Annotated in this window: 37 protein-coding genes, 2 tRNA genes and 1 riboswitch; of the genes, 21 read left to right on the forward strand and 18 right to left on the reverse strand. The window is 43.7% G+C overall.

Going from position 1 to position 41,048, the window contains the following annotated elements:
- Nucleotides 1-78 precede the first annotated feature (78 nt).
- The 7 genes from G337_RS0114525 to luxS all read left to right on the forward strand — a co-directional run bounded on the left by G337_RS0114525 (nt 79) and on the right by luxS (nt 7,162).
- Nucleotides 79-155: transfer RNA gene (locus G337_RS0114525), tRNA-Arg, on the forward strand.
- Nucleotides 156-778: 623 nt separating this feature from the next.
- Nucleotides 779-1,039, forward strand: coding sequence for an oxaloacetate decarboxylase subunit gamma (locus G337_RS0114530; protein WP_028864542.1), 261 nt, complete (start codon nt 779-781; stop codon nt 1,037-1,039).
- Nucleotides 1,040-1,071: 32 nt separating this feature from the next.
- Entirely contained in the window at nt 1,072-2,871 is a 1,800-nt protein-coding gene (gene oadA, locus G337_RS0114535; protein ID WP_028864543.1) for a sodium-extruding oxaloacetate decarboxylase subunit alpha, read from the forward strand.
- Between the two features lie 36 nt (nt 2,872-2,907).
- Nucleotides 2,908-4,014, forward strand: coding sequence for a sodium ion-translocating decarboxylase subunit beta (locus G337_RS0114540; protein ID WP_425414436.1), 1,107 nt, complete (start codon nt 2,908-2,910; stop codon nt 4,012-4,014).
- Nucleotides 4,015-4,222: 208 nt separating this feature from the next.
- Nucleotides 4,223-5,803: a glutamate--cysteine ligase gene (gene gshA / locus G337_RS0114545; RefSeq protein ID WP_028864545.1), complete on the forward strand. Its 1,581-nt coding sequence runs from the start codon at nt 4,223-4,225 to the stop codon at nt 5,801-5,803.
- Between the two features lie 205 nt (nt 5,804-6,008).
- Complete coding sequence (locus tag G337_RS0114550; RefSeq protein WP_028864546.1) at nt 6,009-6,623, forward strand: transglycosylase SLT domain-containing protein; 615 nt, start codon at nt 6,009-6,011, stop codon at nt 6,621-6,623.
- Nucleotides 6,624-6,652: 29 nt separating this feature from the next.
- The gene (gene luxS / locus G337_RS0114555; RefSeq protein ID WP_028864547.1) at nt 6,653-7,162 is read left to right on the forward strand and encodes an S-ribosylhomocysteine lyase; all 510 of its coding nucleotides are present in this window, start codon (nt 6,653-6,655) and stop codon (nt 7,160-7,162) included.
- Nucleotides 7,163-7,506: 344 nt separating this feature from the next.
- Here luxS and G337_RS0114560 read toward each other — a convergent pair whose 3' ends face one another.
- On the reverse strand, nt 7,507-8,781 hold the full coding sequence (locus G337_RS0114560; protein ID WP_028864548.1) for an HlyC/CorC family transporter: 1,275 nt from the start codon (nt 8,779-8,781) through the stop codon (nt 7,507-7,509).
- 335 nt (nt 8,782-9,116) lie between these two features.
- Between G337_RS0114560 and G337_RS0114565 the strand changes: the two genes are divergently transcribed.
- Entirely contained in the window at nt 9,117-9,767 is a 651-nt protein-coding gene (locus G337_RS0114565; RefSeq protein WP_425414435.1) for an endonuclease, read from the forward strand.
- 15 nt (nt 9,768-9,782) lie between these two features.
- Here the strand turns inward: G337_RS0114565 and G337_RS0114570 are convergent, their stop codons facing one another.
- Entirely contained in the window at nt 9,783-10,574 is a 792-nt protein-coding gene (locus tag G337_RS0114570; protein WP_028864550.1) for a cytochrome C assembly family protein, read from the reverse strand.
- A gap of 160 nt (nt 10,575-10,734) precedes the next feature.
- Between G337_RS0114570 and ffh the strand changes: the two genes are divergently transcribed.
- The 6 genes from ffh (at nt 10,735) to G337_RS0114600 (ending at nt 14,934) form a co-directional block, all read left to right on the forward strand.
- Nucleotides 10,735-12,156: a signal recognition particle protein gene (gene ffh, locus G337_RS0114575; RefSeq protein ID WP_028864551.1), complete on the forward strand. Its 1,422-nt coding sequence runs from the start codon at nt 10,735-10,737 to the stop codon at nt 12,154-12,156.
- A 295-nt stretch (nt 12,157-12,451) separates the two neighbouring features.
- Entirely contained in the window at nt 12,452-12,700 is a 249-nt protein-coding gene (gene rpsP / locus G337_RS0114580) for a 30S ribosomal protein S16 (protein WP_019616161.1), read from the forward strand.
- Between the two features lie 24 nt (nt 12,701-12,724).
- The gene (rimM, locus tag G337_RS0114585; RefSeq protein WP_028864552.1) at nt 12,725-13,252 is read left to right on the forward strand and encodes a ribosome maturation factor RimM; all 528 of its coding nucleotides are present in this window, start codon (nt 12,725-12,727) and stop codon (nt 13,250-13,252) included.
- A gap of 19 nt (nt 13,253-13,271) precedes the next feature.
- On the forward strand, nt 13,272-14,018 hold the full coding sequence (trmD, locus tag G337_RS0114590; protein WP_028864553.1) for a tRNA (guanosine(37)-N1)-methyltransferase TrmD: 747 nt from the start codon (nt 13,272-13,274) through the stop codon (nt 14,016-14,018).
- 41 nt (nt 14,019-14,059) lie between these two features.
- Nucleotides 14,060-14,410: a 50S ribosomal protein L19 gene (gene rplS / locus G337_RS0114595; protein ID WP_019616158.1), complete on the forward strand. Its 351-nt coding sequence runs from the start codon at nt 14,060-14,062 to the stop codon at nt 14,408-14,410.
- A 152-nt stretch (nt 14,411-14,562) separates the two neighbouring features.
- A complete protein-coding gene (locus G337_RS0114600; RefSeq protein WP_028864554.1) occupies nt 14,563-14,934 on the forward strand; it encodes a YbaN family protein in 372 nt (123 codons plus the stop codon).
- Nucleotides 14,935-14,944: 10 nt separating this feature from the next.
- Here G337_RS0114600 and G337_RS0114605 read toward each other — a convergent pair whose 3' ends face one another.
- Entirely contained in the window at nt 14,945-16,882 is a 1,938-nt protein-coding gene (locus G337_RS0114605) for an ATP-binding protein (protein ID WP_028864555.1), read from the reverse strand.
- Between the two features lie 272 nt (nt 16,883-17,154).
- On the opposite strand from G337_RS0114605, the gene hldE reads away from it, so the two are divergent.
- On the forward strand, nt 17,155-18,585 hold the full coding sequence (gene hldE / locus G337_RS0114610) for a bifunctional D-glycero-beta-D-manno-heptose-7-phosphate kinase/D-glycero-beta-D-manno-heptose 1-phosphate adenylyltransferase HldE (protein ID WP_028864556.1): 1,431 nt from the start codon (nt 17,155-17,157) through the stop codon (nt 18,583-18,585).
- 54 nt (nt 18,586-18,639) lie between these two features.
- Here hldE and G337_RS0114615 read toward each other — a convergent pair whose 3' ends face one another.
- Together G337_RS0114615 and tolC are read right to left on the reverse strand one after the other, a co-directional pair.
- A complete protein-coding gene (locus G337_RS0114615; protein ID WP_028864557.1) occupies nt 18,640-19,284 on the reverse strand; it encodes a nitroreductase family protein in 645 nt (214 codons plus the stop codon).
- 66 nt (nt 19,285-19,350) lie between these two features.
- Nucleotides 19,351-20,679 carry an outer membrane channel protein TolC gene (gene tolC, locus G337_RS0114620; RefSeq protein ID WP_028864558.1) on the reverse strand — a complete coding sequence of 443 codons (1,329 nt, stop codon included), beginning with the start codon at nt 20,677-20,679 and terminating at the stop codon, nt 19,351-19,353.
- Nucleotides 20,680-20,797: 118 nt separating this feature from the next.
- On the opposite strand from tolC, the gene nudF reads away from it, so the two are divergent.
- From nudF to parE, 4 genes are all read left to right on the forward strand, one after another.
- On the forward strand, nt 20,798-21,448 hold the full coding sequence (gene nudF, locus G337_RS0114625) for an ADP-ribose diphosphatase (RefSeq protein WP_028864559.1): 651 nt from the start codon (nt 20,798-20,800) through the stop codon (nt 21,446-21,448).
- Between the two features lie 194 nt (nt 21,449-21,642).
- The gene (gene cpdA / locus G337_RS0114630) at nt 21,643-22,470 is read left to right on the forward strand and encodes a 3',5'-cyclic-AMP phosphodiesterase (protein WP_028864560.1); all 828 of its coding nucleotides are present in this window, start codon (nt 21,643-21,645) and stop codon (nt 22,468-22,470) included.
- Complete coding sequence (locus tag G337_RS0114635; protein ID WP_028864561.1) at nt 22,470-23,042, forward strand: YqiA/YcfP family alpha/beta fold hydrolase; 573 nt, start codon at nt 22,470-22,472, stop codon at nt 23,040-23,042. The genes cpdA and G337_RS0114635 overlap by 1 nt, the downstream gene beginning before the upstream one ends.
- Before the next feature lie 130 nt (nt 23,043-23,172).
- Nucleotides 23,173-25,062: a DNA topoisomerase IV subunit B gene (parE, locus tag G337_RS0114640; RefSeq protein ID WP_028864562.1), complete on the forward strand. Its 1,890-nt coding sequence runs from the start codon at nt 23,173-23,175 to the stop codon at nt 25,060-25,062.
- A gap of 36 nt (nt 25,063-25,098) precedes the next feature.
- On the opposite strand, the gene G337_RS0114645 is transcribed toward parE, so the two are convergent.
- The 13 genes from G337_RS0114645 to rsgA all read right to left on the reverse strand — a co-directional run bounded on the left by G337_RS0114645 (nt 25,099) and on the right by rsgA (nt 39,935).
- Nucleotides 25,099-26,358: a cyclic di-GMP phosphodiesterase gene (locus G337_RS0114645; RefSeq protein ID WP_028864563.1), complete on the reverse strand. Its 1,260-nt coding sequence runs from the start codon at nt 26,356-26,358 to the stop codon at nt 25,099-25,101.
- Nucleotides 26,359-26,488: 130 nt separating this feature from the next.
- Nucleotides 26,489-27,343: an energy transducer TonB gene (locus G337_RS0114650; RefSeq protein WP_028864564.1), complete on the reverse strand. Its 855-nt coding sequence runs from the start codon at nt 27,341-27,343 to the stop codon at nt 26,489-26,491.
- A gap of 6 nt (nt 27,344-27,349) precedes the next feature.
- Nucleotides 27,350-27,754 carry an ExbD/TolR family protein gene (locus tag G337_RS0114655; protein WP_028864565.1) on the reverse strand — a complete coding sequence of 135 codons (405 nt, stop codon included), beginning with the start codon at nt 27,752-27,754 and terminating at the stop codon, nt 27,350-27,352.
- Nucleotides 27,751-28,749, reverse strand: coding sequence for a MotA/TolQ/ExbB proton channel family protein (locus G337_RS0114660; RefSeq protein ID WP_028864566.1), 999 nt, complete (start codon nt 28,747-28,749; stop codon nt 27,751-27,753). The genes G337_RS0114655 and G337_RS0114660 overlap by 4 nt, the downstream gene beginning before the upstream one ends.
- Before the next feature lie 83 nt (nt 28,750-28,832).
- Nucleotides 28,833-30,035: an adenosylcobinamide amidohydrolase gene (locus G337_RS27770; protein ID WP_051303270.1), complete on the reverse strand. Its 1,203-nt coding sequence runs from the start codon at nt 30,033-30,035 to the stop codon at nt 28,833-28,835.
- 2 nt (nt 30,036-30,037) lie between these two features.
- Nucleotides 30,038-30,847, reverse strand: a complete 810-nt coding sequence (locus G337_RS0114670; protein WP_028864567.1) for an ABC transporter ATP-binding protein — start codon at nt 30,845-30,847, stop codon at nt 30,038-30,040.
- A gap of 13 nt (nt 30,848-30,860) precedes the next feature.
- Complete coding sequence (locus G337_RS0114675; protein WP_028864568.1) at nt 30,861-31,898, reverse strand: FecCD family ABC transporter permease; 1,038 nt, start codon at nt 31,896-31,898, stop codon at nt 30,861-30,863.
- On the reverse strand, nt 31,888-32,898 hold the full coding sequence (locus G337_RS0114680) for an ABC transporter substrate-binding protein (protein ID WP_028864569.1): 1,011 nt from the start codon (nt 32,896-32,898) through the stop codon (nt 31,888-31,890). The genes G337_RS0114675 and G337_RS0114680 overlap by 11 nt, the downstream gene beginning before the upstream one ends.
- Before the next feature lie 24 nt (nt 32,899-32,922).
- The gene (locus G337_RS0114685; protein ID WP_028864570.1) at nt 32,923-34,788 is read right to left on the reverse strand and encodes a TonB-dependent receptor domain-containing protein; all 1,866 of its coding nucleotides are present in this window, start codon (nt 34,786-34,788) and stop codon (nt 32,923-32,925) included.
- Nucleotides 34,789-34,988: 200 nt separating this feature from the next.
- Nucleotides 34,989-35,154, reverse strand: a riboswitch (cobalamin riboswitch).
- Nucleotides 35,155-35,324: 170 nt separating this feature from the next.
- Nucleotides 35,325-36,392 carry a potassium channel family protein gene (locus G337_RS0114695; RefSeq protein WP_028864572.1) on the reverse strand — a complete coding sequence of 356 codons (1,068 nt, stop codon included), beginning with the start codon at nt 36,390-36,392 and terminating at the stop codon, nt 35,325-35,327.
- A gap of 8 nt (nt 36,393-36,400) precedes the next feature.
- Entirely contained in the window at nt 36,401-37,939 is a 1,539-nt protein-coding gene (ilvA, locus tag G337_RS0114700; protein WP_028864573.1) for a threonine ammonia-lyase, biosynthetic, read from the reverse strand.
- A gap of 18 nt (nt 37,940-37,957) precedes the next feature.
- Nucleotides 37,958-38,833, reverse strand: a complete 876-nt coding sequence (asd, locus tag G337_RS0114705) for an archaetidylserine decarboxylase (RefSeq protein ID WP_028864574.1) — start codon at nt 38,831-38,833, stop codon at nt 37,958-37,960.
- 61 nt (nt 38,834-38,894) lie between these two features.
- Entirely contained in the window at nt 38,895-39,935 is a 1,041-nt protein-coding gene (rsgA, locus tag G337_RS0114710; protein WP_028864575.1) for a small ribosomal subunit biogenesis GTPase RsgA, read from the reverse strand.
- Nucleotides 39,936-40,253: 318 nt separating this feature from the next.
- Here rsgA and orn point away from each other — a divergent pair, with 318 nt between their 5' ends.
- Nucleotides 40,254-40,799: an oligoribonuclease gene (gene orn / locus G337_RS0114715; RefSeq protein WP_245597664.1), complete on the forward strand. Its 546-nt coding sequence runs from the start codon at nt 40,254-40,256 to the stop codon at nt 40,797-40,799.
- 172 nt (nt 40,800-40,971) lie between these two features.
- Nucleotides 40,972-41,047, forward strand: a tRNA-Gly gene (locus G337_RS0114720).
- Nucleotide 41,048 lies beyond the last annotated feature (1 nt).

Here is a 41,048-nt window from a genome sequence, read left to right on the forward strand (position 1 = left end):
GGTTCGAATCCCTTCACCCGCACCATTCTTTGTTTTTAAGAGCTTTATAATATTAAGTCCGTTAATATTATGCACTATGCGGGTGTAGCTCAGCTGGATAGAGTACCTGGCTACGAACCAGGCGGTCAGGGGTTCGAATCCCTTCACCCGCACCATATTTCTCCCCTGTTTATTTATCTCTGTTTTATCTTTTTCTTGTGCTTTAAAATATATTTCTATATTTCTATATTTCTATATTTCTATATTTCTATATTTCTATATTTCTATATTTCTATATTTCTATATTTCTATATTTTATCTATACAGCTAAAAAAATACTAAAAGTGAATAAAAATTTACTATTTCAGAATAAATTGTCATATTTATTCTTCTGCATAAATTCTGCTTAATTAGTCACTTTCTGCTGCTCCTTCAGCCCGCTAAACAGCCCGGATCCGCGTTGTTTTTGTGCACTGCTTCACTGTTTGAAAAACTATCTGTAATTGTCGCTATTTTGGGCGTTTAAACTGAGATCTTGCCCTGCTTTCAATTTTATACGAAAACCAGTACAATATTAGTCCCTTAGAAGCGACATTTAATTTATATTAAGCCTGTATCTAAAGGAATTATAAAGCCGTTAAAGCATATTTGTACTGCTTTAAGCTGGTTTCGAATAATGAAGAGGTTTATTAAATAACCGTTTTTCATGCGTTAAACTTATATTGTTAGTGAATATTTATTCAATTTGATGTGTTATAGGCAGGCAACTATTAGCTGAATGTAAAAAGGATAATAAAGTATGGATGTTACTGAGTCATTATTTAGAGCATTAACACTACTAGGGTTAGGAATGACCTTTGTATTTTTGTTTTTGGGTTTATTAATGATTGCTGTCAACCTGATGGCTAAATATATACCTGCTGATGAACCCGCTGTAAAAAGAAGCGTGGTCCCGCGAAAACAACCCTCAACTGTCTCGTCTGAGTCAGAAATCAATCCAAAATTAATCGCCGCTATTAGCAGTGCTGTGCAGCAGTATCGTAAAACTGAAGCAGCATAATGGGGAAAGAACTAATGAAGGAGCAAGTGAATATGTCTAAGCCTCTCGCAATTACAGAAGTAGTACTACGCGACGCACACCAATCATTATTTGCAACACGTATGCGTATCGACGATATGCTGCCGATTGCAGAGAAACTTGATAAGATCGGTTACTGGTCTTTAGAGACCTGGGGCGGTGCAACGTTTGATTCATGTATTCGTTACCTGGGTGAAGATCCGTGGGATCGTATCCGTGCTTTAAAAGCAGCTATGCCGAAGACTCCGCAGCAGATGTTATTACGTGGTCAAAACCTGCTGGGTTACCGTCATTATGCCGATGATGTTGTTGAAAAGTTTGTTGAGCGTGCACACACTAACGGCGTCGATGTATTCCGTATTTTTGATGCAATGAATGATGTGCGTAACTTTGAAACTGCAATTAAGTCTGCCGTTAAAATCGGTGCTCATGCACAGGGCACTATCTCTTATACTACCAGCTCGGTTCACTCTATCGACGGCTGGGTTGATATGGCAAAACGCCTGGAAGATATGGGCTCGCACTCTATCTGTATCAAAGATATGGCAGGTTTATTAAAACCTTATGCTGCAGAAGAGCTGATCACAAAAATTAAAGCCGCTACCGATATCCCTCTGGCACTGCACTGCCACGCAACGACAGGTTTAAGTGTGGCAACACAGCAGAAAGCGATTGATGCAGGCATTGATATTGTTGACAGTGCAATTTCTTCAATGAGTATGACTTACGGCCATTCACCAACAGAAACCTTAGTGTCTATCGTTGAAGGCACTGAACGTGATACCGGGCTTGAATTACCTCAATTAGCTGAAATTTCTTCATATTTCCGTGAAGTTCGCAAAAAATATGTGAAATTTGAAGGTGAATTAAAAGGTGTGGATCCGCGTATTCTTATCGCACAGGTACCGGGCGGCATGTTAACCAATATGGAAAGCCAGCTTAAACAGCAGGGGGCCGCCGATAAGATGGATGATGTATTAAAAGAGATCCCGCGTGTACGTGAAGACCTTGGTTTTATCCCGCTGGTTACACCAACTTCGCAGATTGTCGGTACGCAGGCGGTTATCAATGTATTAATGGGTGAGCGTTATAAAAACATCACTAAAGAAACTGCCGGTGTATTAAAAGGTGAATACGGTGCTGCTCCTGCTCCGGTTAATGCACAGCTGCAGGCTAAAGTATTAGACGGCGGTGCTGCAATAACCTGCCGCCCTGCTGATAATCTCGCTCCGGAAATGGATACTATTGCAGCTGAACTTAAAAAAGTGGCTGCGGAAAAAGGTATTAAACTTGCCGAGCAGGAGATTGATGATGCGCTGATTTATGCTTTATTCCCGGAAATCGGTCTTAAATTCCTAGAGAACCGTAATAACCCGGACGCTTTTGAACCTGTACCAAGTGCAGATGATCTTAAGCCGGCCGCCGCTGCACCGGCTGCTGAAAAAGGTAAAGTTGAAAGCTATTCTGTGGCTGTTGACGGCCAGCTGTTTAATGTTCAGGTTGGCCCTGAAGGCAGTATTTCTGGAATAACAGCTGCTCCTGATTCTGCTCCTGCTGCACCAGCCGCTTCGGCACCTGCCGCGCCCGTTTCTAATGCTGAAGGTGAAGATCTTCCAGCTCCGCTGGCGGGTAATATTTTTAAAGTATTAGTTAATCAAGGTGAGCAGGTTAGTGAAGGTGACGTACTGCTGGTGATGGAAGCGATGAAGATGGAAACTGAAATCCGCGCTACCAAATCCGGTGCTGTACTGGCTGTTCAGGTTAAAGAAGGCGATTCAGTAGCTGTGGGTGAAGCCCTGTTTGTAATCGGGTAAGGAATCAGAGACGTGGATGGATTAACAAAACTTTGGATGGATACAGGCATAGCAAATTTCGGGCTGCCTGATCTGGTGATGATTGCCGTTGGTTGTTTATTATTATACCTGGCAATTGCACGTAAATTCGAACCTCTATTATTATTACCTATTGGTTTTGGCGCTATTTTAGCGAACATACCGAATGCTGGTTTTAATGATGAAGGCGGTATGCTTTATTACGTTTACCATGTTGGTATTGAAACGGGGGTTTTTCCGTTAATTATCTTTATGGGGGTTGGCGCTTTAACTGACTTTGGCGCGTTAATCGCGAATCCTAAGGTACTGTTTTTAGGCGCTGCTGCTCAGTTTGGTATTTTTGCAACGCTGTTCGGGGCTATTTTACTTAACTTGATTCCTGGTTTTGAATTCAGCCTGCAGGATGCATCTGCCATTGCAATTATCGGCGGGGCAGACGGTCCGACAGCTATCTTCTTAGCGTCCAAGCTTGCACCTGATCTGCTGGGGGCGATTGCGGTTGCCGCATACTCGTATATGGCGCTGGTGCCTATTATTCAGCCGCCGATTATGCGTGCGTTAACGACACAGGAAGAGCGTGAAATAAAAATGGAACAGTTACGCCCGGTAAGTAAAAAGGAAAAAATTATTTTCCCGCTTGCTGTACTGCTGCTGACTATTCTGTTTTTACCGGCCGCCACACCGCTGGTTGGTATGTTCTGCCTGGGTAACTTGATGCGCGAGAGTGGTGTTGTTGAGCGCTTAAGTTCAACTGCGCAGAACGAGCTTATTAATATCGTGACTATCTTCTTAGGTTTAGGCGTCGGTTCAAAATTATCAGCCGATAAGTTCTTAAATATTGAGACATTAGGTATTCTGGCGTTAGGGGCGATTGCTTTCTCAATCGGTACTGCGTCTGGTGTGATTATGGCTAAGATTATGGGGCGCTTCTCGAAAAGCCCGATTAACCCTCTAATTGGTGCCGCCGGTGTTTCTGCCGTACCTATGGCCGCACGTGTGGCTAATAAAGTGGGACTGGAAGCAAATCCGCATAACTTCCTGCTGATGCATGCGATGGGACCCAACGTTGCCGGTGTACTCGGCAGTGCGGTTGCCGCCGGTGTACTGCTGGCATTAGTCGGTTAAAACACTGTGTTTTATTTTACAGGCCGCTTAATTAAGCGGCCTTTTTTTTAGCCTGACTTGTCTGCCTGGTTTTTCCTGCAAAAATCCTCTTCTAAGAACAGGAAAATTAGTCTGCTATGTCAGTTGTTATAAAATAGTTAAAGCTTGTAAACAGTGTCTTTTTTAAGGTACTCTGCTAGCTCTTTTCGTAAATTCAAAGGGTCTGCTCTTGTCTCTCGATTTTAAACAACGTATGACTGTTATAGGTCAAAAACCGCAGTCACTGGTCGGCTTCGGCCGCGGTATAGAACGTGAAGCTCTACGTGTTAATCCGGATGGTAAACTTTCACAAAAAGGCCACCCTTATGCTTTCGGCAGCGCTTTGTGCCATAGCTCTATTACAACCGATTTCGCAGAAAGCTTATTAGAATTTATTACGCCGGTTGCCAGAGATGTTAATCAGCTTTTTGATTATCTTAATGATATCCACCATTATGCGGCTAAAAACTTAGAAAATAATGAATCATTATGGCCGATGAGCATGCCTTGTTACGTGCAGGATGAAGATCAGGTTGAATTAGCACAGTACGGCAGTTCAAATGTAGGTCTGATGAAAACAGCTTACCGCCAGGGGTTAAAAAACCGTTACGGCAATATGATGCAGATTATTTCCGGAGTGCATTATAATTTTTCACTGCCGGAAGCATTCTGGCCGGTCTGGGCTGATATACATAACTCAGACCTGGCGGGTAAAGATGCGCAGTCCAGCGGTTATCTGGGACTGGTACGTAACTATTTTCGTTACGGCTGGGTTATTCCTTTTCTTTTCGGCGCTTCTCCAGCTTTATGCAGTTCCTTTATTCAGGGCAGAGAAAACGATTTTGAATTTAAAAAATCTGGTAAAGGGACTATTTATCTGCCCTATGCGACTTCATTGCGCTTAAGTGATCTGGGCTATACCAGCAGCGCGCAGTCTGGACTTAAGGTGGGTTATAACAGTATTGATAACTACCTTGCTTCTGTTCGTCATGCATTAGCTCAGAAAGCACCTGAATTTACCGGTTTAGGTATAAAAGAAGACGGCAGCTACAAGCAGCTGAATGACAATATACTGCAGATTGAAAATGAACTATATGCATCAATCCGTCCGAAACGGGTGCAGAAAAAAGGTGAAACCCCGTCACAGGCGCTTAATGCGCGGGGGATTGAGTATATTGAGATCCGCTCTTTAGATGTTAATCCCTTTTCTAAAGTCGGGATCACCGAAGAGCAGGTTAACTTTCTGGATCTGTTCCTTACCTGGTGTGCGGTTATTCCTTCTGCGGAAATATCAGAAGCACAGTCGAAGCTGTTTTCCAGCAACCTTAACCAGATCGTGACAAAAGGGCGGGAGCCTGGCCTGGCACTTAATATTGACGGCAGTGAGCAGAGCGTTGCGGACTGGGGGAACTGGCTTACGGAGCAGCTTAAGGAACTTGCCGTTGTATTAGACGGGAATAGAAACTGTACGCGTTATCAGACCGCGATAGCACATATTGCACCGCGTTTTGCCAGCCCTGAGCTGACCAGTTCAGCGCGTATTCTGGAAATGATCACCGCAAATGATTCTGATAACGGTCCGCTGGCACTGAGTCTGGCTAAAACCTATAAAGAAGAGTTAATGACACAGGGATACCGTATCTGGTCAGACAGCTTTTTTGAGCAGGAAAAATCAGATTCATTACAAAAACAGCAGAAAATTGAAAGTAATGATGTGCTGAGTTTTGATGACTACCTGCAGCAGTATTTTATTAACTCGGAAAAAGAATAAAAAAAAGCCTCTTTAATAAGAGGCTTTTGAAGGAATATAATATGTTTAACTATGCGACGTTGATGGTTAGGCAACGGTTTTTCTAACGTTGTTGATTAGGCAACGCGGTTGTTATCACACTGGTGGTTAGGCAGCGTGGCTGGTTTTATAAATATTATTGCTAATGTTTACAAACGATTAGTCAGTGTGACTGGGAATAAGTTCAATGAATTTCAAAAAAAATTTAATATTTATTTTAAGTGCTTTATTTTTAACCGCCTGCGCGACTCCTCCGCCTAAAAATCCAGATAATATCTGTGAAATATTTTATGAGCATCGCGACTGGTACAGTGCTTCTAAGGATATGAAAGAGAAGTGGGGCACGCCGATTCATGTGCCGCTGGCAATGATGTATCAGGAAAGCAGCTTTAAACATAATGCTGCGCCGCCGATGGAATACTTCTGGTTTATTCCCATCGGCAGGGCGAGTGATGCTTACGGCTATGCGCAGGCGAAAACCATGACCTGGTCTGATTATAAGCGCGAAACAGGCAACAGCTGGGCTGATCGTGATGATTTTGCCGATGCCATTGATTTTATGGGCTGGTTTACTAATAAAACGCAGAAAATCAACGGCGTGTCCAAGTGGGATGCCTATGCTCAGTACCTGAATTATCATGAAGGCTGGGGCGGTTATAAAAAGAAGAGTTATAATAAGAAACCCTGGCTGATTAAAGTTTCTCGTAAAGTTGATAATCGTTCCAAACAATATGCCGCCCAGTTACGCGGCTGTCAGGAAAATTTAGATTCAAGCTGGTTATGGCGATTGTTTTTTGCCTAAACCGCAACCCGTTATAGAAAGGAAAGAAAATGCCGTTATTAGATAGTTTTACTGTTGACCACACTATTATGAATGCGCCTGCAGTGCGTATTGCAAAAACCATGCAGACACCGGGTAAAGATACCATTACTGTGTTTGATTTACGTTTTACCGCCCCGAATAAAGATATTCTTTCAGAGAAAGGTATTCATACACTGGAGCACCTTTATGCCGGTTTTATGCGTGACCATTTAAATGGTGACAGTGTCGAAATTATTGATATTTCGCCTATGGGCTGCCGTACCGGTTTTTACATGAGCCTGATCGGTACGCCGACTGAAACACAGGTGAGTGATGCCTGGTTAGCTTCTATGCATGATGTGCTGGCGGTTAAAGAGCAGAATGACATTCCGGAACTAAATGAATACCAGTGCGGTACTTATGCTATGCACTCTTTAGCTGAAGCGCAGGAGATCGCAAAGGCAATTATTGATGCAGGTATCGGTATTAATAAAAATGAAGATATTGCGCTGAGTGAAGAGCAGTTAAAGCAGCTTTAAACTAGCCGCTGGTCATATATACCCGTTACCAATCAAAATGCATTTATCAGTCGCCAGCTTGGACACCAAGACAAGGCGCAGTATGATGACAATGGCTAGTCCTTATCGAATGCTGCAACGCAGTATTGGTTTTCGAGCTGACGACCCGGAGGGCAAGGTGTAAGGTAATCATCTTCGTTGTTGTGAAGTCTCGATTTAACCCGTTAGATCTTCACTTTCACGCCTAGAATCTGTTCACCTTACGACTTGCTGATTTTTGCATCTTGAATGATAACGGGTATAAAGTAAAAAGGCGCCTCTCCTGACTGGAAGGCGCCTTTTTTAATGCCTTGAGAAAAGGGAAATCAGTTTTCTTCACTGAACAGGTGCGGCATAACTTTTACCAGTTTAACCATGTTATTTTCCACTTCTAAAATCTCCATGGGATAGCCGCAGATCCGTGCACTGATTCTGCCCGTCGGGATCTCTTCAAGATGTTCGAGGATCAGGCCGTTTAATGTGCGCGGTCCGTCAGTCGGCAGAGTCCAGCCCATCTCTTTATTAATATCACGAATTCCCAGGCTGCCTTCAATAATATAGGAGTCATCCTGCTGTTTATGGATTTCCTGTGAGCTGTGAGGTTCATGGGTGGTGGTAAAGTCACCGACAATCTCTTCTAAAATATCGGCCAGTGTTACTAAGCCCTGGATATCGCCGTATTCATCAACCACTAAACCGATACGTTCTTTATTATGCTGGAACTTAACCAGCTGGGTATTAAGCGGTGTACCTTCCGGGATGAAATATAACTCTCTGACACTGCGCAACAGGGTGGTTTTGGTAAAATCTTCTTTTAACAGGATCAGCAGAGAATCACGCGCATGAAGAAAACCGATAGCATCATCGATGGTGTCGCGATACAGCAGGGTCATAGTATGAGTGCGGTGTTTAAGCTGTTTGAGAATGGTATCCCAGTCCTGATTGATATCAATAGCGGCAATTTCATTACGCGGGATCATTATTTCGTCAACGGTAACCTTTTCCAGCTCAAGGATACTCAGGAGCATCTGCTGGTGATGTGCGGGGATCATAGTTCCGGCTTCATGCACCACCGAGCGCAGTTCGTCACTTGAAAGCGCGTTATCATTCTGCGGTGTGACGCTGATACCGAAAATGCGCAATAAACCGTTGGAAATACCGTTAATCAGCCACACCAGCGGGCTGAGTAATTTCTGCAGCGGGCGCAGAATCAATGAGCTTGGAAAAGCAATTTTTTCCGGATAAAGCACTGCTAAGGTTTTCGGTGTTACTTCTGCAAAGATCAGAATCACTAGAGTTAGTGTACCTGTGGCAATGGCGATACCAGCATCACCAAACAAACGCTGCCCTAGAATGGTCGCCAGTGCAGAGGCTAATATATTAACCAGGTTATTACCGATTAAGATTAAACCAATCAGTTTATCCGGCTGATTAAGCAGTTTTTCAACCCGAACTGCAACTTTGTTATTATCTTTAGCAAGATGGCGTAAGCGGTAGCGGTTTAGCGACATCATACTTGTTTCTGAGCTTGAAAAATAAGCAGAGATAACGATTAAGATAATAAGTGTTATCAGTAATGCACTGGTCGGTATGTCGTTCAAAATATTCTCTTTGAGCTGTTAGTATTAACTAGGGATAGTAGCGAAGAAAAGTAGATAAAACAAAGATGATTGCTGAGATTCTTATAGTGACTCCAGCCCTGAAAAATTTTACAGCTTTGTTTTCGCCTGTCACAGTATAAAAACAAAAGCATAATTATGCCTGTGTGCCTGCTGATTTATTTTTAATTAAAGCCTAAGAGGCAGAGCTGATAAACTGACGTTTTTTCTCCTGGTGCTCTGTTATCAAATACTTAATTCTACTTCTGCTGTTTTCAGCTGCTCTGTCTGCCGACCCCGGCAATGCCGCTAATCACTCTTTTAATAAAGCTAAAAAAATGCTGGAAAGACAGGTATACACAAACGACCTGGAGCGTAAGACCATTTACTGTGGGGCGCAGTTTGACAGTAAAAAAAAGGTCACTGCTCCGGCTGGTTTTCAGGCCGATAAATATAAAAAACGGGCGAAAAAAATAGAGTGGGAACATGTGGTGTCGGCGGAGAACTTCGGGCGCACCTTTAGCGAATGGCGTCAGGGCAATGCTCAGTGCGTGAGCCGCAAGGGGAATTCATTCAAAGGGCGCAGATGCGCAGAAAAAGTGAATGCTGAATACCAGCTTATGCAGGCTGATATGTATAATTTGTTTCCTGCGATCGGCGCAGTTAATGCCAGCCGCAGTAATTACAACTTTGTAATGCTCGCGGGCAAGGAAAGCAGCTTCGGCTCCTGTGCCATGAAGATAGCCGCTAAAAAAGCTGAGCCGCCGCAGTCGGCACGGGGGCAGATAGCCAGAACTTACCTGTATATGGCAAGTGCCTACCCGCGTTATAAAATGAGTAAACAGCAGTATAAATTGATGACTGCCTGGCATCAGCAGTATCCGGTCAGTAACTGGGAGTGTCTGCGGGCGAAGAGAATTGCCCGGCTGCAGGGTAATCTGAATCAGGTGTTGATTAAAAGCTGCGGTGAAGCGGGTTACAGCATTTAACTAGCTAGATCATTATCAGGTCAGAATAATTTCACGGACAAAGCGGCTGCCGAAATAAGCAAGTGTTAACACGGAAGAGCCGACAATGGTGATGTAGACAACAAAACGCCCGCGCCAGCCTTTAGTGTAGTGCCCCCATAATATGACCGCATAAATAACCCAGGCTATCAGGGTGAAAACCGCTTTATGCGCTTTTCCCTGGGCAAACATATCTTCAAGAAAAATAAAGCCGGTCAGCAGGGTGCAGGTTAATAAAATAAAACCGATAAAAATAAACTGAAACAGGCTTTTTTCCAGGGTCATTAACGGCGGCATATTGATCTGCGTTAATGGTGATTTGTGGTTTTTCAGGCGGTAATCAATATATGCCAGCTGTATGGCCAGCAGACTGGCAATGCTTAATATCGAATAAGCTAACAAGGCAAATATGATATGCGATCCCACCTGCGGGTGTGTTTCCAGGTGGGTAATAAAATGGCTGGGCAGATAAACAACGGCGGCGAAATTTATTACAGTAAAAGCGTAAACCACCGGCAGCAGTACGCCGGTATTTAGGCGTTTGCTGGCAAAAGTAGAAAGTGCTGAGATGATAAAAGTGACCAGAGAGAGCACATTCAACATAGGCAGGTTCTGCCCGTCGACTAGAATAATATGCTGATACAGCCAGACGGCATGGCTTGATAAAGCAATGGTAATAGGGATTAACTGCCAGACAGGCTGAGATTTATTAGGTGAGAACAGCTGTCTAACTGCAGCCGCACCTGCAGCAATGTAAAAAAAACTGCTAATTAACGCAAAATAATCCATATCAGCCCACTAATTACTTTTTAATAGACCTGATTATACGCGCAGCTTTGCCCTTAAAACAGTTTTTATCTGCTTTATTAAGCCGATCAGAAGTTAATACTATTTTGAATATCGATAAATGCGTATAATCGAGTTAATTTATTAGTAACGAGATCTGAACATGTTTGAGAATTTAACCGATCGATTGTCGAAAACCCTAAAAAACATTAGTGGCAAAGGGCGTTTAACCGAAGACAATATTAAAGATACCTTACGCGAAGTACGCATGGCTTTATTAGAAGCTGATGTGGCCTTGCCTGTAGTTCGTGACTTTATAAAAGCCATAAAAAAACGTGCTGTCGGCCAGGAAGTAGCTAAAAGCTTAAGCCCGGGCCAGGCATTTATTAAAATTGTTCAAAATGAACTTGAACTGGCAATGGGTGAGGTTAATGAATCATTAAACCTTGCGACGCAGCCGCCGGCTGTTCTGTTAATGGCGGGTTTACAAGGTGCGGGTAAAACCACCTCTGTAGCAAAATTAGCGCGTTTATTAAAAACTAAAGAAAAGAAAAGTGTTTTAGTGGTGAGTGCCGACGTTTACCGTCCGGCCGCTATTAAACAGCTGGAAACCCTTGCCGGTGAAGTAGATGTTGAATTCTTCCCGAGTGATATTACACAAAATCCTATTGATATAGCGAATGCCGCTATTGATCATGCTAGAAAGCAGTTTATTGATGTCGTTATGGTCGATACTGCAGGCCGTTTACACGTAGACGGCGAAATGATGGATGAGATTAAAGAGCTGCATAAGGCGATTGATCCGGTAGAGACTCTGTTTGTGGTTGATGCCATGACAGGTCAGGATGCGGCTAATACTGCAAAAGCATTTAATGAAGCCCTGCCTTTAACCGGTATCATCTTAACCAAAGCGGATGGTGATGCCCGTGGTGGTGCGGCGCTTTCTATTCGTCATATTACCGGCAAACCGGTTAAATTTATCGGTATGGGTGAGAAGGTTGATGCCTTAGAACCTTTCTACCCGGATCGTATTGCCTCCCGTATCTTAGGTATGGGTGATGTTCTTTCTTTAATCGAAGAGCTTGAAACCAAAGTTGATAAAAAGAAAGCAGAAAAATTAGCGAAAAAAGTTCAGAAAGGTAAAGGTTTTGATCTGGAAGACTTCCGTGACCAGCTTGTACAGATGAAAAGTATGGGCGGCATGGCCGGCATGATGGATAAACTGCCGGGTATGGGGCAGGTGCCGGATGCTGTAAAGAGTCAGGTTAACGATAAAAGTACCGCTCAGATGGAAGCGATTATTAACTCTATGAATAAAAAAGAGCGCGCTAAGCCGGAGATTATTAAGGGGTCGCGTAAGCGCCGTATTGCAGCTGGTTCAGGTACGCAAATTCAGGATGTTAATAAACTGCTTAAACAGTTTACCCAGATGCAGAAAATGATGAAGAAAATGTCCGGTAAAGGCGGCATGCGTAAAATGATGAGCGGTATGCAGGGTATGCTGCCGCCTGGAATGGGCGGCGGTGCCGGCGGCATGGGCGGTATGGGAATGCCTCCTGGTCTGGGCGGATTTAGAAAAAAATAAGACTTTTCTAGAAAACTTATAAGTTTAAAGCCCAGGTTAGAGCGTCTCTAACCTGGGCTTTTTGCTGTAGGGCGTAAATATCTGCGTGCCTTTCAATGACTCAATAAGTGCTTGGCTCTTCTTATTTTTCTTATGTATCTCCACTGTTTTTACTGGAATAAACTGCACTAAATTTGAGCAAAGTGTGATTTTGATTGTTCTTTTTTTGAATAAGGGTATAATTTTGCGGCTTTCTACAAAAGCAAGTGGTCAGAAACCTCTGACTTTCGACGTTTAATAATAAATAGAGGACGATATGGTAACTATTCGTTTAGCTCGTGGTGGCGCTAAAAAACGCCCATTCTACCAAGTGGTAGTAACTGATAGCCGTAACGCACGTGACGGCCGTTTCCTTGAAAAAGTAGGTTTCTTTAACCCTACTGCACAAGGTAAAGCAGAAAAATTACGTTTAGATACAGATCGCATCAACCATTGGGTTGGTCTTGGCGCACAGCTAAGTGATCGTGTTGCTAAATTAGTAAAAGATAACGCTGTAGCTGCTTAATTGCAGTCAGGTGAGGAGAATTAGGTGAGCGAAAAAGCAGAGCCGATTGTAATGGGTAAATTTGGTGCAGTATACGGCATCAAAGGCTGGTTAAAAGTCCACTCCTACACCGATAATGCTGAAAGCATTTTTGAATATAAGCCGTTGTTAATGAAATCAAAAGGGCAGCTTCAAGAGGTTAATATAACTGACTGGAAACGCCACAGTAATGGTTTTGTTGCAAAAATAGCAGGATTTGATGTCAGAGAAGAAGCGCAGGCCTTAGTTGGTTTGGAGCTGTTCGTTGACCCGGATAAACTTCCAGAACTGGAAGAAGACTTCTATTGGCGTGATTTGATCGGGTGTCAGGTTAACACTGACAAAGGTTATGATCTCGGTGTTGTCACCGATATGATGGAAACAGGCTCTAAAGATGTGCTTGTTGTAAAAGCCAACTCGAATGATGCTTTTGGACAAAAAGAACGGTTAATTCCGTTTATTGAAGAGCAAGTAATTTCTAATGTAGATATTACGGGCAAATTAATTACAGTTAATTGGGAACCTGATTTCTGATTACCCTGGGAGAAAAGTGATGTGGATAGGGGTTGTAAGCCTCTTCCCGGATATGTTTCGGGCCATTAGCGAGAATGGGGTAACAGGTCGAGCAATTAAAAATAATCTGCTTTCGATTCAATGCTGGAATCCGCGTGATTTCACTTTGGATAAGCATAGAACGGTTGATGATCGTCCCTATGGCGGCGGTCCTGGTATGCTGATGATGGTGCAGCCCTTACGGGATGCGATTATTGCAGCAAAACAGGCAGCTAAAGAAGCAGGACATGAGGCAAAGGTGATCTACCTTTCTCCTCAAGGACAGCGTTTAGACCATTGCGGTGCGCAGTCATTATCAGGCTCTGAAGCTTTGATTCTGGTTGCAGGGCGCTATGAAGGTATAGACGAACGGGTAATAGAAAGCCTGGTTGACGAAGAATGGTCAGTCGGTGATTATGTTTTAAGCGGCGGCGAACTGCCGGCCATGATCCTTATTGATGCTGTGGTACGTTTTGTACCGGGTGTTTTAGGTCATGTGTTATCAGCCGAGCAGGACTCCTTTGCGGATGGTCTGCTGGACTGCCCGCACTATACACGTCCTGAGGTGTTAGACGGAAAACAAGTGCCGAGTGTGTTATTGAGCGGTGATCATGAAAAAATTCGCCTTTGGCGGTTAAAACAGTCACTGCAGCGCACGATACAAAGAAGGCCCGATTTATTAAACAACCTAGCTCTGACTGACGAGCAAGTTAAAATACTTGCTGCTCTGGAAAGTGACTCCAACTAACCAGCGATGTTATTGGTTAACTAGGCTAAAAAGGTATTAAAATGAGCAATATTATACAAGCAATTGAAAATGAACAGCTACGTACGGATATCCCTAAATTTTCACAGGGTGACACTGTAGTCGTACGTGTTCGCGTAAAAGAAGGTGAAAAAGAGCGTCTTCAGGCATTTGAAGGTGTTGTAATCGCTAAGCGTAACCGTGGTTTACACTCTGCATTCACAGTTCGTAAAATCTCGAACGGTGAAGGTGTTGAGCGTGTTTTCCAAACTCACAGCCCACTTGTAGGAAGCGTTGAAGTTAAACGTCGCGGTCTGGTTCGCCAAGCTAAACTATACTACTTACGTGAACTTACTGGTAAAGCTGCTCGTATTAAAGAGAAGCTTGGTAAGTAATAAACAGCCCCTTAATTCAATTATCCTCTCTTAGGCTGATTGAATGCTGGTAAGTTGTTAAATTGCTGGGCAGTTTATAACCGTTTTTACGGTTGTCGACTGCTTTAAAAGGCCTGCAGACTGCGGGCCTTTTTTATAGGTAAACAATAATAATGCGCAAAATCGTTATTCGTTATCTGCTCATAACCTGCGGCTGCCTAAGCACTATTATCGGCCTGATCGGTATTATTGTGCCTCTCCTGCCGACAACTCCTTTTCTTATTCTGGCATTAGCCTGTTTTGCCCGCAGTTCTCCCTGTTTTCATCAGTCTCTGTTAAATGCACCTTATCTGGGAGTGATATTAAATGACTGGGAAAAAGAAAAAAAGATAGATAAAAAACGCAAGAGAAGCATCTATGTAATTGTGCTTGGTGCCTTTTTTATCTCTATCCTTGCTGTGCATCCCTCTTTTTTACTGCAGCTGTTACTGCTGTTAATTATGTGTATTGTGCTGTTTTTTATCCGCTCAATCGATGAAAAATAATCCTGCCAACTTACCAGGTTGGTGAATCTTTATGGGCGATAACAGATGTACGCTCACTTTCAATATGCGGATTAAATATCGGCAGAGTGATTATAAAGCGCGTGAATTGATCGGGCTGCGACTCAATCTCTATCGTTCCGTGATGACGTTTGATTATTTGCGAACTAATGGTTAGGCCTATGCCTAAACCAAAATTTCCCTCTCTTTTGGTGGTGTAATTAAGCTCGAAAATTTTTGTTAAAATATGCTCAGGAATACCCGGCCCGTTATCTTCTATGATCACCTGTACACTCGGGGCTTCGTCATAGGGCTGGTATAAGGTTGATATTTTAAGTGTGCCTTTGCCTTCGGTTGCGTCAATCGCGTTAGATATTATATTGGTCCATACCTGCTCTAATGCAATCGGATGACATTCAACATCCGGGAGCTGCTGGTACTCTTTAATAACCTGGTAGTGTTTGAGTTTATTTTCAAAAATAATCAGCGTTTCTTCTAATCCGTCGTGAATATTAACCGTTGAAGATTGTTCGCTGTCCTGGCCGGCATAATGTTTTAAACTTTTTACCAAACCGGCGATGCGCACGGCACAGGCGTTACTGTTTCTTAAAATGGTACCGGCCTGGTGAAACTTATCTAACAGGTCGACCGTTTCTTTTAAGCTGAGATAGTTATCCACGGGAATAGTCTTTCCGTCAAGATTCATATTGACCATTTTTTTGGCGAGCTGCTTATCTTTAATGGTGCCCTGCAGTACTTTAGTACGTTTGCGGATTTCTGATGTAGAAAGCGGGGTAACGGTTAATCCTGCCTGCAGTGTTTTTTGTGCCAGCAGTGAGAAATCACTTTCGCTGTTGCTGCTAAGCAGGGTGGAAATAAGGGTAGTTAAGGTATCAGAGCCTCGTAGAATGGCTGCAACCGGATTATTAAGCTCATGTGCAACCCCGGCAACCAGCTGGCCTAATACCACCATTTTTTCGCTTTCAATCAGCTGATTGTAGGCAATATCTAAGGAGTGCAGGGTTTCCTGCAGCGCCAGCTCGGTGGAAATACTATGCTGCAGGCGGCGGTTAAAATTACGCAGAAGCAGGTTGGTAAAAGGAGCAAGCAGTGCGGAATTGGACTGCATTATCTGTGAAAAGATAGCATTATCAACTTTTAATACTTCCGTATCTGTTAAGGTGATACCGGTGCTGAATGCGCATTCCTCGGTCAGAAATGACATGCCTCCCACCATAGTACCTTCCTGCATAATGGTAATATCCTGCGTTTCCCCCTGGGCATTACGCTTTTTAAGCAGTACTTCGCCTTTGGTAATAAACCACAGAAAACGGTTTTTTTCACCTTCGCGAGTCAGTATATGGTTGGCGCTGTAAGAGCGGCGCACTTTATGTTCATCATTTTTTTCAAGGATTTTATGCAGTGATTTAATTACTAAGTTTGACAGCTCGGAATCTGAATACAGTGAATAATCAAGAAATCTGTCCTGAAAATTAGATGGGGCAGACTGCTCCGGTTTATGAAGCAGGCGGGTTTTATCCACAATGCTGCTTTGTTTCTGTTCATGTTGATTATTTATCTTATAAGCACTCATCTCGCGCTGAATAATATGAGTCAGCTCTTTTGCCTGATAAGGAAGCTGCAGAAACTGATCAATACGCCCCTGGTTAATGCAGTCGCTCAGCTCTGTTACGCTGGCATCGGCCGCATAAATAATTTTACGCATTAAGCTGCAGTGAGACTGCCTGCACAGAATAACAGCACTACCCTCTTCGAGTTTGAGTGCACAGAGTATTAAAGCAATTTTCTGCCTGTTTTGTATGATAAGCCGTTCGGCCTGGTGAATATTAGCCGCTTCTATTAATGTCAGGCGGGCACTTAAAGGCAGAAGATCCTGTTTGATCTGCGCAAGGCGCTGCTGATTACTATCAACACATAACATGGTTAACATAAATAGGGCTCCTGAAAGATAAAGGCGCTTAATTAATAAGCCTAAAACAGTATAAGCAGGAGGTGTTTATTTGTAAGCCTCTGTTTTTTCTTCTTATGATCTGCAGCGGATCTTTTTTCAAGATGCTGTCCGGCTGCGCTTAAGCCGCCTGCAGTAAAGGTCTGCGCCTGCTCAGGTTTTATAAAATAGCAAATGATTGAAAATGAGATTTTGATATGATTATGCTAATCTTACCCGCTGCTTCATTTAAAACTTATATTAAGAGAGACTACATGAAAATAACATTACCAGAATATGCAAATGCCCAGGTCTTAGTTGTCGGCGATGTGATGTTAGATCGATATTGGCATGGTCCTACAGGCAGAATTTCTCCTGAAGCGCCTGTTCCTGTTGTTAAAGTTGAACAGATTGAAGAACGTCCCGGCGGTGCCGCCAATGTTGCATTAAATGTGGCCGCTCTTGGCGGTAAGGTTAACTTAATTGGTTTAGTCGGTGACGATGAACCTGCGGCCGCTTTACGTAAAAGCCTGCAGTCGGTACATGTAAATACAGATTTTGTTACTATTGATAACTTTCCTACGATTACCAAATTACGTGTATTAAGCCGTCATCAGCAGTTATTACGTTTAGATTTTGAAGAAGGTTTTCATGATGTAAACAGCGCGCCTATTTTAGAAAAAATGCAGACGCTGCTGGTTAATAATAATGATGTTGTTATTTTATCTGACTACAATAAAGGCTCATTAGCTGACGTGCAGAGCATGATTCAGCTTGCTAAAAAAGCCAATGCAAAAGTATTAGTAGATCCGAAAGGCTCTGATTTTGAAAAATACCGTGGTGCGACGCTGCTGACTCCGAATTTATCGGAATTTGAAGCGGTAGTGGGTACCTGCAGGAGTGATCAGGAAATCGTTGAACGCGGTCTGGCAATTATTAAAGAATTTGATCTTGAAGCGTTACTGGTTACCCGCAGTGAGCACGGTATGACTCTGCTGCGTGAAGGTGCCGCACCCTTCCATCTACCGACACAGGCACAGGAAGTTTATGATGTAACGGGTGCCGGTGATACGGTTATCTCAGTACTGGCATCTTCATTAGCGGCCGGCAGTTCATTTGAACATGCATGTACATTAGCGAATGCGGCCGCTGGTGTGGTTGTCGGCAAAATCGGTACATCAACGGTTAATACCATTGAACTGGCGAATGCGGTTTACAGCCAGCAGGAGATTGGTTTCGGTGTACTTTCTGAAGAGCAGTTAAAACTGGCTGTTAAGCTTGCCCAGCATCGTGGTGAAAAAGTAGTAATGACTAACGGCTGCTTTGATATTTTACATGCAGGTCATGTTTCTTATTTAAATACAGCTAGAGAGCAGGGAGATCGCTTAATCCTTGCTGTAAACAGTGATGAGTCGGTACGCGGCCTGAAAGGTGAAGGCCGACCGGTTAACCCGGTGGATCGCCGTATGGCAGTCCTTGCCGGCTTAGGTGCTGTTGACTGGGTTATCGAATTCAGTGAAGAAACACCACAGCGTTTGATTTCTGAAATACTGCCGGATCTTTTAGTGAAAGGCGGTGATTATAAACCTGAAGAGATTGCCGGCGGCAGTGAGGTGGTTGCTAACGGCGGTGAAGTCCGTGTGCTGCAGTTTGAAGAGGGCTGCTCAACCACTGAAATAATTAAAACCATCCGTAATGAAGCTTAATAAGCGCCTGCAAAACAAAAAGAGAGGTTAAAAACCTCTCTTTTTTTATCACTGTTATTTAATTTCAGTGATCATTTTATCCTTGGGAAAACGTACTTTCTGAGCTTTATCCAGGGTGTTGAAGTCATTTATATCACGCGAGCCGATCACGGCACTGACCACTGAAGTTAAGCCTTTTTCTTTTAAACCCAGCAGCTTATCCATTTCTTGTGGATCAAAACCTTCGATGGGACAGCTGTCCAGGTCGAGCAGTGCACAGGTAGTAAGAAACTGTCCGAAGACAAGATATACCTGGCGCTTCAGCCACTCCTGTTTATCTCTTTCCGACATGCTGCCGACGTAATTATCAAGCATCGCCAGGCGCCCTTCATTTACTTCAACATGACGGGTAGAAGCTGTCAGCTCTTCAATCTCCAGCAGATCTTCTCTGGCAAAGGCGGTTTTGGCACAAAAGACTAACAGATATGAACTGTCTTTATATTTTGCCTGGTTACTTTCCCAGGTGGTTTCGGCTAAACGTGCTTTTTCACTCTGGCTGCTGATTAAATACAGATGCCATGCCTGTGAATTAATAGAGGTTGGTGCCAGCCGCAGAGTCTCTAGTAAAAGGTTTAGTTTTTCCTGATCAACATCTTGACCGGCTTTAAATATTTTAGTGCTGTAGCGTTTTTGTAATGCTTGTTTTAGTTTTTCTAACACAGCTTTTCTCCTGTAAAAAAGGGAAGCACATTGCTTCCCTTCTTGTAATAACAATCAAATTATTATTTAGTTAGTGCTTTGCTGCTTTTCATCAATCAGAGTAGCGGAAACATCGCTGATATCCTGCTCAGATAATGTACCTGCAGAAAACTTAAGCTGCAGCATATTGATGGTGTAATCGTAACGGGCATTTGCCAGCTGATTTTCTGATGCGTATAAATTACGTGTCGCATCTAAAACGTCAACAATAGTACGTGTACCCACTTCAAAACCAGCTTCCGTTGCTTCAAGTGCACTGCTTGAAGATTTTACTGTCTGCTCATAAGCGCGGATAGAACTGATTGATGCACGAACATTGTTATAACCACTGTTAATTTGTGCTTCAGTTGCCCGGAAAGTCTGTATTAAATCTTCGCTGGCCATTACATAGCTGTACTGTGCCTGTTTCACTTGAGAGGTAATTCTGCCGCCCGTATAGATAGGTACATTTAAGTTTAGGCCGACATTGCCGGAAGTGGCGTCAATATCGGTCATTATTGATTCATCATAATCCTGATTAGTGTAACCAACACCCGCAGTTAAATCTAAAGTCGGTTTATGTCCGGTTTCTGCTAAATCGATCTGCATTTGGGCAACCTCTTTAGCAATACGCATACCGTGCAGATTAAGATTATGCTCCAGAGCTTTATTGCGCCAAAGTTTTACATCACCTTCGATAGGTTGAGGTGCAAAGGTATCTTCATTTAAATAAGCAACATTGGAGATATCTTCGCCGGTTAATTCTCGCAGTGAGTAATATGAATTTGCCAGGTCATTTTCGGCCTTGATTTCATCTGCTGTTGTTCTATCAAATTCTGCCTGTGCTTCATGAACATCAGTAATGGCAATTAAACCTACTTCAAAGCGCTGCTTAGTCTGTTCAAGCTGACGGGCAATTGCACGTTTATTTGCTTTAACTGACTGCACCGCTTCATCTGCGCGTAACACATTAAAGTAAGCGGTAGCAGTTCTAAAGATCAGATCCTGTGCCGCGTAGCCGTAGGCGGTTGCAAACTGTGTGGCTTGTTTTTCGGCAATATCTAACTGCTGCCAGTATGTACCGCTGTACAGCGACTGGGACAGAGACAGATCGGCACCATATTTTGTGTTAGTACCAGTATCATCACCATCAATGGTACGGCCTGCATTTAATCCGAAACCAATCTGCGGTAATAAAGCTGCATTGGCTTCTGATACTTTTTCTGCATACACATCATACTGTGCTTTGCTTTTTAGAATGGTGGGATCTTTAAGTTTGGCTACTTGATAAACCTGTAATAAATTATCAGCATTAACAGAGTAACTGAAAGTCGATAATGCAATTAAAGTTGAGATAGAAATTCTTTTTAACGTCATGGCAAAGCATCCTGTTGAGCAAAGCTAATAGTTGATAAAATTAGGAAAATAGAGTGTTCACTTAGTGTATTATAAAAAAATACTATTATGTAACTATTTTCAGGGGGATTGGAAAAAAATGAACGAACATTCACTTTTAAGCTCGTCAGAGCAGATTAATTATGATCACAGCGATGTTGAAGTAGTAAAAAAAGAACCTTTATATAAAGGTTTTTTTGAATGTAATAAATATACGCTAAGGCACAAACTGTTTGCCGGCGGCTGGAGTCCGGAAATTCAGCGTGAGTTTTTTGAACGCGGACATGCAGCCGCTGTTTTACCCTATGATGCCGAAACTGATACGGTTGTACTGGTTGAACAGTTTCGTTTCGGCGCCATGGGGGGGCAGCAGTCCCCCTGGCTGCTTGAATTAGTCGCCGGTATTATTGAAGAGGGTGAAAAAGCTGCTGAGGTGGTTGAACGGGAAGCACTAGAAGAGGCGGGATTAACGGTGAAATCATGCCGCTTTATCCTTAATTTTCTAGTAAGCCCGGGCGGAACAACCGAGAAGATTGATCTGTTTATTGCTGATGTAGACAGTAGTGATGTCGGCGGCATTCATGGGCTGGCTGAAGAGGGAGAAGATATCCGTGTGCACGTTGTTCCAAGAGAGACTGCTTATCAGTGGGTAATCGACGGCAAAATCAATAATGCTGCGGCTGTTATCGCTCTGCAGTGGCTGGAGCTGAATAAAGATACCTGGCAGGTATCACATACTGACAATATCTAACTGCACAGTTTTTATCGGCTTATTGAAAGACATGTTTATAAAGGTAAATGTGTCTTTACCGACATTTTTAGCTATTTGTTGGTAATCGAGGCCCGGCTAATGGTAAAATTGTGCACTTAACGGCTTATAAAAAAGCTGCTTAATTTATACTCAATAACAATACATTAACAAACGTTTGAAGCCACAAGAATGCTATGAAGACAAAAGTCGCACAATTAAAAGCAAATAAGCAGGGCTGTTTAGAGCTTCTGCAGATAACCGATACCCATCTTTTTGCTGACAGGGACAAGGATCTGCTCGGCATAAAAACGGTGCAGAGTTATGAAGCTGTCGTTGAGCATGCCCGTCAGTACTCGACTGACTGTCAGGCGGTTTTATCTACGGGAGATCTTTCTCAGGATCATTCCGCGCAGTCATATCTGGATTTTACTACAGAGATAAAAAAACTGGATATGCCCTGTTACTGGCTGCCGGGCAACCATGATATACAGACTGTGATGCTGCCGAGTTTATTAAAGCAGGGGCTGGCGCGGACAACACAAATCAGCAGTGAGTTCTGGCAGATTATTTTACTGGATTCGCAGGTGGAAGGTGTTCCCCATGGTTTTTTAAGTGACGCACAATTATGTTTCCTGGAAGAAGCATTAGCAGAGCATCCCTATAAACATACCCTGATTTGTATTCATCATCATATTTTACCCGTCGGCTCTGCCTGGCTGGATCAGCATATATTAAAAAATAATGAACAGTTTTTAGCCTTAATTAAACCTTTTAAAAATATACGTGCAGTTTTATCCGGGCATGTCCATCAGGCTGGTGATGTCACTCAGGACGGTGTGCGTTTTTTAACCACCCCGTCAACCTGCGTACAGTTTAAACCCAATTCCGATGATTTTGCATTAGACTCGCGTGCTCCCGGCTACCGTTACTTAGGACTTCACAGAAACGGTGAGATTGAAACTAAAGTTGAGCGGATAGAGCAGGGTGCATTTACTGTTGATGAGGATGCAAAAGGTTATTAATGGCACAGGTATTATTGTCATTACACGGTTTTCATAGCTCTCCGGCCTCGTTAAAAGCGAAGCAGATGTCTTCCTACTTAAGTGAATTCTTTCCTGATATTCAATTTATCTGTCCGCAGCTGCCTTCTTTGCCGGAACAGATGTGGGCAATGGTTGAGTCTGTGTTTGCACAACACAAGAATGATCAGATTGCAGTAATGGGAAGTTCACTGGGCGGTTATTTAGCGGCAAAAGCCGCGCAGAAATATTCAGTGAAGACTGTACTGATAAACCCGGCTGTTTACCCATATCGTTTATTAGAGTCATATGCCGGCAGACAGGTGCACCCGTATACGGGTGATGAATATCAGATTGATCAGAACTTTATGACTCAGCTAAAAGCTCTAGAAGTGCCGTTGTTAAGCAGACCGGAAAAATGCTGGGTTTTATTACAAAAAGAAGACGAAGTTTTAGATTACCGTCAAGCCTTCAACAAATACAAGCAGTGTAAAATGAGTTGTGAAGAGGGAGGCGATCACAGCTTTGCTGGTTTTGAGCGTTATCTGCCGGATATTATTAAGTTCCTGTTTTAATTTTCATACTCGACACGGCAGTCAGTTATCTTCATTAACTCTTCAAACAGTTATTAGCTGTAAATATTCATTTTCTAACGCACCGCGTAAGATTTTATTCAATTATTGATTTTCCAAGATAGGTACAAGCATGAGCGAGCAATACAATTCAGATTCCATTGAGGTACTAAACGGGCTGGATCCTGTCCGTCACCGCCCGGGAATGTACACCGAAACCTCACGCCCCAATCATCTTGGTCAGGAAGTTATTGATAACAGTGTCGATGAAGCACTCGCTGGTCACGCAGCTTCGATTCAGGTCATATTACATGAGGACCAGTCACTAGAAGTGATTGATGACGGCCGCGGCATGCCGATAGATATTCACCCCGAAGAGGGAATCTCCGGGGTGGAGCTGATTTTCTGTAAACTGCATGCCGGCGGCAAGTTCTCCGGTAAAAACTATGAAATATCCGGTGGTCTGCACGGGGTAGGGATTTCGGTAGTTAATGCTTTATCAACACGTATTGATGTACATATCCGCCGTGATGCTAAAGTTTTTCATATTGCTTTTGAACATGGTGAAAAAGTTCAGGAGCTGCATCAAGTTGATACCTGCGGTAAGCGTAATACCGGGACCAGCGTACATTTTCGCCCGGATCCCAAATACTTTGACAGCGCTAAATTTTCCATATCACGCCTGCTGCATCTGCTTAAAGCCAAAGCGGTGTTATGCCCGGGTTTAAGCATTAAGTTTAAAGATAAAGTTAATAAAAATAACTATGAATGGTGCTATCAGGACGGTTTAAATGACTACCTGATTGAAGCTGTTTCAGAAAATGAGCTGCTGCCTGCCACTCCTTTTGTGGGGCAGTTTACGGCAAATAGAGAAACTGCAGACTGGGCGGTTGTATGGCTGCCTGAAGGCGGCGATTCTATATCAGAGAGTTATGTTAATTTAATTCCAACGGCGCAGGGCGGCACGCATGTTAACGGCTTTAGACAAGGTTTATTGGATGCGATGCGCGAGTTCTGTGATATCCGCAATCTGCTGCCGCGCGGTATTAAATTAAGTCCGGAAGATATCTGGGATAAATGTGCTTATATCCTTTCAGTTAAAATCAAAGAGCCGCAGTTTGCCGGACAGACAAAAGAACGTTTATCTTCACGCCAGTGTGCTGCTTTTGTTTCCGGTGTTGTTAAAGATGCTTTTAGTTTATGGCTGAATGCTAATGTGAATGAAGCTGAGCTGCTTGCTGAATTCTGTATTAATAATGCCCAGACCCGTACCCGTAAAAGCAAAAAGGTAGCACGCAAGAAAATAACTCAGGGGCCGGCACTGCCGGGCAAATTAACCGACTGTTCTACCCAGGAACCGGAACGCGGCGAGCTTTTCCTAGTGGAAGGGGACTCGGCGGGAGGCTCGGCAAAACAAGCGCGGGATCGGGACTTTCAGGCAATTTTACCGCTTCGGGGTAAGATAAAAAATACCTGGGAGGATGAATCCGATGTTATTTTAAACTCTGATGAGATACATAATATTTCTGTAGCAATTGGTATTGACCCTGCCAGCTCGGATTTGTCTGCTCTGCGTTACGGTAAAATCTGTATCCTTGCCGATGCCGACTCAGACGGTCTGCATATTGCGACCTTAGTCTGCGCACTGTTTGTACGCCATTTCCGGCACGTAGTTGATGCAGGGCATTTTTATGTCGCTATGCCGCCTTTATACCGTATTGATATCGGTAAAGAAGTTTTTTACGCCCTGGATGAAGATGAAAAAGAGGGGATTCTGGACCGTATCGAAGCAGAGAAAAAGCGCGGTAAAGTCAATGTGCAGCGTTTTAAAGGGCTGGGGGAAATGAATCCGGATCAGCTCCGAGAAACCACCATGGATCCTAATACCCGCCGCCTGGTGCAGTTAACTACCACTGATGCGGATAAAATGTTAGAAATGATGGATATGTTATTAGCCAAGAAACGTGCCGGTGATCGTAAAGTCTGGTTAGAAGATCGCGGTGATATGGCCTCGGTTGATTAATATAAACAAATAAGCCCGGATTTCCGGGCTTATTGCTTAACTTTCTTCCTGATGTTCAAAGTAATAATTTACCCGGGCCCGCGGATTCAGATATTCCTGAATATTTTCCGGCAGCCTTGCAGGAACAAGGACTTTTTCAATGGTTATCTCTTTTTCGCTTAATGAGATAATCGGCGCATCATTTTTAGGGATAGAGGGATCATAGATCATTACATTCGGCTGCAGAATATTTTCTTTGCTCACGCTCATTACCAGTGCCAGTTTTTCATTGGAAAGCTGCACGATACATCCCGGCGGGTAAATTCCTAATTCCTTGATTAACAAGCCTAACACTTCTTTATTAAGCTGCTTGCTTTTGTTCTTATAGAGGTAAGATAAAGCATGGTAGGGTGTACGGCTCGGGTGTTTATTGGTTGGATTACAAATATTATCATATTCATTAGCTATGGTAACAATTTGTGTTAGCAGGCTGATCTGATCACCGCTTAATTTCTTCGGGTAGCCGCTGCCGTCCAGATACTCATGGTGCTGACTGACTATTTCACTTACTGACTTAGGAAACCCTTGAATATTATTGATTTTGTCTAGAGCAAAGCGGACATGCATTTTATAATAATTATTCTCAGCCGGTGTTATCTGCGGTCTGTTGTGCAGAATCTGATTGGGAATTTTACTTTTTCCGAGGTCGTGGAATAAAGCGCCCAGCCCTAGATAGACTAACTCCTGCTCCGACAATGCTAATGCCTTGCCGAGGATCATGGACAAAATGGCAACATGAAATACATGGCTGTGGTACTTATCCCCCTCCTGGCCCTCTTCCATTAAATGCAGCATGGTACTGTTGCTTTTATTGAGCTTAGCGGTAATACCGCTGACTAACTCCTTTGCATCAGTTAATGCCTGCGGAGCCTGGTGTTCCAGTTTTAAATTAATTGCACGCACCGCGGACAGTGACTGTTTAAAATCATTTTCACATTTGCGTAGGTTTCTTAAGTAGGATTTCTGCTCTTCAACCTTGCGCTCTTTTTCCAGCCACAGTTCATTTAAATAGGTATTTTCTCCGTCATCAGCCTGTTCTTCATTCTTGATATCTTCTCTAGGGGGAAGCGGAGTGCTGTCACTTTTCTCGGGAATATAAATAACAAAGCTGAAGTCTAATGACTGCAGTGCTTTGATCTGTTCCTGGTCTTGAATTTTGAAGCTGCTGAAAAGAAACGGATGGCCTCCCCAGGAACAGGGAAGCTGAATATACAAGCCGATAGTCAGTCTGTCGGTTGATAGTTTAATCTTGCTCATTTAGTCTCCAACCATGCTCGAATAATCCTCTTTAAGCTTAAACTTAATTTATCGCATTGCGAGGTTTTGTTAAAAAAATAACAGGATATTCGAGCCTGGTTCTTAGTGTTTAGCGGTCAGAAATCGGGCTTTATTTTAGCTCAAAGCGGAACGAAAAAAGTTGTTCTGTAGTAATTTTTTCTTCACCTTTATGAGCCGGCATAAACAGCTCTTTGCTGATAAATTCAAGCACTGCATTATCTAAAATAGGGTAACCGCTGGAGGTAATTATTTTAGGGTTTTTAGCTTTACCACTCATGGTTACGGTTAATTTTACAACTACTCTTCCCTGCTGATTACGCAGAACAGCACGATTCGGGTAGGTAGGTTTATTGCCGGAAACCACTATGGCCTCCTGTAATACTCCCTGCTTTTGTGACGAAGGAGCCGCTGCATTGTCCGCCGGTGAGGGTTTGAATACGCGTTTAGGCTTTTCCTGGTGCTTAATAATTTCACTGCTGGCCGGCGGCTGTGGTTTTGGCGCTTTCAGCGGTTTTTTCAGCTTTTTCGCAGGTGCTTTTCTGCTGACGGGAGCTGCCGGTAAATCAAGGTGGAAGTCTTTCTCATACTGTTCACTTTTTAATAAGGCATCACTCTCTGCGCTGGTCTCATGAATGCTCCTGCGCAGTTCCTGTCTGGCTATTTTTATCTGCGACTCATTTTGTGTATGGACAACCGGCGCAGGTACTGTTTTTTTCTCAGGCCGTGGAGCAGGTGTTTTTACAGGCTCCTGCTCTTTTTTAACCGGCTCTGGTTTGATTATTTCTGCCGGGGCTTGTTTTGCAGGTGTCTGTTGAATTTCTACAAACTGAAGCTGCATTGACTGTTTTCCAGAGTTTAACTGGATCGGGGTAACAATAGTGGTCTGGGCGTTATAATAAAAAAACAGCCCGTAAAGCAGGATGCTGAGTATAAAAAAAGGAAAATAATGGCTGATATATTTCATGATGTTCTAATCGTCTTTTTCTGCTGCAAAAGTTACGTGTTCAAATCCGGTTGAACGCAGTTTGTTTAAAATGGATAAAGCGATACCTAAGTCGGCCTTCTGATCGCCGCGAATTAATATCGGTAATGTCTTTTTATGCTGCAGAGCAGTAACCTGCTCAAGAAAATCCGCCACTGATGAAAGCTGTTCATTAACAAAAACCTGGTTTTCAGCACTAATACTGATTGTCAGCATCTCCTTTGTCTGTAACTCACTGCTGCTCAACTGAGGCAGATCCACTTTGATGCTGCTCTGTACGGTCATTTTTAACATAACAAAAATGAAAAATATCAGCAGTAGAAAAATCACGTCAATCAGAGGCAGCAGTTCCACACGGGCCGGCTGCAGGAAGCGTCGTTTGTGCAGTTTCATCGCACTTCCTCGCCTGTCTTCTGCTGCTCTTTAAGATGAGCGGTTTCCTGCAGTTCCTGCAGCTCTACCTCATCAATACCATAGAATTCATCCTTATCATTAACTGCATCGCTGTACATTTCCACTAAGGACTCCTGAGAAGTTTTATGCAGCTCTTTCATCTCATCATCATGAATACTTACTTTCACCTCGTCTGAGCCTTCTTTAAACTCATAGTGGTAGGGCATTTCACTATGCTCTGCTACGGTATCTGTTTTATTTTTTGCTGTCGGCTTAGCGCTTAAGCTGTCGTCCAGCTCCTGCATATCTGAACTTATCTGATTAGTGACCAGGCTTTTCTGGTGGCAGATATGATAAAACTCGCTGCCGACACTTTCAAGATGCAGTGTCAGTTTCTGAATCTGCGAGCGAAACAGGTTATAGGGCAGCAGAGCTAACAGCGCCACGGACAGCCCGGCCGCTGTTGAAATCAGTGCCTGGGCAATACCGCCGACAACCGCTGTGGGATTCTCAACCCCCTGCAGACTTAAAATATTAAATGAATCGATAATTCCTAATACTGTGCCTAAAATGCCCAGCATAGGCGCAAGGGTGATCACTGTATCTAACAGTGACTGTCCGCGGGACATGGCGCTTATCTGTATTTCTGCGTAGGATTCCATTTTTTCGTTAGGTGAAAAAGGCAGGGCGTTGATTCCATGTTCGAGCATTTTTAGAGCGGGTGTATCACGTTTCTGACAGTGCAGTAATGCATCAGTTTTTTCATATTTATTTAATGATGCAAAGCACTCATGCAGCGGAAAATGCTCCTCTTGAAAGTGATAGTTAAGCCAGATAAAACACCTTTCTAATGTCACTATAGTGGTCAAAAAAGAGGTGACTAGTAATAACCACATCACCACGCCGCCCTGTTGAAACCATTCCGGCATAGTCTGCTGTATCTGCTGAAAAAGAGAAGAGCCTGCAACGGTATTTAGAGTGCTGTCCAGTGCCATTTTTGTTTGATTCCTATAATTATTTTTTAATATTGAGCTTAGAACAGTCTGGGAAATGTTGTTAACTGTCGAGGCTGCTGTTGTCAATTAGACTGTCTGTTAAACTGCCATTTCTGCTCTATTCCAAGGATAAATGCCCGGCTTATTAAAGTGCTTAAATCTGCTTGTATAAATGTTCTCAGCTGCTGATGAAACTGCTCAAAAAGGGTCATATTAACGCTTAATGAGACACTGAGCAAAGCACATTGGTTAATACGCTGCTGTTGTGCCGTGCCGCCCGCAATTGTATTGCTGAGTAAGTTGTCCTCAATTGATGCCAGTGCATAGGCGCTGGATACAACAAGCGGATCGCTTAATAATACTTCGATATTGTTTTCGATATGTGTATAAAGTGACGGCGCACAGGATTCTTTTATCTGTGCAAGCAGTCTTTCCTGAGTAATAGAGAAACGCGCCAGGGCGTAGCAGAAGTGCTGGGTTTTTACCTGATCAAAACCATTTTGTTTACGTAATGCACTGTGCACTGCTTCGATGCTGGATAATGCAATCAGCTCTCCAAGTTTACTGTGCCCGCCTGACCACTGCCTTTCTGTTAATTTTTTTTTCTGAGCATCTTCAAGTGCGCTGGCGATAATATACTGATCGGTTCCCGTGCCGGTTGCCAGGCGGGCTGAGTAATTACTTTTTACCGCTAAGCGGCGCAGGGCTTCTGTTTTTGCTTCGCATAAGGTTACCGCTGCCCGCGCCACTGCTCCTTTGGATAACGCCCGATTGATCAGCAGGATTAAATTAATGGTGCCGGCCTGCTGGTGCGTCTCTATACAGCTTTCAATGCCGTTATCATTTTCATGCCAGCTGGTTTTATCTCCGGCACAAAGAGCATTTGATTCAACACCGGCTGTCGCAATCACTGTGACACAGAGGTCTTTATAGGAATGCTGCACAACAGCGTGATTATTCATATTTACAGCGGTATTAAGCAGTACCGTTTTATGCTCTGGAATACCCAGGCCGCGGCACTGAAGCTGGTGATACTGTGATGCCGATAAACTGTTTAAGTAGCTGCTATGAGCTGATTCAGGTACCGGATCGCAGCTTTGATGATTGACTAAATAAGTTAGGTCATCGGACAATCCGCCGTTAATAGGACAGCTTGATAAAACCCTGTGCCTGTGTAATAAGTTTATGCCGATAAAACGCCCCTGCTGTTTAATGGTAAACAACTCTGTCTGCAGCAGCGGGAAGCCGTTATGCAGCGGCTGTTGATCTTTGACTGAACTGTGCATTTTTAACCTGCCTGCTTAGGTTTAAACGGTTTAATATTAGCTAGACTGATTGTACTGTTAGTTTTAATAATGTCTGTCTGAATAGAAAAATAACGGGTGAGATTATCGTGAGTAAGTACCTGCTCTGGCGTACCGTCTGCGACAATAGTTGTCCCCTGCTGATCTGTTTTTCTGCCGATTAGAATCAGGCGGTCGCAGTAGGCTGCTGCCAGATTAAGATCATGAAGCGCGGTAACAGCCAGTTTACCGTTTTGAGTGAGTGATTTTATCAGCTGCAGAGTTTCAATCTGGTGGCAGATATCTAAACTTGCAATCGGCTCGTCCAGTAAAATAGTCGGGGCCTGCTGAGCAAGCGCCCGGGCGATAATAACCCGCTGCTTCTCACCGCCGGAAAGAGTATTCACAAAGCGGTCTTTAAGATGCAGAATATCTGTTTCTGCCATCGCGCTGTTTATAAGCTCCCTGTCTTCCATGGTCTCTAGTTCAAAGGGGCCGAGGTAAGGATTTCTGCCCATGGCAACTAATGCCTGCGTGGTAAAAGCATAGGGCAGCTCAATGGACTGCGGCACAAAGGCCAGCTGCTTGGCGATTTCACGGCGTTTCTGTGAATGAATTTCTCTGTCGTTAAGGGTGATTTTACCTGACTGCTGTTTAATCAGCCCTAAAAGCAGCTGCAGCAGGGTAGTTTTACCTGCGCCGTTGGCACCGATCAGGCCGACAAACTGGCCGGCTTGGAAATCCAGGTGAATATCCGTCAATAACGGTTTTTTATCATAAGAAAAATACAGAGCAGAGCAGCTTAAAGGTGACATATTAATAATCCGGTTAACTTAAAACAAAACGTTGTTTGATTAAAAGAAAGAGAAAGAACGGTGCACCTAGTGCCGCTGTGACTACGCCGAGCGGAATTGCCTGCTCGGCAAAGAAACTGTTTAAAAACAGATCAGCTCCCAGCAGGGTAACTGCGCCGCCGAATAAACACGCGGGCAGCAGATAACGGTGCGAAGGCCCCAGGGCTAAACGTAGAATATGCGGTACGACTAATCCGATAAAACCTATGCCTCCGACAACGGAAACCGATGCGCCGACCATTGCGGTGCTGATAATAAGCAGATTGCGCCGGGTTCTGCGTACATCAACCCCGACAGATAGTGCATGCTGTTCTCCGAGCAGCAGCAGATCCAGCTGTTTGCTGTAAAACAGCAGCAGTACAAAACCACTGACCACTATCGGGAGAATGATCAGTACATGATCCCAGGTGCGTCCGTCGAGCCCGCCCATAGTCCAGTAGATAATCATCCGTGCTACATCCCAGTTGCTTAGGGACAGCGCTAACAGTAATGATGTAGCAGCGACATTAAGGGCACCCATAGCGACACCTGAGAGAAGCAGTGTGGCGATATTTGTCTGACCACGGGTTGAAGCAACCCGGTAAACTATGCTTAGAGATATACCCGCACCAATAAAAGCAAACAGCGGAATAGCCCAGGCGGAAACTAAAGAAGCGCCAAGGTAAATTGCAGTGACCGCACCTAATGAAGCTCCCGACGAGACACCTAGAACGGAAGGCGAAGCAAGCGGGTTACGGAACATGCCCTGCATGACCAAACCGCATAATGCCAGACTTGCTCCGGCAAACAGTGCAATAATCATGCGCGGCAGGCGTACATCTAAAATAATACTGCTTTGCCAGTTAGGGATATCACTGCTGCTGACAGCGAATAAGCTTTGTTTCAGGATCGCTGCAACAGCCGTCAATGAGATATCGGCGGGCCCCTGTAAAATTCCCAGGACAGATAAGCCGATAAATAATACCGCTAGAAAAAGCAGAGCTGACTGTATAGAGCGTATATTACTGAGCATTTATTTTCTCTTGCGGGTAAGTACTGATATCAGGATGAAGCAGTTTTGCTATTGCCTCCACTCCTTTGATGCGGTGCTGTGAGATACTTCTTAACCAGGTGCCGGGTACAGCATAAATACGCTGGTTTTTTACTGCCGGTACATCTGACCAGGCTTTTTTACTGCTTAATAGGGCGGCAGGAGACTCCTGCCCGCTGCTTTGGTTAAAAACCCATTGATTCATCACAATCACATCCGGCTGCAGTGATATAGCCAGCTCTTCACTAATCTTATTTTCTCCATCAGCTAATAGACCGGCGGCCGCATTGATGCCGCCGGAAAGGCGAATAGCTTCATCCATCAGTGAATTTGCGCCTACGCTGTAGCCGTTAAGATCATAATAGAGTACGCGCGGCTTAGGTTTGTCTTTAACTTGTGATTTTATATGCTGGATGCGTTTTTTAATGCCGCTGATAATTTTCTCAGCCTGTAGTTTGCTGTCGGTAACATTAGCGACAATACGAATATTGTTATAAATATCGGCAAAGGAGTTAAATTGACTCAGACGTACCACGGAGATGCCGCTGCGCAGCAGGTAACGCACGGTTTCCGGGTTGCTGTAGGAGGCGACAAAAACTAAATCGGGCTGCAGAGCCAGCATAGATTCTATTTCTCCCTGAGTACGGCTGATGCTTTTATCATAAAAACCGACAATATTAGACAGGCTGGGGTAGTCAATATAGCTGCTGACTGCTGCTAAACGCTGCGGGTTAATTAAATCAGAGAGAATATGGTCGGTAGCCAGAGTGGCAGAAATAATGCGCGAAGGGGGCTTTTCTAATATGAAACTTATGCCTGTGGTATCCAGCAGTTTTTTTGGAAAGCCCTCCCCCTGCACCTGAGTGGTAAAATTACCGCTTCCCTCCGGGAAAAGAGCAAACAGGCGGCCTTTCTGCAGGTGAATGACAGTGATCAGTAATAATAAAAAGAGGGTAAAACCAAGCAGTTTCAGATTGTTCATTTTACCCTCCTTAAAGTTTTCAGCTTACTGGAAACGCACACCCAGGTATGCAGTTAACGGTTCAGTGCTGTAACCTGTGATATCGACATAATCCGTGTCAAAGGCATTTTCAATACGGCCGTAAACAGTAATACGCGGGTGTACTTGATAATTAGCACCTATGTTCACAAGGTTATAACTATCCAGTTTTATGTTGCCGTAATCAAGACGTGTTCCGACATGACGCGCGCCTAAATTAGTACTGAATTTATTAGTAAATTTATAATTCAAGTTAAGGCTTGCGCTATGTTTTGGACGACGCAGCAGTTCATTGCCTGCCTGTGTACCGTCATTAGTTTCCATATAAGTGTATTGACCGTTAATACGCAGTGCTTTAGTTGCGCGGACAAATGAACTTAACTCGATACCGTTAGATTTTTCATTCTGGTTAACATAACCACCAAATGAACCGTTATTTGGATCCCAGCGAATGGCGTCATCATAATCAGCATCAAAATAAGTTAAATCAATATAACCATCAATACGTTCAAAGTTGTATTCAATACCTGCGTCCCAGCTTCTGCTGCTTTCCGGGTTAAGATCCGGTGTTGCGTAATAGCCGAAAAGCTGGCTGAAGGTAGGGTTCTTGACACCCGTTCCCTGACTTGCATGTAAACGAATACCGTCATTAGCCCAGCCGCTTAAAGTGATTTTATGAGTGCTGGTATTATCAAAGTCACTATTAAAATCACGACGCAGAGAAGCAGTTAAGAAAACCGTTTTTGTCCAGTCAACAGCATATTCACCGATCACAGCAGAGCTGTCCATCTTCTGCTCCTGATCAACAGACCAGGCTTGAAATTTTGACTGTTCAGTTTCAGCCGCCAGCGTAAATCTGTGGTTGAAGTCACCAGTGCTGTTTAAGAAATAATCACTCTGTAAATCAACTTTAGTGTTATCTCCTGAGTTTTCTGCATAGGGGCCGTAATAACCCTGGGGCTCGTAATTTTGAGAAACAGTATCTGAGTAAGCCAGAGATAAACGGTTTTTCCATTTATTATCGAGTAAATTAAGGTGGGAATTTATTTTTGCTGAGCGCTGACGATTTTTTGCGTAGTTATCATCGTAGCTGCCGGTTACATCATATTCTGATTCAGAATCTGTGTAGCGCATTACTGCATCAAGAGAGAAAATACGGGTGAACTGGCGGCCCGCTTTTAAAGTGACATTCTGATTTTTGTATCCGTCATCATCGGGGTCATCAAATTCACCGTTTTTGGTGCTGATACCGTCGGTTGATAAATTAGAAGCTGAAACTGAGTAATGGTTTTTGTCGTTTGAACCATTTAAATTGATGCTTTGTTTATTGAATTTGTTTCCGCCAAACTCTAAATCAACACTGCCGTTTAGCTGGCCCCGGCCTTTTTTTGTGACAATATTAATGACCCCGCCCATAGCATCACTGCCCCAAAGTGCACTTTGCGGGCCGCGTAATACTTCAATGCGTTCAATATTATCTGCCATTAAATGTGAGAAATCGAAACCGCCTGACGCCGATGAATGATCTGTTACTTTAACACCGTCAATTATAACAACAGTATTACTGGAGCTTGCACCACGAATAAAAACAGAGGTTTTTTTGCCTAATCCGCCGTTGCTTGCAACGCTTACACCGGGAGCATCACGAAGAATTTCAGCAACGCTGCGCGTCTGATTTTCTTTCAGGTACTGCTGATCAAATACTGTAACGGCACTGCCGCTTTCAATGCGTTTTGTTTCAACGCGGCTGGCAGAGATAATAATATCATCCCGGCTGCTGTCAGCGGCTGCATCGCTTTCTGCCGCCAGGCTTTGGGTGCTGAAAATACTGCCTAATATTAAGGCTATTGGAGTGATACGTAAGTGCGGCATGGTTCTTCCTTGTTATTTTATAGTAAATATAAGAAAGTCTGCTGCTCTAGGCTCTACGGGAAGGCGGTGGCCTTTCATATCTGCTGAGCAACAAAGACTTTCTCTGGCTCGCCACCATTACGAATACCGAAACCATCTGCATTCAGGAGTGCAGCGGTTCGGATGCTGATTTACGTTCCAGATAAGCCGACCCGCTTAATGGACAGTGACGTTTTTATGCTGGTATCTGACTATAGTTTTTACTTTGTAAAAACTTACACAGTTGCGGGGGCAGTGCATGCTCTTTTCACCCTTAAGCTGGTGAAACATGCTTCCCATTTAATCCTCACTTTTGTGACATGAGGAACATAAAGAAGACGATTATAGGTAAATAGTAATTACTGTCAATAAGTCTGCGGGCATTAAAAAAGACAGATGTACGGATCGGTACATAATATTCTATGTAAACAAGGTGTTGTTAATTTGCCCTTGCAAAACATTTAGTTAAAATTAAGTTATGTTTTATTTTGTTGAGTTAAGGGCATAAGAATAGAATATTAGTACAATTCACTCCAGTTTATTTCACCAGCTGCAATTCGTTCGTCGGCAATGTAGTGCAGGTAATCGGCACTGTGCACAAGAACATTGCCCTGCGGATTTAACAGCATTTTATCACCGTTCTTAAAGTGACTTAAACCTATTACAATCATGCCGTTATTGGATTTTAGATGATTGAACAGCAGGCCGAAAGGCAGAGGTTTTATCAGTTCCGGTGTCTTTATACTGTACAAGGTTGCCCCGCTCAGGGTGGAAAGCAGCTGCTCTGCCACCTGGCTGGAGCCCGGATCCTGCATGCTTCTGACCATCATTTGTGAACTGGTATCAACGCTGCATTCAATCTGCGGGCAGTGAATTTTTAATAACTCTGCTTTACTCTTATCAAAAAAATGGGCGGAAATATTGGCGTCTGAGCTTGCATAAGTGGCAATACTTAAGGCGATAGACAAGGTTTCATCATCGGATTTACCGTCGACAATGATGCGTTTCGCTTTACTTAAAGCGATGCGCTGCAGCTCTTCGGTATCTGAAAAAGTACGCACCCGGGCAAAAGAGACCTCACTGTTGTCGGGAAACGGGTTCTTCATATCATCGGTTACGCAGAGCAGTATCTGGCGTTTCTTACGCTTTTTGTCTCCGAGAATTAACTTTACAATCTGCTCTGTCGAATGCTTGTCCCAGCACAATAATAATATATGGTCATCATAGTGATAGAAGTCGTTAGTACCGTTCATGTTGGATCTCGCTATATTGATAAACAGTTGGGTTATTTTACCGATGAAAGTGGCAAAAATAATCAGTCCAGATGGTATCTGGAAAACGGAAACGATGATTTTACCTAAGTGGGTTGCCGGGCTGAAATCACCAAATCCAACGGTTGATATAACCACCATGTTGTAATAAAGAAACTGTAACGGATTTTGGGTTAATTCTGTTTCACCGGCTAAAACAAACAGCAGGTAGGTAATGCCTGCCTGCGCAAGCACCAGAAGAAACATCATAGGCCAGGTCAGCTGCCGGGTTAAGCGGCGCAGGTGTTTTTTCAGCTTTATCGGTAAGTACATCATGTATCGTCCTAGTGGTGGCCCTGTTGTGATAAAAAGAAACGATATGACTGATTTTGAGTTTCATCTTTATAACTGTAGCCGAGCGCATCTAGATGTTCACTGAAGGTATCGGTATTGTGCTCATCTAGCTCAAAACCGGCTAATACCTGGCCGTAAGCAGCTCCATGATTACGGTAATGAAACAGTGTAATATTGGCATGTGTACCGAGCATATTCAAAAACTTAAGCAGTGCATTGGGGTGCTCTGGAAATTCAAAGCTGTACAGGCGTTCATTTAAGTTGTTGAGTGGTGCGCCGCCGACCATATAGCGCACATGTAATTTTGCCATTTCATCATCACTTAAGTCCGCGACAGAATAACCGGTTTTCGCCAGTTTTTCAGTGAGTGCCGCCAACTCATCAAAACCCAGCGGGGTGCGTACACCAACAAAGATATTTGCTTCTTTAGGTGAGTTAAAGCGGTAGTTAAATTCAGTAATTGCGCGTCCGTCAAGCTGGTTGCAGAAGTCTAGAAACGCGCCCTGCCTTTCTGGAATAGTAACGGCAAGAATGCTCTCTTTCTGTTCGCCTAATTCACAGCGCTCGGAGACATAGCGCAGGCCGTGAAAGTTAACATTTGCACCGCTTAAAATCGCACTAAGACGTTCATTTTTCAGCTCATGCTGGTGGCAGTACTTTTTCAGACCCGCTAATGACAGTGCACCTGCTGGTTCTGATATAGCACGTGTATCATCAAAAATATCTTTGACAGCCGCGCAGATTTCATCACTATTGACGGTAATGACTTCATCGATATATTTCTGACATAAACGGAAGGTTTCCGCACCGATTGTTTTTACGGCAACACCGTCTGCAAATAAACCCACTTTGCTTAAGGTGACCGGTTCACCCTGCTGCAGTGCTTCTTTTAAACAGGCTGCATCTTCGGGTTCAACGGCAATAATTTTTATATCGGGCAGCAGCTGTTTTATATATACAGCAATGCCGGCCGCTAAACCGCCTCCGCCGACAGGAATAAATATTTTATCCAGATGGGCATCCTGCTGCAGCAGCTCTTTAGCAACGGTACCCTGACCGGCAATAACATCCGGATCATCAAAAGGGGGAATTAAGGTATAACCGTGCTGCGCAGCCAGTTCTTTGCAGTGTGTGCTGGCTTCATCGAAAGCCTCTCCAAATAAAACTACGCCTGCACCTAATGCCCGTACCGAATTTACCTTAATATCGGGTGTTGTCCGGGGCATAACAATCGTTGCTTTCAGGCCCATTCTTTGAGCGGAAAGCGCAACACCCTGGGCATGGTTACCAGCCGAAGCCGCAATTACGCCTCTTTGTTTCTGCGCTTCAGTTAAGTTAGCCAGCTTATTGTAAGCACCGCGTAATTTAAACGAGTGAACCGGCTGCAGGTCTTCACGCTTTAATAAAATATGATTATTTAAACGGGCTGACAGCTTAGCTAAAGGCTGCAGCTTAGTTTCAACGGCAGCTTCATAAACAGGGGCAAGTAATATTTTTTTTAAGTATTGTGCTGCTGATAATTGAGACATTCGTTGTAAATTTTCCTGTTAAGATTCTTTGCTTGTTTGTGCTTCTATTTGTGCTTTTGCAAAAAGTTCACCTAAACGAGTAACAGAGCCTGCCTGCAGCTCTTCAGAGAATGCGATGCTGTCTTTAGGGAACAAAGCCACAATCGTGCTGCCTAGTTTGAAACGGCCCATTTCTGCGCCTTTTTCAAGGGTGATGTCTTTATCTGTATAATCCCAGTATTGAATCTCTTTTTTGTCTGCTTTCAGCGTTCCTGCCCAGACTGTTTCGATACTGGCTACAATTGTTGCGCCGACCAATACCATCGCCATCGGCCCGAGTGCGGTAGAAAACAGTGCCACGGCCCGTTCATTACGAGCGAATAAATTAGGTACATTTTCCGCGGTGAGCGGGTTAACCGAAAACAGATCGCCGGGAATAAATATCATCTGTTCTAATTTACCCGTTATAGGCATATGAATACGGTGGTAATCTTTCGGCGCTAAATAAATGGTCGAGAATAAACCGTCATCAAAAGGGGCTGCAACGTCATCGCGTCCGCCTAGCAGTTCCCGTAAGCTGAAGTCATGTCCTTTAGCCTGGAAAATTCGACCTGCTTTGATTTCACCTAACTGACTCACGCAGCCGTCAACAGGAAGCGCCAGATTATCATCTCCCTCAATAATAGTGCGCGCACCGGCTTTTAGTTCGCGGGTGAAAAAGTCATTGAAGGTATCAAAATAAACCGGATCAGAATGTTTCGCCTCATCCATATTAATTTTAAACTTAGCAATAAACTGCTTGATTAAAAAAGTAGTTAATTTACCTGCTTTGGCAGCCGCTATTTTACCCGTTAAACGAGAAACAAGGTGCTTAGGTAAAAGGTACTGGCCAGTAATTTTAAGCTGGTCGATCATAGTTTTTTACTCTCTTCAGTATTGGTAACGGGTATATAATATGTAATAAAGTCATTAAATATCAATAAGTATTTGGATTACGGTTACGCGCATTTTTTGCATCGTCCATGGTTTCTAATATACGCAGGAAACTATGGTAGCGGGCTTCATGAATCTCACCTGCTTCAACGGCAGCTGCTAATGCACAGCCCGGATCGTTTTTATGTTTACAGTCACGGAAGCGGCAGCCGCCTAAATGCTTGCGAAACTCAATAAAACCGGATGCGATACGCTCGGCCTCTAAATGCCATAATGAGAACTCGCGAATTCCCGGGCTGTCGATTAAATCTCCGCCGTCGGCAAAATGATATAAACGCGCCGTGGTGGTAGTATGTCTGCCCAGACCAGAGCCTTCTGATATTTCACCTGTTACGGCTTCGACTTCAGGCAGCAGCGTGTTCAGCAAAGAGGTTTTACCAACCCCGGACTGCCCGACAAATATATTGATTTTGTCTTTCATCGCGTTTTTTAAGTCGTCCAGACCGTCGCCATGCTTTGAGCTGTATAGAACTTTGTAGCCGATATCCCGGTAACTCTGCAGTTCCTGGTCAATAAGTTCTGCCGTTTCATCGTCTAAAAGGTCGCTTTTATTTAGAACGATAATAGGTGTAATGCCTATATCTTCGCAGGCAACTAAATAACGGTCGATGATATTGCGGGAAAATTCAGGCGCAATTGAGCTGACGATAATAATATGGTCAATATTGGCGGCTATTGGTTTAATACCGTCGTAATAATCAGGACGTGTTAATACGGTTTTACGCGGGTGAACAGCTTCTACCACACCGCTGATGCCGTGATACGATTCCTTGCCTGCACGCCATACCACTCGGTCTCCAGTGACTAGGGATTTTATTCCGCGGCGTAAATTACAGCGTTCAATACTGCCGTTTTCATCTTCAATATCAGCATGCTGCCCAAAACGGCTGATTACTATGCCTTGAAGCTGCGGGCCAAGTTCAGATTCGTCCCATTGTTTGTTCTCATTTTTTGTCAAACGCTTATTCTGATTACTTTGAACACGGCGAACTTGATTTTTACTGAGTCGTTTCTTCTTAGCCACAGGTTTCCTTAGCTATCACTAATTGTATTAATGACGTATCATACTATATTTTTAAGTAACGTACTCAAAGCACTTGTAAATAGAAATTGACAGTTTAGCTGGAATGCCGGAAAAAGCGTGCCGTAAAGAGAGGAATAATCCCCTCTTTAATATATTTCAGCTCTATGGAATTTTCCTGACTATGATAGAAGCAAGTTGAGAAACAGCAGGTTACAGGAGTTGCGCCTGTATCTGAGCATATTTTAACTTGTCGATTTATATCCTTACAAGGTACTGGGTGCATGGAAAGAGCCCTCTCTAGCAGAGAAAAGGATCACAATAAGCATGAATGAAAATAACCTTGTCTGGATTGATTTAGAGATGACCGGATTAAACCCGGATACAGATCAGATAATCGAGATCGCGACCATAGTCACCGATAGTGATTTAAATATAATTGCTGAAGGCCCTGAGTTCGTTATCCATCAAAGCAAAGAAGTGATGGATGCTATGGATGAGTGGTGTACAGAGCATCATGCGAGTTCTGGTCTAACGGCGCGGGTTATCGCAAGTAAAGTAAGCTGTGCACAAGCAGAGCAGGCGACCCTGGCATTTTTAAAAAAATGGGTTCCTGTTGGAGCGTCACCATTATGCGGTAACAGTATTGGTCAGGATCGCCGTTTTATGGTTCGCCAGATGCCTGAGTTAGAAGATTTTTTCCATTACCGTAATATTGATGTGAGTACGGTAAAAGAGCTGGGCCGCCGCTGGGCGCCGGAAATGACTGATGCACACAAAAAGGCGGGTACGCATTTAGCACTGCACGATATTCGAGAATCAATCTCGGAACTGCAGCATTATCAGAAACACTTCTTTAAATTCTAGGGTTGTTTAATAAATAAACCGCTTTGATTAAAAACTCGGCAGGCAGGCTTTGTGAACTGAAAAATCAGTAAAAAAAGCTTGCATTCATCTGCCCCCTCTCTATAATGCGCACCTCATACGAAGCAGGTATCACCAACATACCAGACAGCTTTTTATGATAATAAGATGTGATGCGGTACTAGCTCAGTTGGTAGAGCACGACCTTGCCAAGGTCGGGGTCACGAGTTCGAGTCTCGTGTACCGCTCCAA

This window comes from Psychromonas aquimarina ATCC BAA-1526 (genome assembly GCF_000428725.1).
GTDB classification, from domain to species: Bacteria; Pseudomonadota; Gammaproteobacteria; order Enterobacterales; family Psychromonadaceae; genus Psychromonas; species Psychromonas aquimarina.

What these genes read in the sequence shown, in the direction of transcription:
- G337_RS0114530 (WP_028864542.1), top strand. Translation starts at nt 779, where the DNA reads ATGGATGTTACTGAGTCATTATTTAGAGCATTAACACTACTAGGGTTA.
- oadA (WP_028864543.1), top strand. Translation starts at nt 1,072, where the DNA reads ATGTCTAAGCCTCTCGCAATTACAGAAGTAGTACTACGCGACGCACAC.
- G337_RS0114540 (WP_425414436.1), top strand. Translation starts at nt 2,908, where the DNA reads ATGGATACAGGCATAGCAAATTTCGGGCTGCCTGATCTGGTGATGATT.
- G337_RS0114550 (WP_028864546.1), top strand. Translation starts at nt 6,009, where the DNA reads ATGAATTTCAAAAAAAATTTAATATTTATTTTAAGTGCTTTATTTTTA.
- luxS (WP_028864547.1), top strand. Translation starts at nt 6,653, where the DNA reads ATGCCGTTATTAGATAGTTTTACTGTTGACCACACTATTATGAATGCG.
- G337_RS0114565 (WP_425414435.1), top strand. Translation starts at nt 9,117, where the DNA reads ATGCTGGAAAGACAGGTATACACAAACGACCTGGAGCGTAAGACCATT.
- G337_RS0114570 (WP_028864550.1), bottom strand. Translation starts at nt 10,574, where the DNA reads ATGGATTATTTTGCGTTAATTAGCAGTTTTTTTTACATTGCTGCAGGT.
- ffh (WP_028864551.1), top strand. Translation starts at nt 10,735, where the DNA reads ATGTTTGAGAATTTAACCGATCGATTGTCGAAAACCCTAAAAAACATT.
- rpsP (WP_019616161.1), top strand. Translation starts at nt 12,452, where the DNA reads ATGGTAACTATTCGTTTAGCTCGTGGTGGCGCTAAAAAACGCCCATTC.
- trmD (WP_028864553.1), top strand. Translation starts at nt 13,272, where the DNA reads ATGTGGATAGGGGTTGTAAGCCTCTTCCCGGATATGTTTCGGGCCATT.
- rplS (WP_019616158.1), top strand. Translation starts at nt 14,060, where the DNA reads ATGAGCAATATTATACAAGCAATTGAAAATGAACAGCTACGTACGGAT.
- G337_RS0114600 (WP_028864554.1), top strand. Translation starts at nt 14,563, where the DNA reads ATGCGCAAAATCGTTATTCGTTATCTGCTCATAACCTGCGGCTGCCTA.
- G337_RS0114605 (WP_028864555.1), bottom strand. Translation starts at nt 16,882, where the DNA reads ATGTTAACCATGTTATGTGTTGATAGTAATCAGCAGCGCCTTGCGCAG.
- hldE (WP_028864556.1), top strand. Translation starts at nt 17,155, where the DNA reads ATGAAAATAACATTACCAGAATATGCAAATGCCCAGGTCTTAGTTGTC.
- tolC (WP_028864558.1), bottom strand. Translation starts at nt 20,679, where the DNA reads ATGACGTTAAAAAGAATTTCTATCTCAACTTTAATTGCATTATCGACT.
- nudF (WP_028864559.1), top strand. Translation starts at nt 20,798, where the DNA reads ATGAACGAACATTCACTTTTAAGCTCGTCAGAGCAGATTAATTATGAT.
- cpdA (WP_028864560.1), top strand. Translation starts at nt 21,643, where the DNA reads ATGAAGACAAAAGTCGCACAATTAAAAGCAAATAAGCAGGGCTGTTTA.
- G337_RS0114635 (WP_028864561.1), top strand. Translation starts at nt 22,470, where the DNA reads ATGGCACAGGTATTATTGTCATTACACGGTTTTCATAGCTCTCCGGCC.
- parE (WP_028864562.1), top strand. Translation starts at nt 23,173, where the DNA reads ATGAGCGAGCAATACAATTCAGATTCCATTGAGGTACTAAACGGGCTG.
- G337_RS0114645 (WP_028864563.1), bottom strand. Translation starts at nt 26,358, where the DNA reads ATGAGCAAGATTAAACTATCAACCGACAGACTGACTATCGGCTTGTAT.
- G337_RS0114650 (WP_028864564.1), bottom strand. Translation starts at nt 27,343, where the DNA reads ATGAAATATATCAGCCATTATTTTCCTTTTTTTATACTCAGCATCCTG.
- G337_RS0114655 (WP_028864565.1), bottom strand. Translation starts at nt 27,754, where the DNA reads ATGAAACTGCACAAACGACGCTTCCTGCAGCCGGCCCGTGTGGAACTG.
- G337_RS0114660 (WP_028864566.1), bottom strand. Translation starts at nt 28,749, where the DNA reads ATGGCACTGGACAGCACTCTAAATACCGTTGCAGGCTCTTCTCTTTTT.
- G337_RS27770 (WP_051303270.1), bottom strand. Translation starts at nt 30,035, where the DNA reads ATGCACAGTTCAGTCAAAGATCAACAGCCGCTGCATAACGGCTTCCCG.
- G337_RS0114670 (WP_028864567.1), bottom strand. Translation starts at nt 30,847, where the DNA reads ATGTCACCTTTAAGCTGCTCTGCTCTGTATTTTTCTTATGATAAAAAA.
- G337_RS0114675 (WP_028864568.1), bottom strand. Translation starts at nt 31,898, where the DNA reads ATGCTCAGTAATATACGCTCTATACAGTCAGCTCTGCTTTTTCTAGCG.
- G337_RS0114680 (WP_028864569.1), bottom strand. Translation starts at nt 32,898, where the DNA reads ATGAACAATCTGAAACTGCTTGGTTTTACCCTCTTTTTATTATTACTG.
- G337_RS0114685 (WP_028864570.1), bottom strand. Translation starts at nt 34,788, where the DNA reads ATGCCGCACTTACGTATCACTCCAATAGCCTTAATATTAGGCAGTATT.
- G337_RS0114695 (WP_028864572.1), bottom strand. Translation starts at nt 36,392, where the DNA reads ATGATGTACTTACCGATAAAGCTGAAAAAACACCTGCGCCGCTTAACC.
- ilvA (WP_028864573.1), bottom strand. Translation starts at nt 37,939, where the DNA reads ATGTCTCAATTATCAGCAGCACAATACTTAAAAAAAATATTACTTGCC.
- asd (WP_028864574.1), bottom strand. Translation starts at nt 38,833, where the DNA reads ATGATCGACCAGCTTAAAATTACTGGCCAGTACCTTTTACCTAAGCAC.